42 protein-coding genes (1 of these 42 only partly in view) are annotated in these 54,980 nt (G+C 66.9%); 17 read left to right on the plus strand and 25 right to left on the minus strand.

Annotated elements, in window-relative coordinates; translation table 11 throughout:
• Both ACERIM_RS15180 and ACERIM_RS15185 read right to left on the minus strand, forming a co-directional pair.
• On the minus strand, window positions 1–296 hold the beginning of the coding sequence (locus ACERIM_RS15180) for a helicase HerA domain-containing protein (RefSeq protein WP_373633336.1). The gene continues 1,465 nt to the left of window position 1, outside the view; only the first 296 of its 1,761 coding nucleotides appear in the window; the start codon lies at window positions 294–296; its stop codon lies off the left edge, out of view.
• Window positions 297–401: 105 nt separating this feature from the next.
• Entirely contained in the window at window positions 402–2,348 is a 1,947-nt protein-coding gene (locus ACERIM_RS15185; RefSeq protein ID WP_373633337.1) for a DEAD/DEAH box helicase family protein, read from the minus strand.
• A 135-nt stretch (window positions 2,349–2,483) separates the two neighbouring features.
• Here ACERIM_RS15185 and ACERIM_RS15190 point away from each other — a divergent pair, with 135 nt between their 5' ends.
• The gene (locus ACERIM_RS15190) at window positions 2,484–2,660 is read left to right on the plus strand and encodes a hypothetical protein (protein WP_373633338.1); all 177 of its coding nucleotides are present in this window, start codon (window positions 2,484–2,486) and stop codon (window positions 2,658–2,660) included.
• Here ACERIM_RS15190 and ACERIM_RS15195 read toward each other — a convergent pair.
• Window positions 2,653–3,612, minus strand: a complete 960-nt coding sequence (locus ACERIM_RS15195) for a transcription initiation factor IIB family protein (protein ID WP_006179619.1) — start codon at window positions 3,610–3,612, stop codon at window positions 2,653–2,655. The two genes, ACERIM_RS15190 and ACERIM_RS15195, sit on opposite strands and share 8 nt — an antisense overlap.
• A gap of 748 nt (window positions 3,613–4,360) precedes the next feature.
• Here ACERIM_RS15195 and ACERIM_RS15200 point away from each other — a divergent pair.
• Window positions 4,361–4,954 carry a hypothetical protein gene (locus ACERIM_RS15200; protein ID WP_006179618.1) on the plus strand — a complete coding sequence of 198 codons (594 nt, stop codon included), beginning with the start codon at window positions 4,361–4,363 and terminating at the stop codon, window positions 4,952–4,954.
• Between the two features lie 388 nt (window positions 4,955–5,342).
• On the opposite strand, the gene ACERIM_RS15205 is transcribed toward ACERIM_RS15200, so the two are convergent.
• From ACERIM_RS15205 to ACERIM_RS15215, 3 genes are all read right to left on the minus strand, one after another.
• The gene (locus ACERIM_RS15205; RefSeq protein ID WP_373633339.1) at window positions 5,343–7,154 is read right to left on the minus strand and encodes a hypothetical protein; all 1,812 of its coding nucleotides are present in this window, start codon (window positions 7,152–7,154) and stop codon (window positions 5,343–5,345) included.
• Window positions 7,155–7,546: 392 nt separating this feature from the next.
• Complete coding sequence (locus ACERIM_RS15210; RefSeq protein WP_373633340.1) at window positions 7,547–8,497, minus strand: hypothetical protein; 951 nt, start codon at window positions 8,495–8,497, stop codon at window positions 7,547–7,549.
• A gap of 514 nt (window positions 8,498–9,011) precedes the next feature.
• Window positions 9,012–10,799: a hypothetical protein gene (locus ACERIM_RS15215; protein ID WP_373633341.1), complete on the minus strand. Its 1,788-nt coding sequence runs from the start codon at window positions 10,797–10,799 to the stop codon at window positions 9,012–9,014.
• A gap of 344 nt (window positions 10,800–11,143) precedes the next feature.
• On the opposite strand from ACERIM_RS15215, the gene ACERIM_RS15220 reads away from it, so the two are divergent.
• Complete coding sequence (locus ACERIM_RS15220; protein ID WP_373633342.1) at window positions 11,144–12,451, plus strand: hypothetical protein; 1,308 nt, start codon at window positions 11,144–11,146, stop codon at window positions 12,449–12,451.
• A 12-nt stretch (window positions 12,452–12,463) separates the two neighbouring features.
• Here the strand turns inward: ACERIM_RS15220 and ACERIM_RS15225 are convergent, their stop codons facing one another.
• On the minus strand, window positions 12,464–14,077 hold the full coding sequence (locus ACERIM_RS15225) for an alkaline phosphatase family protein (RefSeq protein WP_373633343.1): 1,614 nt from the start codon (window positions 14,075–14,077) through the stop codon (window positions 12,464–12,466).
• 165 nt (window positions 14,078–14,242) lie between these two features.
• The gene (locus tag ACERIM_RS15230) at window positions 14,243–15,253 is read right to left on the minus strand and encodes a GNAT family N-acetyltransferase (RefSeq protein WP_373633344.1); all 1,011 of its coding nucleotides are present in this window, start codon (window positions 15,251–15,253) and stop codon (window positions 14,243–14,245) included.
• 288 nt (window positions 15,254–15,541) lie between these two features.
• Here ACERIM_RS15230 and ACERIM_RS15235 point away from each other — a divergent pair, with 288 nt between their 5' ends.
• The 3 genes from ACERIM_RS15235 (at window position 15,542) to ACERIM_RS15245 (ending at window position 21,071) form a co-directional block, all read left to right on the plus strand.
• On the plus strand, window positions 15,542–16,552 hold the full coding sequence (locus ACERIM_RS15235) for a DUF1616 domain-containing protein (protein ID WP_373633345.1): 1,011 nt from the start codon (window positions 15,542–15,544) through the stop codon (window positions 16,550–16,552).
• Window positions 16,553–16,686: 134 nt separating this feature from the next.
• On the plus strand, window positions 16,687–18,522 hold the full coding sequence (locus ACERIM_RS15240) for an MFS transporter (RefSeq protein ID WP_373633346.1): 1,836 nt from the start codon (window positions 16,687–16,689) through the stop codon (window positions 18,520–18,522).
• A 752-nt stretch (window positions 18,523–19,274) separates the two neighbouring features.
• The gene (locus ACERIM_RS15245; RefSeq protein WP_373633347.1) at window positions 19,275–21,071 is read left to right on the plus strand and encodes a hypothetical protein; all 1,797 of its coding nucleotides are present in this window, start codon (window positions 19,275–19,277) and stop codon (window positions 21,069–21,071) included.
• 65 nt (window positions 21,072–21,136) lie between these two features.
• On the opposite strand, the gene ACERIM_RS15250 is transcribed toward ACERIM_RS15245, so the two are convergent.
• Complete coding sequence (locus tag ACERIM_RS15250; protein WP_373633348.1) at window positions 21,137–22,915, minus strand: hypothetical protein; 1,779 nt, start codon at window positions 22,913–22,915, stop codon at window positions 21,137–21,139.
• Between the two features lie 369 nt (window positions 22,916–23,284).
• On the opposite strand from ACERIM_RS15250, the gene ACERIM_RS15255 reads away from it, so the two are divergent.
• The 3 genes from ACERIM_RS15255 (at window position 23,285) to ACERIM_RS15265 (ending at window position 28,200) form a co-directional block, all read left to right on the plus strand.
• A complete protein-coding gene (locus ACERIM_RS15255) occupies window positions 23,285–24,931 on the plus strand; it encodes an alkaline phosphatase family protein (protein WP_006650352.1) in 1,647 nt (548 codons plus the stop codon).
• Window positions 24,931–26,484, plus strand: a complete 1,554-nt coding sequence (locus ACERIM_RS15260; protein WP_006650353.1) for a flippase — start codon at window positions 24,931–24,933, stop codon at window positions 26,482–26,484. Before ACERIM_RS15255 ends, ACERIM_RS15260 begins: the two co-directional genes overlap by 1 nt.
• A 126-nt stretch (window positions 26,485–26,610) precedes the next feature.
• Window positions 26,611–28,200, plus strand: coding sequence for an alkaline phosphatase family protein (locus ACERIM_RS15265; RefSeq protein WP_373633349.1), 1,590 nt, complete (start codon window positions 26,611–26,613; stop codon window positions 28,198–28,200).
• Between the two features lie 147 nt (window positions 28,201–28,347).
• Here the strand turns inward: ACERIM_RS15265 and ACERIM_RS15270 are convergent, their stop codons facing one another.
• The 3 genes from ACERIM_RS15270 to ACERIM_RS15280 all read right to left on the minus strand — a co-directional run bounded on the left by ACERIM_RS15270 (window position 28,348) and on the right by ACERIM_RS15280 (window position 32,003).
• Window positions 28,348–29,364 carry a GNAT family N-acetyltransferase gene (locus tag ACERIM_RS15270; protein ID WP_373633350.1) on the minus strand — a complete coding sequence of 339 codons (1,017 nt, stop codon included), beginning with the start codon at window positions 29,362–29,364 and terminating at the stop codon, window positions 28,348–28,350.
• A 114-nt stretch (window positions 29,365–29,478) separates the two neighbouring features.
• On the minus strand, window positions 29,479–30,645 hold the full coding sequence (locus tag ACERIM_RS15275; protein ID WP_373633351.1) for a glycosyltransferase family 4 protein: 1,167 nt from the start codon (window positions 30,643–30,645) through the stop codon (window positions 29,479–29,481).
• On the minus strand, window positions 30,642–32,003 hold the full coding sequence (locus ACERIM_RS15280) for an antibiotic ABC transporter permease (protein WP_373633352.1): 1,362 nt from the start codon (window positions 32,001–32,003) through the stop codon (window positions 30,642–30,644). The genes ACERIM_RS15275 and ACERIM_RS15280 overlap by 4 nt, the downstream gene beginning before the upstream one ends.
• A gap of 170 nt (window positions 32,004–32,173) precedes the next feature.
• Here ACERIM_RS15280 and ACERIM_RS15285 point away from each other — a divergent pair, with 170 nt between their 5' ends.
• A complete protein-coding gene (locus ACERIM_RS15285) occupies window positions 32,174–33,292 on the plus strand; it encodes a DUF354 domain-containing protein (protein WP_049905850.1) in 1,119 nt (372 codons plus the stop codon).
• An 18-nt stretch (window positions 33,293–33,310) separates the two neighbouring features.
• Here ACERIM_RS15285 and ACERIM_RS15290 read toward each other — a convergent pair whose 3' ends face one another.
• From ACERIM_RS15290 to wecB, 5 genes are all read right to left on the minus strand, one after another.
• On the minus strand, window positions 33,311–34,261 hold the full coding sequence (locus ACERIM_RS15290) for a lysine exporter LysO family protein (RefSeq protein WP_006650359.1): 951 nt from the start codon (window positions 34,259–34,261) through the stop codon (window positions 33,311–33,313).
• 66 nt (window positions 34,262–34,327) lie between these two features.
• A complete protein-coding gene (gene fni, locus ACERIM_RS15295; RefSeq protein WP_006650360.1) occupies window positions 34,328–35,425 on the minus strand; it encodes a type 2 isopentenyl-diphosphate Delta-isomerase in 1,098 nt (365 codons plus the stop codon).
• 274 nt (window positions 35,426–35,699) lie between these two features.
• Window positions 35,700–37,031, minus strand: a complete 1,332-nt coding sequence (locus ACERIM_RS15300; RefSeq protein ID WP_373633353.1) for a hypothetical protein — start codon at window positions 37,029–37,031, stop codon at window positions 35,700–35,702.
• Window positions 37,028–38,068 carry a polysaccharide deacetylase family protein gene (locus tag ACERIM_RS15305; protein WP_373633354.1) on the minus strand — a complete coding sequence of 347 codons (1,041 nt, stop codon included), beginning with the start codon at window positions 38,066–38,068 and terminating at the stop codon, window positions 37,028–37,030. Before ACERIM_RS15305 ends, ACERIM_RS15300 begins: the two co-directional genes overlap by 4 nt.
• Window positions 38,061–39,125, minus strand: a complete 1,065-nt coding sequence (wecB, locus tag ACERIM_RS15310; protein ID WP_373633355.1) for a non-hydrolyzing UDP-N-acetylglucosamine 2-epimerase — start codon at window positions 39,123–39,125, stop codon at window positions 38,061–38,063. Before wecB ends, ACERIM_RS15305 begins: the two co-directional genes overlap by 8 nt.
• A gap of 816 nt (window positions 39,126–39,941) precedes the next feature.
• Here wecB and ACERIM_RS15315 point away from each other — a divergent pair.
• The gene (locus tag ACERIM_RS15315) at window positions 39,942–41,330 is read left to right on the plus strand and encodes a PAS domain S-box protein (RefSeq protein ID WP_373633356.1); all 1,389 of its coding nucleotides are present in this window, start codon (window positions 39,942–39,944) and stop codon (window positions 41,328–41,330) included.
• 45 nt (window positions 41,331–41,375) lie between these two features.
• Here ACERIM_RS15315 and ACERIM_RS15320 read toward each other — a convergent pair whose 3' ends face one another.
• Window positions 41,376–42,968 (minus strand): alkaline phosphatase family protein, encoded by a 1,593-nt coding sequence (locus ACERIM_RS15320; RefSeq protein ID WP_006650366.1) that lies wholly within the window; start codon window positions 42,966–42,968, stop codon window positions 41,376–41,378.
• 268 nt (window positions 42,969–43,236) lie between these two features.
• Here ACERIM_RS15320 and ACERIM_RS15325 point away from each other — a divergent pair, with 268 nt between their 5' ends.
• The 4 genes from ACERIM_RS15325 (at window position 43,237) to ACERIM_RS15340 (ending at window position 47,303) form a co-directional block, all read left to right on the plus strand.
• Window positions 43,237–44,169, plus strand: coding sequence for a polysaccharide deacetylase family protein (locus tag ACERIM_RS15325; RefSeq protein ID WP_373633357.1), 933 nt, complete (start codon window positions 43,237–43,239; stop codon window positions 44,167–44,169).
• Window positions 44,170–44,254: 85 nt separating this feature from the next.
• Window positions 44,255–45,397 (plus strand): Gfo/Idh/MocA family protein, encoded by a 1,143-nt coding sequence (locus tag ACERIM_RS15330; RefSeq protein WP_373633358.1) that lies wholly within the window; start codon window positions 44,255–44,257, stop codon window positions 45,395–45,397.
• Window positions 45,394–46,326, plus strand: coding sequence for a DUF362 domain-containing protein (locus ACERIM_RS15335; RefSeq protein ID WP_373633359.1), 933 nt, complete (start codon window positions 45,394–45,396; stop codon window positions 46,324–46,326). The genes ACERIM_RS15330 and ACERIM_RS15335 overlap by 4 nt, the downstream gene beginning before the upstream one ends.
• A 2-nt stretch (window positions 46,327–46,328) precedes the next feature.
• Entirely contained in the window at window positions 46,329–47,303 is a 975-nt protein-coding gene (locus tag ACERIM_RS15340; protein ID WP_373633360.1) for an NAD-dependent epimerase/dehydratase family protein, read from the plus strand.
• 42 nt (window positions 47,304–47,345) lie between these two features.
• Here ACERIM_RS15340 and ACERIM_RS15345 read toward each other — a convergent pair whose 3' ends face one another.
• The 3 genes from ACERIM_RS15345 to ACERIM_RS15355 all read right to left on the minus strand — a co-directional run bounded on the left by ACERIM_RS15345 (window position 47,346) and on the right by ACERIM_RS15355 (window position 49,422).
• Window positions 47,346–47,777, minus strand: coding sequence for a hypothetical protein (locus ACERIM_RS15345; protein WP_373633361.1), 432 nt, complete (start codon window positions 47,775–47,777; stop codon window positions 47,346–47,348).
• A complete protein-coding gene (locus ACERIM_RS15350; protein ID WP_373633362.1) occupies window positions 47,770–48,357 on the minus strand; it encodes an ArsR family transcriptional regulator in 588 nt (195 codons plus the stop codon). Before ACERIM_RS15350 ends, ACERIM_RS15345 begins: the two co-directional genes overlap by 8 nt.
• Window positions 48,358–48,438: 81 nt before the next feature.
• Complete coding sequence (locus ACERIM_RS15355) at window positions 48,439–49,422, minus strand: glycosyltransferase (protein WP_373633363.1); 984 nt, start codon at window positions 49,420–49,422, stop codon at window positions 48,439–48,441.
• A 165-nt stretch (window positions 49,423–49,587) separates the two neighbouring features.
• On the opposite strand from ACERIM_RS15355, the gene ACERIM_RS15360 reads away from it, so the two are divergent.
• Complete coding sequence (locus tag ACERIM_RS15360; RefSeq protein WP_373633368.1) at window positions 49,588–50,688, plus strand: hypothetical protein; 1,101 nt, start codon at window positions 49,588–49,590, stop codon at window positions 50,686–50,688.
• A gap of 96 nt (window positions 50,689–50,784) precedes the next feature.
• Window positions 50,785–50,988, plus strand: coding sequence for a hypothetical protein (locus ACERIM_RS15365; protein ID WP_006650375.1), 204 nt, complete (start codon window positions 50,785–50,787; stop codon window positions 50,986–50,988).
• Between the two features lie 92 nt (window positions 50,989–51,080).
• On the opposite strand, the gene ACERIM_RS15370 is transcribed toward ACERIM_RS15365, so the two are convergent.
• From ACERIM_RS15370 to ACERIM_RS15385, 4 genes are all read right to left on the minus strand, one after another.
• Window positions 51,081–52,160, minus strand: coding sequence for a glycosyltransferase family 2 protein (locus ACERIM_RS15370; protein ID WP_049905902.1), 1,080 nt, complete (start codon window positions 52,158–52,160; stop codon window positions 51,081–51,083).
• Window positions 52,153–53,640, minus strand: coding sequence for a nucleotide sugar dehydrogenase (locus ACERIM_RS15375; protein ID WP_373633364.1), 1,488 nt, complete (start codon window positions 53,638–53,640; stop codon window positions 52,153–52,155). The genes ACERIM_RS15370 and ACERIM_RS15375 overlap by 8 nt, the downstream gene beginning before the upstream one ends.
• Window positions 53,640–54,665 (minus strand): Gfo/Idh/MocA family oxidoreductase, encoded by a 1,026-nt coding sequence (locus ACERIM_RS15380; RefSeq protein WP_373633365.1) that lies wholly within the window; start codon window positions 54,663–54,665, stop codon window positions 53,640–53,642. Before ACERIM_RS15380 ends, ACERIM_RS15375 begins: the two co-directional genes overlap by 1 nt.
• Window positions 54,662–54,980 (minus strand): DegT/DnrJ/EryC1/StrS family aminotransferase (locus ACERIM_RS15385; RefSeq protein ID WP_373633366.1); only part of this gene is annotated, 319 nt, incomplete at its 5' end. The genes ACERIM_RS15385 and ACERIM_RS15380, both read right to left, overlap by 4 nt.

Here is a 54,980-nt window from a genome sequence, read left to right on the forward strand (position 1 = left end):
TGCTCGGCGTGTTCCGGCCCGATCTGGATGTCACACTCCTCGTCGGCCCCCGCGTGCAGCATCTCGTACTCCTCTTTCAGGCCGTAGTACTCGCCGTCGGTGTCGACGATGAGCAGCGGATAGCCGGCCTCGAGCAGTTCCTCGGCGATGACCGACGCGGTGTTTGACTTTCCGGAGCCGCTCTTCCCGGTCGCGAACCCGCGGCCGGTGAGGACCTCGATCACGGGCAGTTTGAGCGGCGCTCCATCGGCCGTCTCGCCGACGCGGATCTGGCGCTGCTGGGTGTCGTCGCTCACCGACGACCCACCCCGGCCACGCGCGAGTCAGTCATATCAGTACGGTTCGAACACGGCACCTTGAAGATTGGCCTCGGCTCGAGCCGCAATTCGCCGTCGCGGCGGTCAGTCCTCGTCCTCGCCCGCGCCCGAACCGTCTTCGACCCGCTGCTCGCGGACCGTGATCCCCTTGCGGCCCAGGTGCTGGAGCTGTTTCCGGGCGAAGTCCTCCTCACGGCTGCCCCGCGTCGCGAGGACGTAGACGAGCGCGCCGCCGGCGGGCCGCATCGTCCGGCCGGCCCGCTGGGTCCCCTGCCGGCGCGAGCCACCCAGCCCCGAGGCGACGATGGCCAGATCGGCCGTCGGCAGGTCGATCCCCTCGTCGCCGACCCGCGAGATCAGCAACAGATCGCGCTCGTCGCGTCGGAACTCCTCGAGCAGCCGCCGGCGCTCGTGATGGGGCGTCTCTCCACTGAGGAAGGGGACGTCAAGCGCCGCGGAGAGTTCCCGGCCCTGCTCGAGGTAATCGACGAAGACGATCGCTTTCGCCTCGGGATGGGCCGACAGCAGGTACCGCACCTCGTCGATCTTGCCCCGATTGCGGGCGGCGATGCGGTACTTCTCCTGGCCCTCGGCCGACGCGTAGGCGTTTTGCTGTTCGTCGTCGCCCCACGGCACGTAGCGGATCTCGAGTTCGGGCTCGGCCACGAAGCCGGCGTCGAACAGCGCCTCCCAGTCGGTGCCGATCGGCGGGCCGACGAGGGTGAATATCTCGGTCTGACGGTCGTCCTCCCGGATCGGCGACGCCGACAGGCCCAGCCGGTGTTTGGACTGCAAGTGCGTACTCCGCCGGTAGACGTCCGAGGGGACGTGCTGGCACTCGTCGAAGATCACCAGTCCCCACTCGCGGTCGTCGAACAGCGAGCGGTGGCGGTCCATTCCCGCGATCTGGTAGGTCGCGATCGTCACCGGACGGACGTTCTTCTGCCCGCCGTGGTACTGGCCGATCTGATGGGGCTCGAGCGAGGTGTACTCGACGATTGTGTCGGCCCACTGCTGGGCGAGGTCGCGGCTGGGTACGAGGACGAGGGTCTCGCCCTCGACGTGGGCCATCGCGCCCATCGCCGCGACGGTCTTCCCGCTTCCGGGCGGGCCGACGAAGACACCTTCGCCGGCCTCGGCGAAGCGGTCGACCCACGTCCGCTGGTAGTCCCGGAGCGACACCGTCAGCTCGATCGATAGCTCCTCGCCGGACTCGAGGTCGCGGTGGTCCTGGACCGGGTAGCCGGCTTCATAGAGGATCCGCTTGATCGCCGCTTCCGCGCCCTCCCGGACCCAGTCTTCCGTCTCGGAGATCGGCGCGTGGACGTGTTCCTCGTCGAGTTTCTGGCGGGCGACGTTGCCCATGATCTCGGGGGTCTGGGCCTCGAGGACGGTGTAGCCGTCCTCGTGGGTGGTCAGCCGGAACTGGTGGGCCCGGTCCCACTGGCTGTGGACCCAGTCCTCTAAGTCCTCGGAGCGCTGGCCGAGCGCCTGTCGCATCGTCCGGGCGAGGTCGTCGAAGCTGTCGTGGGGCGTACTCCAGACGTCCTCGGGCCGGACGACGTAGCGGTATCCCTGGTCGCCGTTGGCGTCGGCCAGGTGGGCGAACTGGGCCAATTGTGCGCGCGTGAACTGGTCCGGCCGGTCGACGACGATTTCCCGGCGCTTCGGAAAGACGACCACGCGTTCGCGGTCCGTGAGGTCCTCGAGTTCCGTCGGATACCAGACCACGGGGTCGGTCGACACCGAGAGCCGCTCTATGTCGCCTCCCTCGGCCAGCGCCGCGAGCCGGTCGCTGGCGTCCTCGTGGGGAATCTCGAGCGCGCGGGCGACCGCCGCGGCGGTCAGGACGGGCCGCCCCTCGCGCTGGCTAGCGTCGTGGAAGTCGGCGATGGTGAACGCGTCGTCACCGACCGCCCCTTCGTCGGCGTCGGTCGCCGCGCCGTCGCCGGCAGTCAACGCGGCGTCGGCCTGCTCGTCAGGGTCGCTTCGCTGCTCGTCGGAGGGCGTCGCAGAACGTTCGTCGGTCACTGCCCGATTTAACGGCGGTGCGGATAAACCGATTTCGTTCGCGGGTACCGGTCGCTCGAGGCCGGCGGCTCCGTCCGAGGGAACCCGGCCACGTGCCCGGATAGCTATATCTGACTGGGCACTGTCGAATGGAGCATGTACCGCGCGATCCTCCCCGAGGGACAGATCGAGTGCGACCGGTACGACCACACGGAGACGGGCGTCGAACTCTACAACGACGACGAGCAGTTCATCGCGTTCGTTCCCTACGACAACCTGCACGCGCTGGTCGACGAGGCGTTCTACGGCGAGAACGACCGCTCGGTTATGTAGCCGGCTGCTGATCGATCGCCTCGAGTTGCTCCCGGTACCGGTTCCGGACCGTGACGACGGTCGTCTGGGCGGTGTCGGCGACGGCCCGCTGCGGGATGGTCTCGTCACAGAGCAGGCCAGCGGCGTAGATGGCCGCGGCCGCGAACCCGGTCGGCGACTTCCCCGAGTGCAGGCCCTGCTCGGTCGTCCGGTCGATGATCTCGACGGCCTTGGTCTCGACGTCCGTCCCGACGTCGAGTTCCGAACAGAACCGCGGGACGAACTGGCGGGGGTTCGTCGGCTCCAAGTTGATGCCCAGTTCGTCCGCGATGTACCGGTAGGTCCGACCGATCTCCCGTTGCTCGACGCGTGACACGGCGGTTACCTCCTCGAGGCTCCGGGGGATGTCCTCCTTCCGACAGGCGGTGTACAGCGAGGCGGTCGCGACGCCCTCGATCGATCGCCCACGGATGAGGTCCTGCTCGAGCGCCTGCCGGTAGATGACACTCGCCGTCTCCTTGACCGGCTTGGGGACGCCCAGCGCGCTGACCATTCGATCGATCTCCGAGAGGGCGTACTTGAGGTTGCGCTCCCCGGCGTTTTTCGTTCGGATCCGTTCCTGCCAGACCCGCAGTCGATGGAGCTGGCCGTGTTTGTCCGCGGACATCGAGTGCCCGTTGGCGTCCTTGTTTCGCCAGTCGATGGTCGTCGTCAGCCCCCGATCGTGCATCGACTGGGTCAAGGGCGCGCCGACCCGGGAGAGTTCGTCGTGTTCCTGTGCGTTGAACGCCCGCCATTCGGGCCCGTAATCGATGGGATCTGCGTTCAGGACGAGCCCACATTCCTCACAGACACGCTCTCCCCGATCGGGATCGTGTACGATCGTGTCGGTCTCACAGTCGGGACACAGACCAGCCTCGACCTGCTCGGATTGTGATTCGTCGCTGGCGTGATCGATGATAGACCGCGTCATCAGTAGTCGATCGAAACCGTGCCGGCACTGTAAGGGGTTCACATGGTTTCGACGGAAACACCGACTTACCGTTCCCACCCGGAGATTCGAAGCGAAAAGCAAAGAGAAAGGACCCGACCATCGACTGTCCGCGAGCGAACAGCCCCGATGGTCGAGTCGAAACCGTGTCCCATCGGTCGTGTCCGGGCGAAACGACCGACTGTCGGTCGTTTCGACCCACTATGACCAATGATCACATGCAACAAGAAACGCCCCGATCGTTTCGGCGAGTCGCCGACGTAAATCACCCCTTCATTCCGTAAACTGCTCTTTCGTGTGTGAACTGTCGCTCGATTTTATATCGGTCCCAGCAGACGTTCGGTACCAGTGCCGTGTCCCGCTCTACCCCATCACCGCACGGTCGTCGTTCCTTCCACCCCTTACTCGCCCGTACGTCGTCGATATATGCACGCAATCGCCGGATACGGTCCGGACTCGACAGCCGTCGTCGTTGCTCGTCTCGCCCTCGAGGAGCCGCCGCTATCGGTCGGTCGAGAAGTCGATCCGTACCTCCTTTGCAGACGGTGCGAAACGTAGTCGTGTTTAAGAGTATCTCTGTTGGTGTTCAACCTGGTGTGTCAAACGTGATTTCGACCCGCCGTTCGAACGTACAGCGGTCGTCGTCGAGTCGATACGCCGGTGATCCGGCGTTCCGGAGTCAGGGGGCTGCAAGCTCGAATGGGGCCGATACGACTGGGGGGAGTTGGTGATGTCCTCGATCGATACGTCGTTGCCCGACGAGATCGCATCGGTCGCCGACGACGAGGGCGAACGCCTCTCGAAGGACGTCATTTTCGAACTATTAAAGAACCGCAGACGGCGGGAAGTCCTCACGTACTTGCTGGAAGCCGACGAAACGGTCACCCTCGGCGAACTCGCCGAGCAGATCGCGGCCTGGGAGAACGACACCGATATCAACGCGCTCAGCTCCGATCAGCGAAAACGGGTCTACGTCGCCCTCTATCAGACCCACCTGCCGAAGATGGACGACGCTGGCATCGTCGAGTACGATCAGGACCGCGGGTTGATCTCGCTGTCGGACAATGCCGACCTGCTGATGATGTATCTCGATACCGAGACCCATCGACAGGACCGCTGGGACCGGTGGTACGCCGCCCTCAGTGTGGTCGGTGTTGCCGTCCTCGCTGCGGCGTCTCTCGGCCTTCCCGTGCTTGCTGCCGTCCCGATGACCGCGCTCGCCGCCGTCGTCGTCGCCGCGTTCTGTTGTCTCTCCGGTGCCCACCTCGTCCGGAATCGCCATCAGGAGCGCAACGTTGACGGCAAACTCTCCCGGATCGAGTGATCCTCGATTCGCCGGTCTCGGTTCGTCAGTTTCGCCGCCCGTCACTGCGGACGTTTTCCGACCGCTTTCGCCCACCGAGCGGTGGGTCCTCGCTCCAGCGGCCGGTCCCGATCCGCGAGCGCTCCGTCGCGGTCCGATCGCCGCCGACCGCTGAGAAGCTTTTTGGTACCGGGTCCCGTAGCCACGGCTGGCTCCCGACGACCGTCATCCAGTACCGGAGCAGTCGCGTGCCAGCAGCTGTTCCAGGCGCGGGAGCCTTCTCGATACGACGACGATCCGTACAGTTCTCACGCCGTCTCGAGAGACGGGGCCGGCCACCGCTCGCGTCCGCCGTCGCCGCGTTCTGTGGCGGATCGCGCGCTCGCGACCAGTAAGAAAACACTCGGAATTATTGGTCGCGTGCGTTGTACTGCAGGTCGACCGCTGCGTCGCCGCGCAGTCGGAAATCGTCGATATCGCCGTCGAACCAGTAGGCATCGAGCCAGTTGCCGACCGCGCCGCGGACGGTTCCGTTCTCGACGACATCCTCGTCGTCGATCGAGGCGTCGCGATAGTCCGATCTGACGACCGCGCCGTCGACCTCGAACGCGTAGGTCGTCGGCCCGTCGGCGTCGGTGCCGTCGATGACCAGCGCGTGGGGAAGCATCTCGTGATCGCCGTACTCGCTGGGGTCGATCGGTTCGCCGTCGACCGTGATCGTCGCAGCCCCGTCCGAGAACGTCACGTCGGTTACCGCACCCGAGAACCGGAACGTCTGGGTGCCGTCCGTGATCGAACTCTGGACGGTCGAACCCGAGACGGTCGTGGCCTCCGCAGCCGGCTCGTCGTCGGCGACGAGTTCGATCGTCCCGTCGACGGTGATCTCGTAGCTCGTCGCCGTCCCGTCGCCGCTGACCTCGAGAACGTGGGGAAGATCCGAACCGTAGTCGTCGGGGTCGACCTGCTCGCCGTTGACCAGCACGGAGCCGGGACCGTCGACGGTCAGTTCGGTGAGATCGCCGGCAAAACGGAAGGCGTCTTTCCAGTCGGCGACGCTTCCCTGGACCGCCGAGCCGTCGATTCGGTCCTCGTCGTCGATCGACGCGCCCTCGGCGGTCGAGCGCTCGACGTCGCCGTCGACGGTGAACTCGTAGCGCGTCGCGTCCGCCGGACTGCCGTCGACCAGCAGGAGGTTCGGTAGCCCGTCGCTGTCCGTCTCGCCGGCCGAACCGGCGGTCGGATCACTCGAGCCATCGCTATCGCCCGTCGCGGCTTCCTCGGGCGTCGTCGGGACGCCGTCGGGGACCGAGAGGTCGGGGTCGCTCGAGACGGTGCTGGCGACGTCGACCGTCGAGCCGCTGGCGCGTTGGATCTCGCCGCGGACGCCGCCGCTTTGGAAGTCGACGCTGCCGGGCGACCCGTTCGCGCCGGCCACGAGCGCGTAGGGGTAGGGGCCGGCCGCGAAGTGGGAATCGCGGATCGTCACGGTCCCGCCGTTCCAGACCCAGACCGGGCGGCCGCTGGTTTCGCCGTAGCCGCCGTAACCGGGGCCGTAGTCGGTGTCGTCGTTGTATGCGACGCAGTCGACGATCTCGTCGTCGGCGCTGCCACACCGGAACGTGGTGACGCCGTTGTTCTTGCCGAAACAGCGCTCGAAGCGGACGCTGCCGCCGTAGGGCGTATTCGAACAGTAAAAGCCGTTGTTCGGGAACCCCTGAACGTTGCAGTGCCGGAACGTCACGTCGGCATCGTTTTCCGGATGCATGAAGACGCCACCGGGGCCGTGAACGAAACTCGAGCCCTCCTTGGTCGCGCCGTCGCCGAGGTAGACGTTCTCGACGAGAATGTCGCCGACACCGGCCTTGATCGAGATCATAAAGGAATCGCCCCGGTACAGTCCCTCGAACCCGATGTTTCGGATCGTCGCGTTCGCGCCCTCGACGTAGAGCAGGAAGCCTTCACCGGTGGTCAGGTCGATCAGTTTGTTCTCGAAGGTTTCACCGCGGCCGATCCTGATCGTCTGTCCGCGGGCCTCGATGGTCTCGTACTCGTCGCCGGCGGCGGCCGCCGCTCCCGTCAGCGTCGCCGCCGCCGTCGTCGCACCGGCCAACTTCATGTACGATCGCCGGTGTAGTAATCCGTTCTTACCGCCGTCGTCGCTCGCCTCCCCGTCCGGGGAAGGGGACGACTCGCCGTCCGATACCGAAGGGTCGCGTGCCATGCAATCGGGTAATACGAGACTACCTGTATAAACTTTCTCCATCTACTAGCGTAAAATTAACAGACTGTAACTACATACAGCACGATTCGTAGAAGATTCGGTGATATTCCGTGTCGTATTTTACGAAATTCGAAATTCGACGTACGGGTTCGGTAAGTGGCTATTACCGAGACGGGCAGCCGATTCCGGGCCCGCTCGAGAACGGTCTCGGTCAGTAATAGCTGATTACTCGAGTTTCAGCGGCGGAACGTGGATGGGAGGACCGAATGCGGTGTGGTAGAAACAGCGGGGACGACGGTGGGGGTTGGAGAGAAAGCGTCAGCGGGGCGGTAATGGGGAGGGTCGGAAAGCGTCAGCGGGGCCGAGATGTGGAGACGAGAGGCGTCGGCGGCTCAGTCCGAACCGCCCGACGCGGCTTCCTCGGGCGAGGTCGGAACGCCGCTGGGAATGACTGGCTCGGGATCAGTCCCCACGTTGTCACCGAGTTTGACCGTCGAGCCGGCGTGTTCGGCGATGCCGGCCCCGTCGTCGTACTCGGAGTCCGTAACGACGACCTCGGTCGGATTGCCGTTTGCACCCGCGTCGATGGCGGTGTTCTGTCCGTTCATCTCGATCTGGCAGTCCTCGACCTCGACCGTGCCGGGTGCCCACGCCCAGATCCCGCGGCCGACGTAGCCTTCGTTGGTGTCGACGTAGACGCTCGAGTTGGTGACCTTGCTGCCCTCCGTCCCGAGCCGGAAATGCGAGACGTAACAGTTGGCGGCGAAACTGCTGTCGATGTGGATCGTCCCGCCGCCCTTGTTGCCGGGCGCGGAGCCGTAGATCGCGTTGTCCGAGAAGTTCTGGATGTTGACGTTCTCGAAGTCGATATGACCGTTGTGGTCCGGGGCGACCCAGAAGGCCGTCTGGCCGTGGCCGTTCGGGTTGGTATTGCCCGTACTCGCGCCGTCACCGAGGTAGACGTTCTCGACGGTGCTGGTGCCGTTGCCCGTATCGGAGATACCGAACGTCGCGGTGCCGGTGCCGGAGGTGTTCTCGCCTTTGAAGCCGACGTTCCGGATCGTCCAGTCGCTGCTGTGGGCCGTGACGACGATGTCCTGGCCGGTCGTCATGTCGATGAGTTTGTTCTCCCAGGTCTCGCCCTCCTCGAGGGAGATCGTCTGTCCCTGGGCTTCGATGACCTCGTAGTCGTCCTCGGCCGCGGCCGCGCCGACTCCACCGAGTGCGGTCGTCGCGGTCGCCACCGCAGCGAGCGAGCGCACGTAGTTTCGGCGGGTTAATCCGCTGTTACGGCCTGTCGTCGGCATAGATTCCGTGTCGGACGTACGGGGGTTCTGCGCCATACACTTGCGTAACTCCGACTTACACCCATAAACTTTTCCTTGGAGGTATGGCTTAAATTTACAGACTATATTTCTAACACTGTAGAATCGCGAACAATATACCGCTGTACGCTCACGAAATTACGAACGTAATCGTGAGGAATCGGCGGTCGGTAAGCAACTCTTTTCGGCAGGAAAGACGGGAATACAGCGGCCACTGGCCGGCTCGAGCCCGATCTCTCCGATCAAACCGTGTGTCTCCGTCTGGGACGGACGCCACCGTTTCGACGACACACGGTCGCGTTTTCGGCCGTAATAGCGTATTACCGGCGCTTCAACGGTTGTCGACGGTCGGATTACCCGCCGGGAAAGCGGACGGGACGGCCTCGAGGCGACGCCGGTAGGCGCGACGGGCGATGACGAATCGATCACGACTCGCGGTCCTCGATGTCTCTCGATCGCGCGGGCGGAAAACAACCTGTTAGCTTGCTTCGGCGACCCACCGGAGCGACGATCCGAGACCGACGACGGTCGGTTACGCGTCTCGGACGGCGTACATCTCGAACTCGTCGTTCGAGATGACCTTGTTCGCGCCGCGATATCGGTCCATCCCCTCGAGGGCCGCGCGCCGGTAGTTGAGTTGGTCGTAGACCTCGATCTCCTTCGTCCGGTCCCACTCGGTGTAGACGAAGTAGTACTCGTCGGTCGGATAGGCCCCGCTGTAGTTCCCCCTCGAGAAGACGGTCGCGTTGGCCGTACCGGTGGCGGCCGAGGCGCTGCTGAGCGTGTCGTTCCCCGCGAGGCCGTTGATCCCGTGGTCGTACCGGTAGGGATCGTACCCCATCCCCACGTGCGGCGTCCCGTTGGCACCGTGTTCGAGCCCGTCCTCGTAGCCGCTCATCATCTCGGGGGTTACGTGCTGGCCGGGATTGTAGATCAGCGGCGAGGCGAACATCGTGAGCAGCCCGAGGACGAGACAGGCGCCGAGGACGAGCGCCGCGACGGCGTTCGCACCCGGCCTCGTGATCCACTCCGAAAGCCCGCCGACCAGCTGTGCCAGCGCGATCCCGGCGAGGATCGTCAGCAACACGTAGATGAAGCCGACCTGTCGGAACGCCATCGTCGGCGTGCCAAGGAAGTAGGCCGCGAAGAGGCCGCCGAGCGGGACGAGCGCGAGCGAGACGTAGTTGACGAACGTGCGGGGCTCGTCCGCGAGGCTCGAGCGGCGGAGCCAGACGACCAGCACGAAGAGGCCGACGACGAGGCCGATGATCGCCGCGTCGAGGAACAATTTCACGAACAGTTCGGGCAGGCTGCCGCCGATCTCCGTCAGCGACGTCCCGCGCTGGTTCACCGTGTTGCCGGCCCCGGTGTCGTCCGCGAGCAGTCCGGAGACGAGCGCGATCGCCGACGACCGGAACCGCTCGTTGCCGAGCGCCCAGAGCCCGAACAGGCCGCCGAGAAGCAGCGTCTGTGCGGCCAGAGTCGGATGCTCGAGCATCGGGTGGTCGTCCAACCGCCAGCGGGCGAGGTACTGGACGGCGGTGATCGCGCCGATGAGGATGACGACGTTGAACATCTGCTGGGGATGGACCAGCAAGAGCGCGATCGCGGTGAGAGCGAGGAGGACGCTGAACGGCGAGAGTCCGAGCGGGAGCCGCTCGACGGTCGCCCGGCGGCGGAGATAGGCGACGACCGCAAAGACGACCGGTGGGACGAGAAACAGCGCGTTCGAGTTGGTGTGGACGGCCATGTGGGTCGCGATGTTGTTGACCGGCAGAACCATCCAGGAGACGATCGCGGCGAGCCCGACCGCGAGCCCGCTGTCGGCCATCTCCCGGACGGTCAGGGGGACGAAAAGCAGGAACGGGACGAACAGGATGACCATGCCGAACAGGAGCGCGCGCTCGATCGAGACGCCACCGAGGAAGTGAAAGACAGACGCGAGCGCGTGGAGGCCCGGATAGAACAGTTCGTGGGGCGCCGTCCCGCCGGCGACGATGTCCCGCGTCCACCCCAGATGGCTCATCGAGTCGCCCATTCCGAGGAAGTGGTAGTTCCGGATCACGGGGAGGCTCGCGACGGCGGTGACCGTCATCGCGCCGAGCGCGATGCCGAGCCCCTGCCGCCGGCCGCGACAGGTAAGCGCCGTCCCGACTGCGATCGCGAGCGCGAGCGCGAACCCGACCCAGACTCCCGTCGGCGAGCCGGTGTACACCGAGGACTCGTATGCCGTCGCGGGGTTGGCTCTCGCGACGAGGATCCCCGCGGCGACCGCGAGGTAGCCGACCGCGAGCGTCACGTCGAGTCGCGAGCGGTTCACGCGTTCTCACCGCGCCCGTTCGGCGGGCTCTCGACACGCATGTATTGGTCAGTCGTCGGCACTGGCCACGTTTGTTATCCGTCTCTTACGGCCGAAAACAGGTGTGTGAATCGACCCCATCCACGAACGTTCGACCGTTGCCGATGCTGAGATCGTCGATATCGCTGTCCGAGACCGCTCGGAGCCGGCTCGAGTCGTGACCGCGTGGCGACACCCGTCCTGTATGGCAACCCTGCCGTTCCGAACGGTCGGCTACGGAACGATTTCTCGATCCCGAACTGATCAACGGTTCCGGCCCCTTTTGTAGACGGTCGTGGTCCGACCGGGACGAGAGGCGATTCCGAATGTCATCCATTCTCATCGACGACCTATCCGTCGACGAACGCACGCTCGAGTGGTCCGTCCGCCCCTCGAGCGACCTCGAGCGGTTTTTCACCGACGAGCCCTTCCGAGCCAGCTACGACGTCCCGATCGCGGACGTTCCCGACGGAATCCTCGCGATCCCAGTTCTGGCCCACGTCTGCCCGGTCGCGTGGGCCAACGGGGCCGACGTCTACGTCGACGAGGTCGACGCGACGTTCGCTCGCGCCCTCGAGGACGTCGAGGCGTCGCTGTGTTCGATGTACGACTTCCTCGAGGGCGGGGACCTCTACGCCCGTCGAACCGTCGAGCCGGAGCCCGACCCGGAGGGGGACCACGGACTGCTCTTTACCGGTGGAGTCGACTCGACGTGTTCGTACGTCCGCCATCGCGACGAGTCGCCGACGCTGATCGGGATCCGCGGTTGGACGATCACTCCCGACGCGGCCGACGACGACAAGTGGGCGGCGCTCCGCGAGCGCGTGTCGGGGTTCGCCGACGACCGCGACTGTGACGCCGCGTTCGTCGAGTCGAACATGCTCTCTTTCCTCGATCACCCCATGCTGTTGGCCCACTACAAGCGCCACGTCGACGGCGGCTGGTACAGCTCCGTCGGCCACGGGCTGGGACTGCTCGGGCTCTGTGCCCCCCTCGCGTACGCCCGCGGCATGACGGATCTCTCCGTCGCCGCGACCCACTGGGACGGGATCGACCTCGAGTGGGGGTCCCGTCCCGATATCGACGAGCGAGTCCGGTGGGCCGGCACCCGGTGTCACCACGACGCCTACGAACTCACCCGCCAGGAGCGACTCGACGTTATCGCCGACTACGTCCGCACCGAGAACCCGGGGCTACAGCTTCAGACCTGTAACGACCGCATGGACGGCAACTGCGGCGGGTGCGAGAAATGTTATCGGACCGCAGTCGGGCTCCGGCTGGCCGGCCTCGAGCCGACCGATCACGGCTACCCCTTCACCGACGCCGACTATCGCCGCCTCCGGCGCTCGCTCGAGCGCGGCGACTGGGTCCTCGGGCGGGACGAGCGCCACATGTGGGCCGACATTCGCGAGCGCGCACGCGAGACGGATCCGACCTCGCCGGCCGAACGCGCCTTTTTCGAGTGGCTCGAGGGCGTCGATCTGGACGCGCTGATCACGGCCTCGGAGCCGCCGCTGTCCCATCGGCTCCTCCGGGCCGGCGCGCGGAACGCGCCGACGCCGGTCTACAACGCGGCCTATCCGGTCTGGACGACTGCCAAGGCGGGGCTTCGGCTCGTCCGCTCCGGACGGTAGGACGTCGCTGACTCACTCGAGATAGCCCAGTTCAGCGAGTCGCTTCTCGACCTCCTCGTCGGCCGTCTCGACCGACTGCTCCGCGTCGAGCCGGGGATACGAGCGGGTCTCGGCCGGCGAGACACACGGGAGCGCCTCGCCGTCCATCCGTTCGTCGGCCGGAACGCCCAGCGTCGAGAGGACCGTCGGCGCGATGTCGAAGAGGTGCGGCCGGCCGACCCCCGCATCGGGATCGATCGCGTCGCCGCTGGCCGCGACGGTCCCCTCGAGCTTGTGATTCCACGGCTCGCTCGGTGGGCCGAACTGCTCGTCGCGTAGCGTCGCCGAGAGGAAGTGATCGAAGTCGGCCGGCACGGTCACGACGTCGACGGCACGATCGCTCTCCGGGCCGTGGAAGAACTCCTCGCGGGGAGCGACGGTCTCGAAGACCGGCTCTCCGTCCGGCGTCGTGACCGACCGCAGTTCCCCGATGAGCCGCGACCGGACCGTCTCGTACTCCGACTGCGGGACGACGCCGTCGGGCTCGCGACCCTCGAGGTTGATGCGGACGCCGAGTTCGATCCGCGAGCGGACGGAGGCAGTCGACGCCGCGAAATCGACCTGGGTCGCGCCCGCGTTGACCAGCCCCGCGGGGGCGTACTCGGCCACGAAGTCGTCGATCCCGAGCCGCGCGAGGACGGCACCGATCCGCTGGCTCGTCAGCCCCATCCCCGCGGCCCTCGCCATCGCGCGCTCGGCGAGGCCGGGCTCGTAGTCCGCGGCCTCATCGCCCTGCTTGAGGTTGCCGTCCCGAACCGTCGCCCACGTGGGCATTCCCTCGCCGCCGCGTTCGGTCTCGACGACGCCGCGGTCACGGAGATAGTCGTTGACCCGGAACTCGTAGCCGTCGTAGGGCCCCATCCCGTGGTCGCTGGCGACGATCACGGTGTCCGGATCGTGCGTCGCGATGGTCTCGCGGAGCTGGCGGTCGACCTCGCGGTAGATCGCCCGAATCGCTGCGTCGTCGTCGGGCCGCTCGTGGAAGATCGAGTCGGTCGCCTGGAACTCGAGGAAGCCGAACTCGGGGTCGAACCGGTCGGCGAGATACCGAAACGCCTCGCCGCGGCTCCGCACGCAGTCGGCGTAGGCGCTCCCGAGGTCGGCCGCGTCCTCGTCGGGGTAGACCCGGTACTCGCCGATCGATTCCCGCACGTCCGCGAGCAGGCCGGCGGGATGACAGTCTGGGTCTTCCGGTGCGGTGTACCCCGGAATGAGCGCGCCGTCGAACTCGCGGGGCGGGTGGGTCACGGGGACGTTGACGACGACGCTCGTGATTCCGTGGCGGTCGAGCAGTTCCCACAGCGTCCGCTCGCGGACGTCGGTCGCGTTGACCACGTCCCAGTCGTAGCCGTCGAAGGAGAGAAAGCCGTAGACGCCGTGTTTGCCCGGGTTCATCCCGGTGTACAGCGACGGCCACGCCGAGGCCGTCCACGGCGGGATCTGGGACTCGAGCGGCCCGCTCGCCCCGTCCCGGTAGAGCGACTGGAGGGTCGGTACCTCGTCGTCGTCGAACAGCGGCTCGAGGACCCGATCGCAGGCCGCGTCGATACCGACGAGTAGCGTTCGAAGGGAGGATCCGTCGTCCATCGAGGGAACCTCCCTCCTCTCTACCCTTCGTTATAGACGAAATTATCATGGACCGACTCGTTTTCCGGCTCTGAGCGGCTCCTCTATCGTCGACCGGTCACCGGTAACGACTCCGAATAACCGTCGAAACGACTTCATACCGGCTGCCCCCGCGGCCGCGAGGCGTTATTTGACCGAGTCGTACAGCGACGCGACCTGCTTGACCCCCCACGAGCCGTACTCGAGGCTGTAGTAGGTCCGCAATTCGGGGTTGAACTTCGCCTTGTAGCGGTTGATCCGACGGGTATCGGCACCGACGAGGTCGTAGGTCTCGAGGCCGCGCTCGATGCCGTCGCGCATGACCGCCCAGTCGAGGAGGTCGTTGGTCGGCAGATCGACGTCGGCGTCGGTGCGGACGCCGCCGAGCCAGCGGCCGACGGTGTCGCCGTACTCCAGCGCGAGGATGCCGCCGACGAACTCGCCGTCGACCCGGAGGGTGTAGGGGCGGACGTGACCGTTGGGCGATCGGTCGGCGAGATCGAGGACGAACGCGAGCGGCACGTCGAAGTCGATCCCCTGGGACTCGTACCGGTTCCGAACCTGCTCGTGGATCAGCCGGATCTCCTCGCGGCCGCCGACGTCGATCTCGTAGGCGTCGTCGTCGGCGTTGCGAACGTTGCTCCGCGCGTCGCTGCTGAACGACATGAGGAGGTCGTCTTCGTCCCTATCAAGGTCGACCGCGTAGGTATACGACGGCGTCACGTCGTACTCGTTCCACTGGAACGGTCGCGCGTCCGCGAAGGTCGTCGCGGTGCGGACGTGGCCGTATTTGGGGTTCAGTTCGGACTCGATCCACTCGAAGCAGCCGTCCATGAACCGCTGTCGCCGGCGCTCGCGCTTGCGCTGTTTCAGCTTCCCCATGTTCAGGAAGGCCGGCCCGAGGTAGGGGACGCGGAGCCGCGGCGGCGGCGAAAACGCCGTCGTCACGAGCCGCTTGGTGATCTCGAAGACGGGGAAGATCCCCACCGGCTCCTGTCCCTTGAACCCCACCAGCGGGTGCAGCGTCGCGTCCGCGTGGTCGGCCTGTACCCGCAGCGCCTCGAGTTCGTGACAGAGCCGTCCCTGCGGCGATCGCTCGACGTACCCGTTCCACCGGTCCAGATCGTCCTCCGTCGCGACGCGGACGTCGATGCTCATGGTCGCGATCCCTCGCGTGCGATCGAGGCGGTCGTCGCTCGGCGTTCCATGAGCGATGGCTCCCCGCACAGCTACTTTGTAAGCAGCCTGTTTCCGTCGTCGGAAGCGACAGCGAGCGGACACGCTCCGACGGTTCGTTACTCGAGGGAGCAGTCGCATCCCACGGTCCGCCGACGCTCCGCGATCAGTGATGGACGCCGCCGGGTCGCGTGCCGGCGGTCGGCGTCGACCACCACGGTAACCGACCAGTAACAATGGCTGACAGGATGGTGCGGTCGATAAATCACAATGAAAGGCCTGCCATTTCAGCCGGTCACGGCCCTGCGGCGGCGCAGCAAGTCCGTCCTCGCTGGCGCTCCCATCGATCTGATCGGCATCGCCGGCTTCGTCCTCGTCGCGGCCGTCCTCTTGACGATCGTCGACGCCCCGTCGACGGTCCTGCGGGCGGCGGTCGGGTTCCCGCTGTTGTTCCTCGCGCCCGGGTACGTGGTCCTGTCCGCGCTCTTCCCGCGGGAGACGCCCGCGATCGCCGACGGTCGGCCCCTGCTCCGACAGACGGTTTCCCTGTCAGACACCGAACGAGCGGCGCTGTCGTTCGGACTGAGCTTCGCCCTCCTCCCGCCGTTGGGGCTGGTAATCGCCGTCACGCCGTTCGGGTTCACCACCTCGACCGTCGTCAACACCGTTGCGGGAGCCACCCTGCTCGGGGCCGGCGTCGCGATCGCCCGCCGACTGGCGGTCCCGCCCGCCGACCGCTATCGCCCCGCTCGCCGACTCGAGGCGGCTCGTGCAGCGATCTTCGACGCCCGGTCGACGCGTCACGTCGCCGTCAACGTCGTTCTCGTCATCAGTATGCTGCTGGCGGTGACGACGGTCGGCTACGCGCTCGTCGCACCCCAAGACGGCGAGCAGTACACGAGCCTCCGGCTGCTCACGGAAGACGACACGGGCGAACTCGTCGCGTCGGGCTATCCCTCGGAGATCGAGTCCGGAGATGCAATTCCGCTCGTCATCGCGGTGGAGAATCAAGAGGGTCACGACGAGGACTACACGGCCGTCGTTCAGGAGCAGCGTCTCGAGGACGGCGAGATCGTCGAACGCAACGAGTTACAGCGCATCGACTACAGCGTCAACGCCGGTGGCACGGCCTACGCCGATCGAACGCTGTCCCCCGAGGCCGAGGCGGAATCGATCCGGATCACCGTTCTCCTGTACGACGGGGACGTCCCGGAGACGCCGACGACCGAAAACGCGTACCGCCACGGTTACTTCTGGGTCGACGTCACCGACGGCGAGTGAGCGCCCCTCGTGACCGCTTCCGGGCGGGCTCGCCCTCGAGCGTCGTTCGGTCCGCGGTGACGGTACGAGCGAACTTACAGTCGGCAACCGGTGAATAACAAGGCCCGCGATCGGGCAACGTCTCGGCAGTTCGAATGTCTTCCCAGTCAGCCGTCGACGATGATCCGATCCGGAAGCTGGTACTCGCGATCGGCTTTCTCGCGGTCAGCGCCAGCGCGTTCGTCGCGCACACGAACCCTGCGACCGGCTACGAGCTATCGATCTACACGATGACGCCGTGGGCGGTCTGGGCGGGGCTGCTGGTCGCGCTGAGCGTCTCGCTTGCCGTCGCGTTCGTCCCGTTCTCGCGGGCACACCGGCACCAGTGGAGCCGTTCGATAGCGCTCGTCCTCGGCGGGCTCGTGATGGCTGTCTTCGTCGGGCTTCCGATCGTTCGCGGCTACCGGTTCTACGGCCACTACGACGCGTTGACCCATCTGGGGTGGGCCCGCGGTATCAGCGAGGGGACGTTCCTCCCCTTCGAGCTGTTCTATCCCGGTATCCACACGGTGACGGTCCTGATCAACGCGACGGTCGGGATCGCGCTCTCGCGGTCGATGCTGTTCGTCGTGTTCTTCGCCGTCCTGCTGTTCTGTCTGTTCGTCCCCCTGTGTGTCGGCGTGATCGTCCGCGACTGGAACGCAGTGGCGATCGCCGCCTTCTCGGCGTTTCTGCTGTTGCCGATCACGACGATCTCGATGAACCTGTCGGCACACGCGATGTCGCAGGCGGTGTTGTTCTCGTCGGTCCTCCTGTACCTGTTCGCGAAGTATCTCCGCACCGATCGGGACGGACGTTCGATTTCCGCCGTCGGCGTCACGTTCGCGCTCGGGTCGGCTGCGGTCGTCCTCTATCACCCGCAACTCGCGGCGCATCTGCTCGTCGCCTTCGTCGCGATCGGGCTCGTTCAGTTCCTCGCCAGGCGGGCCGATCACGACCGCGCCTCCGAACACCCCGCCCTCTACGGACAGGTGCTGTTCCTCGCCGTCGTCTTTCTGGTGTGGAGTTCGAACTACGGGTTCTTCGCCGGCACGGCCGAGTACTTCCTCGGTTCGGTGATCGAGTTCGTCCTCGGCACGGGCGGCGGCGCGGGCGACACGGTCGCGACCCAGGGCACCTCGTTGGCGTCGATCGGGGGGAGCCTCTCGGAGATCTTCTTCAAACTGTTCTTCCCCTCGCTCGTCTTCTCGCTGCTCGCCGGCGGCCTCGTCTTCGCCGTCGCGGGACGGCTGAGTTCGCAGTGGCTCGATCGCTTCCGCCTCGAGACGACGTATCTCGCCGCCGGCCTGGTCGCGCTCGGCCCCGTCTTCGTGGCGTACTTCCTCGCCAGCGGGTCGAAGATGTACTTCCGCGTCTTCGGACTGATGATGGTGTTCGTGACCGTCCTCGGGGCGATCGCGATCCACGGGCTGTTGACGCTGCTCTCGGCGCGACGATCGGGGGGTCGCGGACCGCCGGTCGGGCGACCGCTGATGGCCGTCGCCGTCGCCGTCTTACTCGTCCTGTCGCTGCTGGCCGTCTTTCCCTCGCCGTACATCTACAAAGCGTCCCCCCACGTGAGCGAACAGGAGTTGCACGGCTACGAGTCCGCCTTCGCCACTCAGCAGTCCGATCTCGCGTTCGTCGGGCTGCGAAACGGACCGAACCGGTACGACGACGCGATCAACGGCAACGAACAGCGGATGCACGCCCACGACGGTCTCCCTCCGTCCGTGATCGAGGACGGGGTTTCTAACGAGTACGAGGGCGATCGGTACCTCGCGCTCACGCGATCGGATTACGAACGCGAGGTGATAGCGTACCAGGGGCTGCGATATTCCGAGCGCGAACTCGATCGAATAACGGCCTCCCCCAACGTGAACCGGGTTCAGTCCAACGGGGAGTTCACGCTGTACTACGTTACCAGTAGCGGGGAGTCCGAGGCGGCGTAACGGACTGCATTCGGACCCGCGGTCAATTCCGCGGAACGGTCAATCGCCTCGGACCGGCGCTGCTCTCGTCACTGTTTTCGACACCGGGAACGCGATCCCGTCGTTTCGGTCCCGAACCGGACACGGTCGGAAACCGACTCCGCCGGCGTGATCGCAATCGAACCCGTCGCCGGCATCCCTTCGCCGTCTCGGTAGCCGCCTCCAGCGGCGGCCCCGCCTCGGTTTCTTGCTGCCGTCTCGAGTCGAGTTAGGACGCGACCGTCTCGCTCGTTGGCGGTCCGTTCGGCGATCTGCTCCAGCGACCGGTCGGTTTCTCGGTTCCGGTGCCGCCCGATCGCCGTCGGCGGGGTTGAAGCGATCACACTGTATCCTTCGACCGAAGGTCCAGCCGTCCGCGTTGAGTTGATCGGTGGCGATTCGAGCGCCGCGTTTCGATCGCGGTCGCCTCGAGCGACCCGCCGTGTGATCGGTCGGTCTCCGTCGGTGTCCTGACTGGACCGCGTCCGACAGTCGACACCGCTACGGTAATATGGTGTTACCGGCTCCCTGAGCCGGCCGGAGAAGCGCGTTTCGGCCGGTAATACCTATTTACTGCTCTTCAGATTAGACCTTCCTCGAGCCGAGACATACATAACAAACACACAAATAATTCAAAATATTTTGAATCTATATTCGGCGAAATAGTGTTTTGATATGAGAATGTGCAGAAATTAGGAAAGGCTTATGAGGGTATAATACTCGATTTCGGTCGCATGGCACGCGACACTTCGGTACCGGACGATGACGCTTCGTCCGAGACGAACGGCGACGACCGACGGAACGGCGGTAACGAGTCATTACTTGGCCGACGATCGTACCTGACGATGGCCGGCGCCACCACGGCGGCGACTCTCGGCGCGGCGACCGCGACGGGACAGAGCGCCAGCGGGGACTACGACGTGATCGAAGTCAGCGCCGGCGAGCGGTTCACCAAACGCCTCGAGGAGGGCGAGACCTGGGGGAACAAGCTGATCGACATCACCGCCAGCGGGGCGGAGTACCTCATTCACACGCAGGGCAACTCCTGTACGATCCGCAACGTCGGGATTCGGGGCGTCTGGGACGGTCACGACGGCTCCCCGCTCGTCGCCTACGCCACCGATCCGAACGGCGAGGTCCTCGTCGAAAACGTCTATCTCGGCGACGGCTCGACCGCTGAGAACTACCCCGCCGGGAACCCCGGCGTGTTCGTCCCGCCCTCGCACGCAGGGACGGTCACGGTCCGGAACCTCAACTACCAGGACAACCCGAGCAACGCCGTCTACGGCTCCTCCCCGGGCAACCCACAGGAGCATCCCAGCCCCGGTGCGGGCGGTACGGTGATCATCGAGGACTCCTACTCGTCGAACCACTCGTCCTCGGGCTTCCGCGTCGGGACCGACGACTCCCGCGTCGAGAACTGCGTGGCCGTCGGCGGGAACCGCGGCGGTTGGGCGTATTTCAACAACCCGACGTACCGCAACTGCGACTTCTCCGGGGCCAACATCGGCGATATCTACGGCGGCAACGGCGCGTGGTCGCTCGACGGCGTCGCCACCATCGAAGAGGTCTACGGCTCCAACCCGGGCGGCAACGTGGACGGCTCGTTCGCCGGCTCCGCCCGGCGGACCCGGCCCGAGGAGGTCGACGGCGTCCCGACCACGCCCGAGGAGGCCGCGTCCGGCGGTTCGAGCGATAGCTCGAGCAGCGGTTCGAACGAGGATACCGCCGAGTCCCAGCTCTCGAACCTCCTGCTGGTCAACGGCAGTTCCTCGGATGTGACCCGCTACGAGTTCACGGTCGGCGGCGACGTCGAGCGCTCGACCGCCGAGGGCGCGTCGATCGACGACGAGGACCGAATCGACGGCTCGACGGTGAACGGAACCGTCGCCGACTGGAAGGACGCCTTCCGCTTTAGCGGCGACCTCGCCGAGCTGACCGTCGACGGCCCCGGCACCGTACTGGTCAACGGCGAGGAAGTCGATCCCGCCGACTACGGCGAACAGCTCCCCCACGTCCTCGAAGTCAGCGGCGAGGGGACGACGATGAGCTACGAGATCACCGTCGACGGATCGATCGAACTCGTCGCCGACGACGAGCCGGCCGCGGAGGCGACGACCGTCTCGGGCTCGACCGCCCAGAGTTCGATCACGGACGGCACCCAGACCTACCGCTTCTCGGGCGCGCTGACCGACGTGACGTTCACGGACGGCACCGCGATGATCACCGTCGACGGCGAACGGATCGATCCCCGCGAGTACGGCGCGTACGAGATGTTCCCCCACGCGCTGGTGATCGACGGCACCGACGCCGACGGGCCGACGACCTACGCCTTCGAGATCGACGGCGCGGTCGTCCAGTCCGACTACCAGAACGCCTCCATCGACGAGGAAGACGTCGTCGAGAACGGGACGGTTCGGGGCGGCGTCGGCAACTGGCTCGACGCCTACTGGTTCGACGGCGATATCGCCGACTTCCGACTGCGCGGCGACGCGGCCGTCGACCTCCAGTACAACGCGCGCGACCGGTGACCCTGGGAGAACCCGATCCCGAAAACTCGACAGTCGTCGGTGAGATCGAGAGCGACGCTCGCGGCTCAGGAGAGCGCACTGGCATCGAGCGGTAACTCGCGACCGGCAAACGGGGACCGTCGCTCCGCCAGCAGGATCGCGGCAGTGACCGTTAGCAGCAGATATATTTGGTGGTTATCACAGGATGTGGTATCGTCCGTGAACCGGCGGACGATGTCCGTGTCGAGATAGGTCTCGAGCGACTGCGACCGGGCAACCGAGTCACTGAGGAGTCGCGCGACGTTCGGGTGGTACTGGGAGTTGACTTCCCCGCGGTACACGACGCGAGCGATGTCCTCGAGGGAGGGATGGCGACCGAGCAGCGAGAGCCCGTACTGGACGAGTTTGTATCGCGGCGAGGCCATCGGCGTGCCGAAGTCGGCGTCGTCGAACTCGATCGCTCGGGGCCACAGTTCTCGGAGGAACTCCCGATAGAGGCGGTTGTGTGCCTTCTGCTCGTCCGGGACGTTCATCGCGTACGTGAAAAACGGTGCCGAATAGAACGGGGAGGTACTCCAGAAGTAGTACCGATTCCGGTCTTCGCCCTCGAACAGCCAACTGAACCCGCGCTCGTGCGTGAGGAAGTGGACGTACTTGTTCGCCAGCTTCGACTCCGGATAGGACGATAACGTCGCCGCCACTTCACCGACGATTTGATCCCGATCGAGGCCGGTGATCGCCGCCACGTCCTCGAGCGGGAACACGCTGTTTCGAGCGATGGTGTAGGAGACGAGTTCTTCGGACGAGGACAGTGACTTGGCGGGACTGAGGTCCGGCAGCGTCTTGTCTCCGCCGTCGCCGGTGAAGTACGTGAGGTCGGACCCGTGGGTGGCCCGTAGCTGCTCGAAGAAGTCGATCAGGAACGCGAGACCGAGATGGTTGAGTCCCCGTTTGATCGTCAAGAGCGTGTCCGCGTTCGACGCCTGTACGGGGTCGACGGTGAACAGTTCCCAGTCGACGTCCAGGCTCCGGCTGATTTCGCGTGCGATCTCGACGTCCGAACTCGTCTCCTGGGTCGACTTGATGAACGTCGCCGCGGAGCAGGGCACGTCCGACGCGTGGAACGCGGCCGCGATCGATCTCGAGTCGTGACCGCCGCTGAGCGAGAGGAGGTTCGTTCGATCCGGATCGCTTCGGTCCTCGCAGGCCGCCCGGAAGCGTTTCGCGAGGTTTTTGGCGTTTTCTTCGACGCTCTTGTCGGCGTGGCGTTTCTCGTCGAAGTCGAACTCCGCGACGGACCTGAACGAGGCGGTTCCGTCCGGGTCGACGATGACCTGCGTTCCCGGCGGGATCGTCGTGACGTCCTCCCAGAGGGTGCGGTCCCGGAGCGTGTACCCGAAGAGGAGAGTCTGTGCGAGCCCGTGCCGATCGAACGCCGGAGTATCGAGGGGCGACTCGAAGAAGTACCCGATCTCGCGCGTGAAGACGGGGCTACCGTCCCGGTCCGCGTAGTACACCGGGAGCCGCCCGAACACGTCGTTGAGAACGGCGAGTCGCCCGGTCGCTTTTTCGAGGGCGTACAGGACGAACTCCCCGTCGGTCGTCCGGAGCCAGTCCCGGACCGACGAGTGTGATTCGTCGTCCGAAAAGAGGGCCGTCACGATTCGCTCGAGCGTCTCGGCCCGAGACGACGGCGCGTCGTCGTAAATCCGGCCCTCGAGACAGATCCAGAACTCGTCGGTTTCGAACTCGTCGATCGGATAGGACGGATACGCGGTGGTGCCGATCGTCCACGGCTCCGCCTCTCGGACGACGCGACTCGTGTAGTTCTCGACGTAGCACAACTCCTCGAGCGTTCGTCGCATCGACGCCGAACGCCCTCGGGATCGTGAGTGCTGGACGCTGACTCCGGGCATGCTCACATCACGATTCGTGAATGCCTTCGTTATGGACGTACTAGACGAATCGGCGGTTCCGACGGGCGTTCGCTCGCCGTTGCTCGTCGATCGACCGACAGCGGTAGTCTCCGTCCGCCCGTCAGGCGATGCGTCGGCCGGGAACCGACCGCCGCGTCGCGGTGAACGCGGCGTCCGGCCCAACCGGCAGTTAGGGTGAGAAACCGAGGGATAACAAAGGGAGACTGTAGTCTCGAGCGAAACGATGAATCGAACGGTTCGCGTTCCTCTGGAGCCGCGAGAGACCGACCGCCGTCCCCGCCGACGGAGGAACTCACGATGAAGACCGTCGTCCTCGGGTTCGACGCTCTCGACTTCCGCTATCTCGATCGGTTCGAGTCCTCGCTGCCGAACCTCCGGCGACTCCGCGATCGAGGGCTCGAGGCACCGTTGGCCTCGACCCATCCCCCGTGGACCGGCAGCGCGTGGCCGTCGATGTACACCGGAACGGACCCGAGCCACCACGGCGTCTACGGGTTCTTTGATTACGACGGCTATCCCGACGACGGAACCCTCGTGTCGCGAAGCGACGTCCGTCGGCCGGCGCTGTGGAACTACGTCACAAGCGACGGCGGCCGCTCGGTCGTGCTGAACGTCCCGATCACCCATCCCGCGGAGTCGATCGACGGGGCGTTGATCCCGGGCTATCTCGCCGCGGAGGACGAGCCGGGCCACCCCGAGGGGATCCGGGACGAGCTGGCGGACGCGATGGGCGAAGAGTACACGATCTACTCGCGGGGCGAACTCAGCGACGATCCCGACGAGAAGTTCGAGGGGTATCTGGATCTGGTCGAGAACCGGCGTCGGGCCGCCGTCGCCCTGCTCGAGCGCGAGGAGTGGGAACTGGCCGTGATACAGGTCCAAAAGACCGACGCGGTGTTTCACAACTTCGACGATCCGGACCGGCATCGGGCGATCTACGTGGCCGCGGACCGGCTCGCCGGCGACGTCCTCGAGACCGTCGGCGACGACGTCAACGTCGTCCTCTGTTCCGACCATGGGATGGGGCCGGTCACCGGCTACGGCATCCACGTCAACGAGATCCTCAGGGAACACGGCTTCGTCGCGGCGACCGACGAGGGCGAGGCGATGTCGATGAAAGCCGAGAAGGCGTCGCTGATCGGGGCCGAAGAGGGTCCCGCAGGCGACGCCGCGGACGGGACCGGGGGGACCGCGACCGTCCTCGAACGGACGCTGCACGCCGGCCGGCGCGCGGCCTCGCGGGTGGGGATCGAACCGGCCGACGTCTACGCCGCCGCGGAACGCGTCGGACTCGAGGAGGCGCTGCTCCGGGTCGTCCCGGACGGGGCCCGGTCCGCCGCGAGCGAGAGCATCGACTGGCGAGCGTCGAAGGCGTACTGCCCCGACGGGATGCGGATGGGCGTCCGGATCAACCTCGAGGGGCGTGAGCCCGACGGCGTCGTCCCGCCCGCCGAGTACGAGCGCGTTCGCGACGAGATCATCGAGCTGCTGTCGGGGCTCGAGACGCCCGACGGCGAGCCGGCGTTCGAGTTCGTCCGCCGCCGGGAGGAGCTGTTCGGCGGGCCCTACCGCGAGAACGCACCGGACGTCTGCTTCCTGCCGACCGACATGAACCACACCGTCTCGAGCGGGCTCTACGGCCGCCGGTTCGTGCCCGTCGAGACGCACAACCACAAACGCGACGGGGTCTTCGTCGGTGCCGGTCCCGGCTTCGCCGACGCGACACCGGAGCGGCTCTCGCTCCCCGACGTCGGCCCGATCGTGATGGGGCTGCTCGACCGACCGATACCGGCGGTGATGACCGGCTCCGTCCCCGAGGGGCTCCTCGTCGACGAGCCCCCGCGAACGGAGTACGGAGACGTGCCGTACGGCGATTCGGCGGCCGACCGATCGACCGACGACGAGCGAGTCACCGAACGGCTCGAGGATCTCGGCTACCTCTGATGGTCGCTCGCGAACGCGAACTGTCCGCGCTCCTCTCGAGTGCGGCGATCGTGATGGTCGGCGGGATCATCGGGTCCGGTGCGACGCTTGCCGAGCGGGTCGTCATCGGCCGACTGCTGTCGCCCGACGCGTACGGCGAGATCAGCGTCGGACTGGCACTGTTGAACGTTGGCGTGACCGTCGCGCTCGTGGGCTGTACGCAGGGCGTCTCCCGGTACATTCCGCGGTACGACGCCGTCGAGGACCGCCGCGGCGTCTGGATCAGTGGGCTCCTGGTCACAACGGTGTCTTCGGTCTGTCTCAGTGCGGTCCTGTTCCTGTTCGCCGACCCCATCGTCTCGGGGCTGTTCGAGACCGAAGCGGCGGTGCCGTTGGTCAGGCTGCTCGCCGTCGCGATCCCGTTCGTCGCGTGCTTTCGAATCGCCGTGGCGGGGATTCGCGGCCACGAGAACACGATTTACCGGACGCTGACCCGCAACCTCCTCGATCCGCTCTTGCGAATCGGGTTGCTCACCGTCCTGTTGCTCTCGGGCGTCGGCATCGTCGCGGCGGGCGTCGCGTACCTCGGCGGCGCGATCGTGACGCTCGTCGTCGCTCACGCCTTTCTGAGCCGTCTCATGCCGCTTCGCGGCCGGTACCGGACGCACGTCCCCGAACTCCTCAGGTTCTCTGCCCCGCTCGTGGTCTCGACCGTGATCAGTATCTTACTGACGCGAACGGACACGCTGATGCTGGGCTACTTTCGAAGCTCCTACGAAGTCGGCATGTACGACGCCGCCTATCCGATCGCCGGCGGGTTACTCGTCGTCCTCTCCGCGTTCGGGTTCCTCTATCTCCCGCTGGTCTCTCGGTTGGACGACGACGGCGATCGGGACGCGGTCGACGAGATCTACGCGACGACGACGAAGTGGGTCTACGTGGTCACGTTCCCGGCGTTTCTCCTGCTTGTGGTCTTTCCGCTGGACGTGATCCACCTCGTCTTCGGGACCGCGTATACGGACGCGGCCCGCGTCCTGCCGATCCTCGCGACCGGCTTCTTCCTCAGCGCCGCCGCCGGTCGGAACCGAGAGACCCTCTCGGCGCTGGGTTCGACGACGTGGATCGCCGTCGGCAACGTCGTCGGGCTCCTGCTCAACATCGGGATCAACGTCGCCCTCATTCCACGGTACGGGGCCGTCGGGGCGGCCGTCGCGTCCGTCACCTCGCTGGTCGCCGTCCACACGGTCATCTGTAGCGTCCTGGCGGTCCGCTACGATATCACCCCGATCTCTCCGGAGGCGCTGCGCTGTTACGTCGCCCTGCCGGCCGTCCTGCTCCCGCTCGCGTTCGCCCTCTCGCCGTGGCTCTCGATCACGGTCGTGACGATCGGGCCGGTCCTCGTCGGCGTCGGGCTCGCCTCGCTCGTCGTCGCCGGCCTCGTCGGGGGCCTCGAGTCGAACGACGTCGTCGTCCTCGATCTGCTTGAGGACGCCGCCGGCGTCTCGGTCCCGATGCTTCGCCGGTGGATCCCGTCGTCGGGCGACGAGGACCTGGACGCGAAATCGCCGAACTGATCGCCCCGACGGCACCGCGTTGTCGGGGACGGCGGCGGGCGATCGGCCCCGAAATCCGAGTCGCGCTCGTAATTCGATCCATAACAATTGGTGGGGCCGGGGTCAACGCGAACGAGACACTGGTTCATGACTACCGACTCGACCACTACCGACCGCGCGTTCGTTCTGGGTATCGACGGCGTGCCGTGGGACCTCATCTCGGACTGGATCGCGGCCGGCGAACTGCCGAACTTCGCGACGCTCGTCGAGGACGGCGTGGGCGCGCCCCTCGAGAGTACGGACCCGCCGACGACGCCGGCGGCGTGGCCCTCGATCGCGACCGGCGTCTGGCCGGACAAACACGGGATCTACGGCTTCAAACGGCTCGAGCGCGACTACACGCAGGAGATGAACACGAGCGCGAGTCTGGGGCGGCCGCCGCTGTGGGAGCTGCTGTCGCCGGCGGTCGTCGGCAACGTCCCGATGACCTATCCCGCGAGCGAGATCGACGGCACGATGGTCTCCGGCATGATCTCGCCGTCGATGAGCGACCGGTTCACGCATCCGTCCGGGTTCGTCGACGAGATCGATGACCGGATCCCGGAGTACCGGATCGCGCTGGACTGGAACGACTACACCGACGACGAGACGGCGTTCACGGACGACCTCGAATCGCTCGTGAGCGCGCGCCGGGAGCTGATGGACGAACTCATGGCGATCGACGACTGGCGGCTGTTCTTCTTCGTGTACACGGCCCCGGACCGGCTCCAGCATCTCATCTGGGAGGAGGACGTCATTCTCGACCACTACAAGCGGCTCGACGATATCGTCGGCGACGCCCTCGAGTACGCCGAGCGGCGGGACGCCACCCTGTTCGTCGTCTCCGATCACGGGTTCGGGCCGATCTCGACGTTCGTCAACCTGAACACCGTGCTGGCGGAGGGCGGCTATCTCTCGGAGCAGACCGACGGGACCACGCGGAACTCGCTCGCCCGGTTCGGGATCACGAAGTCCACGCTCCACGGAACCTTGGACCGCCTCGGGGTCGACGACAAGCGGCTCGTCAAGCACCTGCCGAAGCGCCTCGTCGACGGGATCGCGGAGCAGGTGCCGGGCGATCACAGCCTGTACGACGTCGACTTCACCGAAACCGTCGCGTTCGCACACGGCCCGAGCTACGTCTACATCAACGACACCGAGCGGTTCGCGGAGGGAATCGTCGCCCCGACCGACGTGCCGTCGATCAAGGCGGAACTGCGTGAGCGGTTCTCGAACGTGACCGGTCCGGACACCGGCGAGCCGGCGCTGAGGGTCCGCGACGGGGACGAGGTGTTCCCGTCGGACGAGGCCGGGCCCGATCTGGTCGTCGTCGGGCGGGACGGCTACGAGGAGAAGACGAGACTCGCCGATACCGTGTTCGAACCCGCGGACGACAAAGCCGCCAACCACCGAAAGCAGGGCGTGTTCTTCGCACACGGTCCCGACATCGACCCGCACGCGTCCGCCGACGGACTGTCCGTCGTCGACGTCGCACCGACGGTCCTCCACAGCGTCGGCGAACCGATCCCCGACGACATCGACGGCCGGGTCAGGACCGACGTCCTCTCGGCCGACGCGGAGCCGACCGTCCGCGAGGCCGTTCCGGACGCGACCGCCGGCTCGAGCGGGGCCGCAGACGCCGACGAGGACTTCGACGACGTGGAGGACAGGCTCCGCGGACTCGGGTACATGGAGTGAGACGGCCGGCGGTCGAACCGCGCTGCTGGCGCTCTTCTCGCTGCTGTCGTTTCTCGCTGAAACGAAGCCGCTTCCGTCTCGCTGCGGTGACCGCCCCACGCCGTTACGGCCGGTCGCGTTCGGCTCGCTGTCCGCCGGCTTTTCCCGTTACTTCAACGCGCTGGAAAACGTCTGGTACGCCGATTTGGCCAACGACATCTCGAGGCCCGACGACTCGACGACGTAGTACTGGCGCAGGTCGCTGTTGAACTTGGCCTTGTACTCACAGAGCCGCTCGGTGTTCGCACCGACGAGGTCGTAGCCGGTCACCGACTCGAGCGCCGGATCGGAACAAATGTCCTCGAGGATCGCTCGATGGAGGAGGCTGTTGACGCTGACACCCTCGTAGGTGGCCGTCACCCCGCCCTGCCAGAAGTACGCGAGGTCGGGCGAGTAGAGGGTTACGACGCCGCTTTGGTACTCGCCGTCGGGCGACCGGGCGACGTAGACCCGCCACAGCTCGTCGTCCAGGGACGTGAGGAGATCGCGAAGAAACGGGCGGGAGATCGGCGGCGGATCGTCGTGGGCCCGATACTGTTCGACCACGTCCTCGTAGACCCGCAGTGCCGACTCGATTCCCTCCCGCTCGATCGAGAGATCCAGCTCGTCTTGCTTCCGCATCTCCCGGCGCAGGCTCTTGCTGAAGCCTTTCATGAGGCTCTCGATCGTCTCGCCCTCGCAGTCGAGGACGTAGGTGAACTTCGGCTCGAGCGAGAAGTCGTTCCACTCGTAAGGACGGGGATCGACGTACTCGATCGGACACCGCATCCGGAAGAGCGTCGTCCGATCGCCGACGCCGACGGCGTCGATCACGCCGGCCGTCAGCTCCCGGTTGATCCGTTCGCGCTTGTGTCGCTTCGGGCTGGCCGGATCCAGGATCGGGCCCAGCCGCGGCACGCTGAACGAGACCGGCGGCGAGAGGACCGTCCGGCCGATCGAACGCTCGTCGACGAACACCGGCAACAGGCCGACCGGCTGCTGGCCTTTGAACGCGCCGTACAGCTGTAGCTCCGCGTCGGTGTGGTCGTCGAGGACGCCCAGCGCGTCCGGCTCGTGAAACACCTCGTAGCCCGTCGCCGGCAAGGCGTCGCCCCACTCCTCGAGAGTCAGCCGTTCGATATCCATGTAGGTCTCCCTGCGGTGAGTATTCGCTTTGTTATCGCGTCGCTACCGGCGGTAATCGAGGTCCTTCCGGTCGCCGGCAGCCGTTCGAGCGACGAGTCGCAACCGGCACCCGGCTCACCGCTCGAGGGTCGCCAGAATCCGCCGCCAGTCCTCGCTCGCCCGCTCGAGCGAGACGTCGTCCCGGACCGCCGTCGCGGCGGCTCCGAGCGAGCGCCGGAACGCCGGCTCGTCCAGACAGCGCTCCATCGCCGCGGCGACGGTCGCGGGCTCGCGATCGGCGACGACGATCCCGTTCTCGCCGTCGGTCACGACGTCCGGGATCGACCCCACCGGCGGGACGATCGCGGGCAGGCCGGTCGCCATCGCCTCGAGCATGACCAGCGGCAAGGCGTCCCGCTCGGAGGTCAGGACGAACGCCGCCGATCGGCGGTAGTACTCGAGCGGCTCGTCCACCCAGCCGGGGCAGTCGACCCGGTCCGACAGTCCGCGGGCGTCGAGTTCCTCGACGACGACCGACCGAAGGGGGCCGTCGCCGACCATGACCGCCCGGAATTCCCGGTCGGCGGCCTCGAGTTCGGCGAGGGCGTCGACGAACCGCAGCGGATCCTTTTCGGCGCTGAACCGGCCGACCCAGACGAACTCGTAGTCGCTCTCGACCGCCCGCTCCGGCGGCCGGTAGGTGTCGACATCGATCGCGTTCGTCAGGCGTTCGATCCGGTCCGGGGGGACGCCGAACCCGACGAGCCGCTCGGCGTGTGAAGAGCCGGGGACCGACACCGCGTCGAATCGCCTGAACAGCCACTGCGGGACGGCCCCGTACCACTGCTCGGCGTGATGATCGAGATCGATCCCGATGATCCCGAGGTGGGCGGGGTAGCCGTAGATCGCTTTCAGCGCGAGCGCATAGCAGCCGTAGGGAACCAGCGATATCGACGCGACCGCGTCGTAGTCGTTGCGATACCCTTCATACAGCGCGAGGAAAAAGAGACAGAGGACGCGGACGATCCGCGGGCCGATATCGGGGACGCGAACGGTCCGTGCAGACTCGAGGTCGCCGGTCGGATCCAGACAGACCATGGTCGTCTCCCCGGCGACGTCGGCGAGCGGTCCGTAGTGGCGCTCGTTTTTGTGTCCCAACCCCGTCACGACGAGGATCCGGCGATCGTCGGCTGGCGGTGGCTCGTCGTCGGGCTTCCCCGATACCGCTGTCGTCGAGACGGCGTCCGTTCCGGTCGTGTCCTGCGGTTGCTCCGGCCGCGTCGACGAGCCGGGCCGACTCATCGGTCGCCGACCACCGATGGATCGGCCGCCCCCCGATGCTCTGGCACCCGATCGGGGTCGGCCCGGTTCGCGCTCGCAAGCAGGAACGCCGAGAGCGCGTAGGACATCCACCCCTGACACCAGCGCATCAGCGTCACCCGTTTCGTGTGGTATCGATACTGCCGGTAGTAGAACCGCCCCTGTTCGGGCTGGAGGTTCGCCAGTACCCACCGGAGGATCCGCTCCGCGAACGCCAGTTCGCCCTCGCGGGTAAACACCAAGATTCCCTGCGTGCTGGCGTGAATGTCGCGAGGATAAGCGTTTTCCTCGTCGAAGTTGGGTGCGCCGTCCAGTTCGAACAACTCCGTTCGGTAGAACTCGAGGGCGGTCTCCAGCGCGTCGGCGTACCGGTCCGCGTCGACGACGTCGCGATAGCGCTGGAGACACTCGATGATGAAGCCGTTGTGGTGGCTGTCCATCGAGAGGTGGGAGGCAGAGGCCGGCAGCCGGTAGGGCCACCCGCCGCGGTCGGTCTGGTTGGCGACGACGTGATCGAGGATCTTCGTCGCCCGCTCGCGGTAGTCCTCGTCGCCGAAGTAGTCGTAGAGTTCGACGAGCATCCGCGCGCCCAGCGCCGCGGAGTTGAGCGTGTAGGAGTCGTCCGGGTGGTTCATGTGGTAGTCGATCTTTGCGCCCTCCGGCACCTCCCGGTAGTTCAGGTCCTCGACGAGGAAGTCGCGTGCGGTCCGGGCAATCTCCGCGTATCGCTCGTCGATTCGGGCAGCGCGCAACAGCGCGGTCACCGCGTAGGCGGTCGAGACGATGTCGGGATCGCTCGGTTCGCCCTTCGTGTGGAGATGCTGGATCTCGTGTCGATGCCCCCCGCAAAACCCGCTGTACCCCTCACATCGTTCGGCGACGAGCCAGTCGGCGAGCCGTTCGGCCTCCGCGAGCGGGTCGAACCCCGGCTCGCTCGCCGGGTCCCACTCGGTTCCGAGGTCGTGATAGTTCAGATTCGCCATCGCGAACAGGCCACCGCCCTTGAAGTTGCGTCGGAGTTCGACGCGAAACAGCGGCCTGACGTCGACCGGCGTCCGTTTGACCGTCTCCTGGACGGCGAGGTTGAGCCACTTGTTCTCGACCGGCAGCGCCTGCAGGAGCTGGCTGCTCATCCCGTCGCCGTAATCGGGTCCGACGTAGTCTCGCTCCCGGGCGTACGCGAGCGTCGACTCGAGGACGGGGCCGTATCGCTCGAGCGCTCGAGCGGCCGTCCCCGATCTGTTTTCCCCCGTCGAATCGCCCGCTGGGTCGGCGGACCGGGAGGAGACGGTACTCGAGAGTCGCCGGACGCCGATCCGCGGAATGTACTCGGACTGCATCTGTCTCCGCCCTCCCGCCGGCAGGCCATTATTATACGGCGGCTACCCTTTCGAGCGGCCGTGCCGGCGATCGATCGGTTCGGTGAACTCTCCCGGTGAAACTGGTATGAGCGAGATAACAATTGCAGTGACGGTCCCACGTACGGATATGGATCCGGGTGGTCCGTGACATGAGATACCTGTTCTTTACGAATACGCCAGCACACGTACACCTGTACAAACACGCCGTCGCGACGTTGCGCGAGCGGGGCCACGACGTCCTCGTCCTCGCGCGGGACTACACCTGTACACTCGACCTGCTCGAGTGGTACGACCTGCCCTACGAGGTCTACGGCTACTGTGATACGTCGAAGGGGTCGCTGCTGAGCCGGCTGCCGGCCCATTACCTCCGGGCGATCCGGCGGGCCAGACGGTTCGATCCCGATCTCGTCTTCGGGATGGGGGGCTACGCGGCTCACACGGGGGCCCTGCTCCGGACGCCGACGGTATTGCTCATCGACTCCGAGCCGGCGTCGTTCGACCACACTGTCTCGACGCCGTTCGCACGGGCGATCCTCACGCCGAACACCTTCCGCAAGGACCTCGGGGAGGATCACTACGTGTTCCCGGGGCTCAAGGAGTGTGCGTACCTCCATCCCGAGGTCTACGAACCGAACCCCTCGGTCCGCGACCGACTCGGCGTCGGCGAGGCGGAGCCGTACGTCCTCCTCCGGCTCAACGCCTTCGGCTCCCAGCACGACGTCGGCAAGGACGGCATCTCGAGCGAGCAGTGTCGCCGCCTCGTCGAGCGACTGAGCGACGACGCGACGGTCCTCGTCTCCGACGAGGGGAACGACGTCGACCTTACGGGCCTGCCGGCACGGTCGTTCGATCTCCATCCCGCCCTGATGCACGACGCGCTCGCCGAGGCAACGCTGCTGGTCGCCGACACCCAGACGATGGTCACCGAGGCCGCCCTGCTCGGTACGCCGGCGGTCCGATCGAACTCCTTCGTCGGCGACGCCGACATGGGCAACTTCGTCGCGCTCGAGAACCGAGGGCTGATCCACAACGTCGCCCGTTTCGACGCCCTCCGCGATCGGGCAACGGCGGTCCTTCGCGACGAGGGCGTCGACGAGGCGTGGCAACGGCGTCGCCACGATTACCTGGCCGAGACGATCAACCTCACGGACCTGCTCGTCGACGTCGCGACGGCCCGCGGTCGCGTCGACGACATCGATACCGTCCGGCAGTTCGACCAGCCGGCGACCGACGATCCGAACGCGCCCGTCGGCGTCGGCAGCGACTGACCCTCGATGTAACGGCGTCTAGATGCCCAGAATGGCCGGGACGAGAACGGTCGCAGCGACCGACAGGACGAGCCCGTTGATGAGCGCTGGAATCACGAACCGCTCACCCGAAACACGCTGAATCAACGGGAGCGTGACGTCCATCGTCGTTGCGCCACCTGGTGCGATACTCGTTACCCCACCGAGATACTTGGCGACGGCTGGTAGCACCAGGAAGGTAACGATCTCCCGAAAGAGATTCGCGAGAAACGCGATCGTCCCCAGTTCAACCCCGCCGAGATCGAAGACGACGACACCCGCGTAACTGTACCATCCGAACCCTGCTGCGACCGCTGCGGCGTGGGTGACTGGCATGCCGATAACCGCCCCGAGCAACACGCCACCGAGAATACTCCCGACGGCCACGGCCACCGGAATCAGGAGGACACCCCAGCCAATCCGGACGATATGACTCACGGCCTCGGTATCGCCGCCAACTGTAATACCGACGCCGAACAGCAGCGCCAGGAGCGCGTAATCGGAGATCGAGACGATACGTGTGATGACGTGTTCCGGAAGCCCGACGGCCGAGAGTCCGAGCCCGACGGTAAGCGAGACGACGATGAGGCCCGTGACCTTCCAATCGAAGCCACCAGCGTCTAGTTCCGACGGTGTGTCCGGCCGAGTGACGGTCCCATCGGCCGAGGCGGATTCCGGATCGCCGATCGACGTGGCCGTGATGAGGAGGTAGACACAGCCGACACTTCCAATGATACTGCCCAGACACAACACGAGGGCGGAGCCGCCGATCGTATTCAAATCCTGTAGAATCTGCTCGTCACCGCCGAGTTGTGTCCCGATCGAAACGAGCAAGACGGCGAGACCGCTGAAGATAATGGCATCACCGATCTCCTGAATCCGGTGCAGAGCGGTGTAGTATCCGACCAGACTACCGACTACCAGTGCGAGCAGGAGCGTTCCGATACTCATGGTGCTTCCCGAGCCAATACGGTATACCGGGATTTCATCGATGGTCGTTGCATCGTTTGCTCGTGGTCACGAATACAATTGCTTCTCGCTACTGGTTCGTTGTTCGACGTATTCTCGCGTTTCGCCCTGTAACACGTATTCCGTTCGTTGAAGCGCGTCGATCGACCCCGAACCGGTCACGAACATCGCCGTCCGTAACTCGGCGATCAGGTCCTCGACGCGCTCGATAACGGCGTCCGGGCCGTTCGTGGCCGGTTTCAGGAACGGTTTCGCCAGCCCGCCGGCACGGGCACCTACCGCGATCGCTTTGGCCACGTCTAACCCCGTCCGCACACCGCCACTCGCGATCACGCAGTCGTGTTCGGCGACACACTCGAGCGTACTTGCAGCGGTCGGGATGCCCCAGTCACGGAACAGGGTCCCGATCCGTTGCTGGCGTGGTTCGTTCGCGGTAGCCGCACGGTAGGCTTCGATCCCGGACCACGTCGTACCGCCTTTGCCGGCGACATCGATCGCGTGTACACCTGCCGCGGACAGCTTTCGGGCAGTCTCCCCGGAAATCCCGTTGCCGGTCTCTTTGACGATGATCGGAACCGAGAGATCCGCAGCGACACGTTCGATCGCAGCCAGACAGTCCCGCCCGTCGACGTCGCCTTCGGGTTGGACGGCTTCTTGGAGGAAGTTCAGGTGGACCGCGAGCGCGTCCGCCTCGATCATCGCCACTGCGCGCTCGACGGTTTCGATGTCGTACTCTCGAAGCTGTGCGGCACCGAGATTCCCGTAGATGAACGCGTCGGGCGCGACGTCGCGGACGACGGTATACGACTCGAGGACGCCGTCGTCGTCGAGTTCGAGGCCAGCCCGCTGGCTTCCAAGCCCCATAGCGATGCCCGTCTCGCTGGCAGCACGGGCCAGTGCCCGATTGATGGCCGTGGTGTTGCGGTGCCCGCCAGTCATGCTCTCGATGAAGATCGGGGCCGACAACTCGTGTCCCAGAAATTCGATAGCGGGGTCGATCGCGTCGTAATCGAGTTCCGGCAGCGCGTCGTGGACGAGGTGTACGTCTTCGAAGCCCGTTCCCGTGGTTTCGACGTCTCGCTCCTGCACGATCCGGATATGATCGTCTTTTCTATCTTCAGTCTCCGACGAGCCCTGCTCCGTCATTAGTCGAACTTGCAAAAGGGATGGCAAAAGGGTACTGTTATTCTGATTCACCCTGACCCGGCTAACTCTGGAATGACGTGTCCCTTCCCGCGGTGTCCGCTGTATGCAGTACAACCTTCAGCTCGATTTCTGACTCGACGGACGGGTGGTACGCGGGACTCCATCGAGAGGAGAGTAGCCGCTGAACGTCATGCTCCCCTGATCGCGCGACGCCATCGCGATCAGCGCGTACACCGTCTTGGAAACCGGTCTTCCGCGGCCGCGGATGCCGCCGCTATCGGTCGCGCAGTCTGGTCGTCGCCAGCCAGCCAAGGCCGATGACTGCCCCCGCGGCGAGGCCCGCCCCGAGTCCGAGCAGGCCGAGCGAATCCGACCCACTGCCGGGTGCCGGCGCGACCGCGACGGCCGAAGGCGCGGTTACGTCCGCCTCGAGCCGGTACGCACCGTCGGACTCCGCGAGGACCGTGGTGTCGGCCTCAGCCCACCCGTCAGCGGTCTGCTCGTAGAGGACGATATCCTCCGGCTCGAGGCCCAACTCCTCGAGTCGGTCCTTCTGGACGGTAACGGCAACCGTCCCGGAGGCGTCGGCGGCGCCCGACTCGTTCGTGATGGTTAGATACGACAGCGCCTCGACGCCGTCGGGGCCGCTCCCGGAGAGTTCGGAGAACCGGCTCTCGAAGCCGATCGACGCCTCGCCCTCGAGGCCGGTCAGCTCGACGCCGTCGAACCGGACGCCGTCGTCGGTCCCGCGGGTCGGCTGCAGGAAGACGCGATCCTCGGGCGCGGCGTCGGTCACCCTCGCGGTGATTCCGCCGTCGGTTCGCTCGTACGTGACCGACGGATCGTCGCAGGTGCCGGTCCGGATCGTCACCGGCTCCTCGAGGGAGGGCAGTTCCGTCCGCCGGTTGCCGTCGCCGGCCGCGCCGGAGAGGACGTCCCACTGTTCGATCTCGCCGTCGCCGTCGAAGTCGGGGTCATACAGTTCGCTGCGCCGGTCGGCGAACGCCGAGTCCTCGTTGAAGCCCGGCCGGATAGTCACGGCGAACTGACCGTCGAGCCCGCCCCGGATCGCGCCGCCGTCGGTCCGCCCCTCCTGAAAGATCCAGGATGCGGACGTCCAGCCGTCGCCGCGGTCGAACTCGTCCATCCGCGTTTCGGCCGTGTAGTTGTCGTCCTGGACGACCCACTCGCTCTCGGCGGGCAGGCCGGCGATCTCGTAGGTGACCAGTCCACCGGGCGTCTCGCTATCGAGGCGGCCGTGGACCGTCACGAGACTCAGCCCCTCGGGGCCCTCGTGGAGGAACAGGGCGGACGTGTTGTCTCGCTGGAGGTGGGTCGTCCCGTAGGAGCTGTAGAAGCGGTCAGTTCCTTCCGGATGGGTCTCGTGGCTGCGATACTCGTAGAACGATTCGACCGATTCGCCCGAGGACAGCGGCTCGATCGGCTGACAGAACGAGCCCTGTTCGACGACGTAGCCGTCGGCCTGCTGCGTGTCCGCCTGTGCGATCGGCGAGCCGGACTGGCCGGCGACGCCGCCGACGCTACTGAGGAGCAGTAGTGCGGTGACGACGACCGCTGCCGCGCCCGTGGGGAGTCGTAAACTCATGATTTTACCTGTGTGAATCGAAATTCGGCGGGGTCGGTTTCGGCGCGATGCGATCCGTCGGAGTCGCCCTCGAGCGCCGCCTGCAGCGCCCGCGGTGGGCCGATCCAGGCCCCCAACTCCCGCGCTCGCTCGATCAGCCAGCGATACAGCGTCCGGTAGCCGGGAAACTCCCGGTCGCTGAAATAGCGTGGATGCCAGAGAACGGTCATGACAGCCCCGTTTTCCGCCGCCTCCGTCAACAGCCGCTCGCAGGTTTGACGGGCCCCACAGGGCTGGCTGTCGGGATCCGGAAGCGCCTGCTCCATGATCGTCAACGGAAAGACGAGGAAGTCGTCACCGAACGGCCGGATCGGGTCGTAGCCTGCGTGAAACCCACACTCGGTACTCGAGCCGAGGCTCGCGTCGTACTCGAGACCGATCGCCCGGTGGTAGCGCCACGTCTCGGGGACCGACAGCCGCAGGTAGTGTTGGCGACCGCCGGCGATGGGACCATCGAGAACGTCCTCGAGGGTCGCTTTCTCCTCGCGCAGCCGCTTGGGCTCGTCCGCGGAGTGATAGGAGCCGTGGAGGCCGACCTCCCAGCCGCCCGAATCGAGGTCACGGATGACGCCGGCGATCCCGTCGCCGGTCACGTCGTAGCGGCCGAGGTGCTGGACCCAGTTGACCGGCGCGAACCACTCCCGGACCGGCCGATCGGCAAGCAGGTGCTGTTCGTTCAGGAAGTAAAACGCCGAGCGTACCCCTAACTCGTCCTCGAGGGCCATGATCTCCTCGAACTGCCAGTAGGGGTTGTCCCCGGAGACGGCGGTCCGGAGGTGATGTGTCGGTCGCTCCTGGAGGGCATAGTACAGCGACCGGATCCCCTTGAACGGCCGGTCGACGTCGTGGGTCAGACAGAGGGCGAACGAGGCGTCGCCGGGGGGATCGACCTGCGCCCGCGGGAGGTCGGCGACCCGGTCGAACGTCGCGTCCGACGAGGGGTCGTCGTCGGTCGCTACCTCCGTCTCGGCTCGCCCTCGAGTGGGTGTCTCAGCCATCGTCGACGTGTCGCTCGAGCGTCGTGACGATTCGCGCCGCTGCGTTGCCGTTCCCGTAGAGGTCGGGCTTGGCGGGCGGGTTCTCGGCGGCCCGGACGGCGTCGACGATCCGGTCGGCGTTCGCCCCGACGAGGTCGTTCCAGCCGGCGTCGACCGTCGCCGTCCACTCCGTCCGATCCCGGAGGGTGACACACGGCGTGTCCAGATAGAACGCCTCCTTCTGGACGCCGCCCGAGTCGGTCGCGACGCAGGTCGCGCCTTCGACCAGCCCGATGAACCGGGCGTAGCCGACGGGATCGACGACGCGAACGGCCGCGGTCAGTCGCTCCCAGAGGCCGTAGTCGTGGAGCGCGTCGATGGTCCGCGGGTGTGCCGGGAAGACGACCGGTCGCTCGAGTCGCGTCAACCCGTCGACGATCGCCTCGAGACGATCGGGGTCATCGGTGTTTTTCGCCCGGTGGACCGTCGCGAGGACGTACTCGTCGGGAACCGACGGCTCGTCGCCGCCCAGCGTCTCGAGGCGATCGCGGATCGCCAGCAGCGTGTCGTACATCACGTCCCCCGGTACGGAGACGCCCTCGGTGATTCTCTCCCGCTCGAGGGTCCGCTTTGCGTCCGGGCCGGGCGCGAACAGGAGGTCGGCGGCGTGGTCGGTCAGTCGGCGGTTGACCTCCTCGGGCATCGACCGGTCATGTGAGCGCAGTCCGGCCTCGACGTGTGCGAGCGTCGCCGACGACTTGGCGGCCACGAGTGCGCCCGCCAGCGTCGAGTTCGTGTCCCCGTAGACGAGGACGACGTCGGGTGATTCGTCTTCGACGACTCCCTCGAGTGCCGTCATCATCTCGGCGGTCTGGGTCGCGTGGGGGGCCGACCCGACGCCGAGGTGGTACGCCGGCTCGGGGAGGGCGAGTTCGTCGAAAAACACCGCGGAGAGTTCGGGATCGTAGTGCTGGCCGGTGTGGACGAGGCGTTCGTCGTGGGCGTCCCGAAGCCGTCGCGAGACGGCCGCAGCCTTGACGAACTGCGGTCTGGCACCGACGACCGACACCACCTTCATTCGCCGTTCACCTCCGTGGCCCGCTCGCGGCCGGCGGACGGGCGATCGTCGGCTCGCGGGCGCGTCTCGAGTCCGTCAGCGGGCCGTCGGCGGGTCCCGACGGGGAGCGGGCCGCTCCGAGTCTGACCTCTATTCATTGTCTGTTTGACCGATTACGTCTCAGCACAGACACGGTGTTAGTAAATAGTCGCATACCGGAGAGTCCCGATCGACGACGGGTCGCGGCCGACGGAACCGAAACCGGCCGATCAGGAGCTGAAACCCCGATCTCGACTCGTCACGGCTGTCGGAATACGGGCTCGAGGGAGGCGGACACGCGCCGACCGAACCGACGTTCCGACCCGCTCGAGGCGTCTCGCGGGACAGTCGTCTCGGTATCGGCCGGCTCCGATCCGTCGGCTCGGCGGGCGATCGATGTGAGTCGATCGGATCCGATGAGCGTTAGCGCGCCGACCACCGCGGTTGCGATCGCGATCAGTAGCTTCTGCCGTATCATCGTCTCACTCGAGACACACGCGTTCGACCCGCCGACTGCGCTGACGACGATGCCGACTACGGGTGCGTGCCTACGAACGGTCACCGGTGCCGACACTATTAATTATATATGTGTTTCTCCGCGGACGGGGCTCCTTGTCGCCCCGTAGCACTCACCTACCGACGATAGGATCCTGCTACCGCTCGCGTCTCGATGTCGACTGCCCCATCGACGACGAACTCGTTCGGTCTGCCCGGTCGTCCGGCCCCGATAGTGTCGTCGTGACAACAGCACCCATACCCTTTTCGGGTTCTAACACTAACGCATACCAGAACAGTCGTATGGAGATGAGTGATCTCTCGTCCGTGTTGCTCGAGCATGCTCGGGAAAAGCTCGTGGTCGTCGACGCGGCTGGCACGTACGTCTACGTCAACGAAGCCAGTACCGAGATCGTCGGCTACGAGCCGAGTCAACTCGTCGGTGACCGTGCCATCGAGTATGTTCATCCCGACGACAGAACGGCCGTTCTCGAGCAGTTCGAGGCCGTGATCGAAGCGACGGGGTCGTCGGCGACGGTTCGCTACCGACACGCGGCCGCGGACGGCGGGTGGGTGTGGCTCGAGAGTCGGTTCACGAACCCCCCAGACGAGGGCATCGAGGGCTGTGTCGTGAGTTCGCGCGACATCTCCGAGCAGGTGGCTGCGGAGCAGGAACGCCGCGACGCGGAGAGCCGCTTGCGGACGATCGCCGGTACGGTCGGCGACGTTCTCTGGATGTTCGACGGGGACTGGGAAGAGGTCCTGTTCGTCAACCCCGCGTACGAGGCCGTCTTCGGCCAGCCAGTGTCGACCCTCGAGGCCGACCCACAGGCGTTTCTCGACGTCGTCCACCCCGACGACACTCCCTGTGTCAGGGAGGCGATGAAACGGGCAGCGAGCGGCGAATCGGTCGATATCGAGTACCGGGTCAACCCCGCGGCCGACTACGGCCGCTGGGTCTGGGTCCGCTCGGAACCGATCCTCGAGGACGGCGATGTCGAGCGGATCGTCGGCTTCTCCCGGGATATCACCGACCGACGACGGCGCGAACGTCAACTCGCGGTCATGGACAACCTCCTGCGACATAACCTCCGCAACGACATGTCCGTCATCCTCGGCAACGCCGAGTGCATCGCCAGCGAGGCATCGGAACCTTCCCGCGGGCGCGCGGAGATCATCCGAACGCAGGGACAGGAACTCTTAGAGAGCGCGGACAAACAGCGCGAGATCATCGAGTTGCTGACCGAGCGGTCGGTCCCGGAACCCATCGACCTCGTCCCGGTCGTCACCGACGCGGTCGACCGGATCCACGACTCGTATCCCGACGCGACGATCGAGACGAACCTGCCGGATGCGGCGACCGCCCGCGCTCTACACGAGGTCGAACTGGCAGTGACGGAACTGCTCGAGAACGCCGTTCGCCACGGCTCCGACGGGTCGACGGAGCTGTCGGTGACCGTCCGTACCCGGTCGGACGGGGTCGATATCGTGATCCGCGACGACTGCCCGCCGATTCCGGAGGTGGAGTTTCGCGTCCTGACCGGCGACTGGAAGATGGACGACGTCTATCACACCTCGGGGCTGGGGCTGTGGCTCGTTCACTGGGTCGTCGACCTCTCGGACGGCCACATCGCCTTCGAACGCGCCGAGGGGGGAAACACGGTCACCGTGTCGCTGCCGCGGGACTCATAACGGCCGACCGTCACCCCGAGTCGTGCCTGCGGTTCGCGACCGGAATCACTCCATGTAACCCAATCCTTTCAGCCGGTCTTCGACGTCGTCGAAGTCCTCGTCGACGTCGTCGCCAGTATCGATCTCGGTGACCGCCGTCCGTTCGACACGGCTCGTCGCCGGGGTACTCGTCTCCGCGAAGGCGTCGAACAGGACCCGCCCGTCCGCGTTCTTCGGGACCGGCTCACCGATCCCGTGTAGCAGGGTCGGCGCGATGTCGACGACTCGAGCCCCGCGCAGGGTCGCGCCGGGGTCGATCGACGGCCCCCGACAGAGGACGATCCCCTCGCTGCGGTGACTCGCGTCGTAGGTCCCGGTGTCGCCCCGCACCTCGTCGGCCATCCCGCTGCGGGACTCGTAGACGCCCCGCCCGCCGACCACCAGGTCCGGCGAGTCGTCGTCGGTCGGGAACAGTTCGTCCCCGTCGCGGACCTCGAGCAGCGGCTCCCCCGTCTCGTCGGTCACCGACTCGAGGGCGGCCCTGACGTCGGCTTTCACCTCGGGAACCTCCGCCGGCGAGACGGCGCCGCCGTCGAAGCGATCGGTGTCGTTGATATAGCAGTTGCCGGTGTCGTGGACGAACGCGACGGTCCGATCGAAGTCGACGTCGTAGAGGGCGTGATCGCCGGGGATCTGCTCGGCGACGGAGTCGACCAGCCGCCGGGGCAGCGACTGGACCAGCGTCTCCTCGGTGATCCCGACGCGGCTGAGCGCCCCCGTGATGGTGTCCCGCGAGATACCGAGACTGGCGAGCGCACCGCGGGTCCCGTCGTCCTCGCGCCTGGCCAGATACCCCTCCTGCTCGAGGATCCGGTTGGCGTAGACGAGTTCCTCGATCGGGCCGAAGCCGTGGTCGGAGACGACGTAGAGATCGGCGTCGTGATCGTCGGTGTAGGCCATCATTTCCCCGAGAATTTCGTCTAACTGCTTGTAGTGTGCCAGCAGCCGATCCATCTCCCAGACGAGATGCTGGAAGCGGTCCGGTGCGGTAAAGACGAAGAAAAACAGCTGCCAGTCGTCGCCGGCCCGTTCGAGTTGTAACTCGAGGAGTTCGCGCCGATTTGTGAGCATCTCCTCGACGGCAACCTCGAACTCGTCGGGGCGGTTGGCGTACTCGGGGTAATCGAGGCTGATCTCGTAATCGGGGATCCGCGACTCGATCTCCGCGCTCAGTTCGGGCGGGTGTGTGAACTCTCGGTCCGTCGCGGGCGTCATCATCCCGGTCACCATCGAGCCGTCGATCTCGCGGGCCGGATACGTCATCGGGACGTTGCCGACGTGGGCCGGGCCGAGCTGGTCCCACAGGGCCGGCTGTGCCAGGTCCCGGCTCGTGTACATCTCGTGGCTGTACTCCGATGAGAGGTTCTGAAAACCGTATATCCCGTGTTTGTCCGGCCAGACGCCGGTCGCGATCGACGGCCACGCAAGCGGCGTCGTCGGCGGCTGGGTACTCTCGAGTGGGCCGGCGGCGCCCTCCTCGCGCATCCGGGCGAAGTTCGGGAGTTCGCCCTCGTCGCTCCATCGCTCGATGAGTCGCCACGGGACGCCGTCGAGTCCGAGTACGAACGCTCGCTCGGAAGGGGGTATAGATCCGCTCATGATTGGGTTTTGAAGTGTCTGCGACGCCTGCTATCCCGGGAATCGCTCGATGAGCGTTTTGTTATAGAGCGTGTTCAGGCAGTGTCGCGTCGACCCGGTCCCTGTTCGGTTCGGTTAACCCGGTGGCGACCGCGGCTCGTCTCGCCGTTGCGGGCTCGTCGACGGGCAACGACGCCGGTCCCGATTCCGTCGCCGGCAAGAGATCCATAACAAAGTCATCCCGTCGGAACCGTCCAGATATGAAACGCGTCCAACCGTGGTGGGATCCGTGGGCAGCGTCGTAATCTCGCTCGATGCGGAACTCGGCTGGGGGTTTCACGATCTCGTGACGCCGCCGGCCGAACGGGTCGAGGCCGGCCGTCGCGGCTGGTCGGTCATGCTCGAGCTACTCGAGGAGTTCGAAGTGCCGGCGACCTGGGCCGTCGTCGGCCATCTCATGCTGGATAACTGTGATGGGGTTCACGACGATCATCCGGCTCCGGAGGGGTGGTTCGCCCGCGAACGGGACGAGTGGGCCGACCGCGAGGACCTGCGATACGGCCCTGACCTCGTTGCCGACGTCCTCGCGGCCGACGCCGACCATGAGTTCGCCAGCCACACCTTTTCGCACGTGTTGTTCGGTCGCCCCGAAACCGACCGGGAACTCGCGGTGGCCGAACTCGAGCGCAGTCGCGAGATCGCGGCCGACTGGAACCGATCGATCGACACCCTGGTCTATCCCCGCAACGACGTCGGCCACCGCGACGTCCTGGCCGAGCAGGGGATTACGGCCTATCGCGGGCGGTCCCCGACCCGGGACGGCGTTCGCGGCCTGTTCGACTCGACGGTCCGGGATCGATCGATGCTCGTGGAACCGGTCGTCGACGAGTACGGGCTGGTCAACGTTCCGGCCTCGCTATTCCTGTTCGGGTTCGAAGGGGCTGCCCGTACCGTCGCCGAATCGATCTGGGCGGACCCGATGGTCGAACTGGCCCGTCGCGGTATCGACGAGGCTGCCCGCACCGACGGGCTCTTTCACATGTGGCTGCACCCGAACAACCTGACCGACGAGCGAGACGACCGTCGCATGCGGGCGATCCTGTCGTATCTCGACCGCCAGCGGGCCGCAACGGACCTCCGGGTCGAGACGATGGCCGACGTCGCCGATCGGGTCGCGCCCGAGTCGGGGTTTAGCGAACGGGCAACGGCGAGCTGGCAGTGAGCGGCTGAAAGGGAGCGCTACACGAAAGCTCGACGAAACGTACGACGGCGATAACAAAGCCCGCTGGCGGCCCCGTTTCGGGCAGATGACTCCACCGCTTCTGAATCGCTGGACGGACTCGAGTACGCTCTCGCTCGGTATCCTCGGCGTCGGCAACATCGGCATGGTACACCTGAAATCGGCGGCGGCGATGCCGTCGGTCGAGGTCGTCGCGGCCGCCGACGCCGTCCCGGGGAACCGCGAGCGGGCGGAACGGGCCGGCGTCCCGCGGACCTACGACGATTATACGACGCTGCTCTCGGCCGAGGACGTCGACGCGGCGGTCGTCGCCCTCCCGCCCTTTCTCCACGCCGACGCCGTCGAGCGGGCCGCCGAGGCCGGCGTCGACGTCTTCGTCGAGAAGCCGCTGGCCCGCTCGACCGAGGAGGCCGACCGGCTCCTCGAGACGGCCCGCGAGGGCGATATCGCCGTCGGCGTCGACCACACGCTGCGCTACCAGCCGGACATGCAGGGCGTCAAGGCGGCCTACGACGAGGGCAGCGTCGGTCACGTCCCCTACGCCTCGATCACCCGACTCAACGACGGGCCGCTCGGCCGACCGCCGGCCGAGGACGCCCCCGCGTCCTGGCCGCTCGACGCCGACGCCGCCGGCGGCGGCTCCCTGCTGGAACTCGGCGTCCACTGTTTCGACGTCCTCGAGTGGCTGTTCGGCGACCTCGAGGTGCGGGACGCGTCGATGGGACGAAGCCTCGAGACCGACGTCGAGGACGCGGCAACGGTCCTCATGGCCGCCCCCGAGACGGAGACGACGATCACGCTGCACTGTGGCTCCTATCAGTGGGAGCAACTCCCCGAGGTCAACACCCGGCTCCGCCTCGAGGGCGTGACGGGGACGATCAGCAACGACGACTACCTGCCGGGGAACTTCTACGCCGACGCGGCCAAGTCGGCGCTCTCGAACGTCGCGAGCCGATTCACGAGCGACGAACCCGACGTCTTCGGGCCGACGTTCTACCTGCAGGCCCACTACGACGCGCTGGCGGACTTCTGTGACGCGATCCGCGAGGGCGAGCGCCCGCCCGTCGACGGCGAGGCCGGCAGACGGACGCTCGCGCTGGCCGAACGGGCCTACGAACTCGCGGCCGCCGAAGCGGGCGAGACGGACGGTGAAGCGAACGAGACGGACGCAGGCGCGGACGACCGCGGGACGCCGGAGGTGACGCGATGAGAACCGAGGCGGTCCGCGCCGCCCGAACCGACGACGCCGATCGCCGCAGTGGCTGGGATCCCGACGTCGACGCCCGGCTGGCCGCCCTCGAGTCGCCGGTCCGGGATGTCCTCGGGCCCGCGCTCGAGGAACTGAGCGACGCCGAGCGGATCACGATCGTTCCCGACGTCCACTACCCGTTTCACCCCTCCTCGGGGATGGTGACCGACCCGGCGGTCGTAGGCGCGATCGTCGCCCGTCTCGAGGACCGGACCGACGCCGAGATCGCCGTCGCGGGCGCGACCGACGACCGGATCGACTTCGATCGGACCGCCGAGTACCTGGGCTATCCGGACCTGCTCGAGCGGTTCGACGCGACCCTCGTCGACCTGGCCGACGAGCCCCGAACCGGCGGCCTCAGCGGGGTCGAGGACGAACCGGTCGCGCTCTCGGTCCCGACCCGGCTCGCCGAGGACGCGGTCGTCGTCGTCCCGTCGCTGCGGCCGACCGCCGACGGGCCGGTCGCGGGCGCGATGCGGACCCTCGCCGCGCTGGTCGACTGCGACGCGGGTGCGGACCGGGCACCGGTTGCGGTCACCCGGTCGGTCGAACCGACTCTCGCCGTCCTCGACGCGACGGTCGCCTACGGCGGCGATCCGATCGCCGCGGACGCGCTGTTTGCCGGCTCGGCTCCCGCCGTCGATGCCGTCGCTACCTCCTTGCTCGGCCGCTCGCTCGAGGCCGATCCGGTGCTTTCGGCCACCCGTCGCACCGACGACCCGGTCACCGTCGACGGGGCGGGCGTCGACGTCGATCGCCTGCGAGGCCGGATCAGTGACGGTGCCCTCCCGCCGTCCGACGACCCCCACCCGGCCGTCACGACCGCGTACCGACTCTACGCGGCAGTAGCCGGCGACGCCGTCCCGCCACAGCTCGAGGGGGGTCGATAACCGTGTCCGCCGACGCCCCTACTGCGGCAGTCACCGGCGCGACGGGGTTTCTCGGCTCGCACCTCTGCGAGCGGCTGCTGGCGGATGGCTGGACCGTTCGTGGCCTCTGCCGGCCGACGTCGGAGCGGGGCGACCTCGAGGGCATCGACTGGCACGTCGGCGATCTCGCCAACGGGGAGACGCTGCGCGAACTCGTCGACGGCGCGGACGTGGTCTTTCACCTCGCGGGGATCGGACTCTGGAGCGCCGGCCCGGCGACGATCTGGGCGGTCAACCGCGACGGCACCGAGCGGCTCCTCGCGGCCTGTCGTGACGGTGACGTGGGTCGCGTCGTGTTCACCAGCACGGCCGGGACGCGCCGGCCGCAGGGCGACGCCGAGTTCGCCGACGAGACCGACGTGGCCGAGCCGGTCGGGGCCTACCAGGCCTCGAAGGCCGCCGCGGAGGAACTGGTCGACGACTACGCCGCCAACGGCGGCGACGCCGTCACCGTCCATCCGACCTCGATCTTCGGCCCCGGCGACGAGGCGTTCACGGCACAGTTGCTCGCGATGGGCGTCGAACCGACGATGCCGGCACACCTCCCCGGCGGGCTGAGCATCGTCGGCGTCGCCGATGTCGTCGACGGGCTGCTGGCGGCCACAGAGCGCGGCGAGAGCGGCGACCACTACATCCTCGGCGGCGAGAACCTCACCTACGACCGCGCCGTGTCCCGGATCGCCGACGTCGCCGACGGCTCCCCTGCGCGGATCCGCGTCCCCGCGACCGCGATCCGCGCCGCCGGCCCCGTCGCCGAGGTCGTCGACGCCGTCGCCGATCGCCGGGTGTTCCCCTTCGATCGCGACATGGCCGAGATGGCGACCCAGCGGCTGTTCTACACGTCGCGCAAGGCCAGCGAGGAACTGGGCTACGAGTACCGCCCGCTCGAGGCCCACGTTCCCGAGGCGATAGAATGGTATCGGGCGGCGGTGCAGTGACTACGAAACGGAACGCCGCTGACGACCGACCGTCGGACGGGGTTACGGCGGGTTTTCGTTCGAATTGAGGACCGCGGGATCGCCGGTCTCGAGCGCGTCCCACCAGCACTTGATAACCGCGAGCGTGACCAGTTCCGGCTCCTCGTGGGCGATACACGACTCGCGGTGTTCGGCCGGGGTCGCGGGCGGATGGAAGTGCTTGTCCGGCACTCCCGGCCGGATCTCCCAGCCGAACCGGAACTCGAGGTCGGCCTCGCTGTAGTGGTACTTGTATCCGTGGTTCGTCCACCACTGAACGTCGAACCGACAGCGATCGGTGTCGAAGCCGGCGGCGAGGGTCACCTGAAGTTCGACCGGGTCGATCGCGTCGGGAACGTACTCGACCGCCGAGACCAGTCCGTTCAGTCGGTCCCGAAAGACCCCTTCGACGGCGCGGAGCGCGTCCCAGTCGATCGGTCCCCGCTCGTCAGGCATTCTCCGTGTGTTCCGCACCGGTACTCATCGCGTCGACGAGTCGCGTCTCCACGAACGACCGGGCCGTTTTCGCGAACGCGAGATTCCGACGCGTCGTCTTCCATCGGGAGAGGTCGTCCCAGCCGTCCTCGTCGTCGGGTTCCAGCCGATCCACGAGTTCGTCGGGGCCCGTCGCGTCGTAGCGTTCCTGGAACTCCTGGATCCGCGCCTTCATCTCGCGGATCGAGCGCTCGAGTTCCGCTCGCGAGTGGTCGTCGGCCAGCCGCTGGACCCGCTCGAGCCGTCGCCGATCGGGATCGCGGCGGAACCGTTTCCCCGTGCCGGTCTCTTTCGTCGTCGCCCGTCCCGTCTCGGCGAGCGCCGTGAGGTGTTTGCGTGCGGTCGGTTCGGAGACGCGGGCGCGATCGGCGATCTCGCTCGCGCGCTGCCAGTCGGTCGTCCGCCCTAACACCGCGTCGACGCGTTCGAACGCCGTCGTCGCGGCCCGCCATTCCGTCTCCGCGGCGTCGTTGACCTCGTCGCCGGTATCCGTCTCCGGAAACGGCTCGAGGTCGGCGACTCGTGGACCGTCCTCGCTCATACGCCACCGTACGTGCCGGTAAAAGATATGTTTTCCCCAGAAAAATATACTTGGGACGGACGTCGAAGGCGAGACCGACGCCTACTCGAGCCGTCCCGTTCCCACGACGCGCCGCTGTTCGCCTTCGGGCTCGGTATCGATCACCGTGTCCGCGACCCGCTCGTAGACCTCGAGCAGCCGGTCCGCGGTTCGATCGATGCTGACCTCGCGGGCGGCCGCGCGGCCGTTCGATCGCTCGCCGCGCTCGAGGACCGCGAGCAGCCCCTCGACGAGTTCCTCGTCGCTCGTCGCGACGACGGAGGGGTCAACGCCGGCCAGCCGTTCGGGGACATCGCCGACGTCCGTGGCGACGACGGGCAGGTTGCAGGCCAGCGCCTCTTTGACGGAGTTGGGCGAGCCCTCGCTGTCGGACGTCAAAAGCAACGCGTCGGCGGCGTTCATGTAGTCGGCGACGGCATCGTGGTCGACGCCGTGGACGGTCCGGAGCCGCACCGGTTCCTCGCGGAGGTTGTCCACGACGGAGACGATCCGCTCGGCCCGCGGGTGGTTCTTGACCCCGCGAGCGGGCGGGTACGGAAAGAGGATATCGCGGCCCTCGTCGTCCCAGCCGACCCGTGCTTTCGCCCGCGCCTGCGGCTCGGGCCGGAATCGCTCGAGATCGACCCCGTCGGGGATCACCGTACACTCCCGTCCGAGCGCCTCGCGCATGCGCTCGGACATGACGACGACCGCGTCACAGAACGGCGCGGCCGCCTTGCTGATGGGGGCGACGGGGCCGTGGACGTCCGATCCCCACAGCGAGAGGACGGTCGGGGTGCCGAGCCCCGCCAGCGCCAGCGGTGCCGTCAGCCCGTAGTGGGCGTGGATCAGGTCGTAGCCGGCCGCCGCCTTGCGGACGACCCGCGGGACGGTCCGGACGTAGTCGACGGGCCGCCGATCGGTGTCGGCGGCGACCTCCCCGGCCACCGACAGCGTCGTAAAGGAGACGCCGCGTTCCTCGAGCGCGGCCTGTTGCTGGGTCATGAACGGGGCGTCGGCGTACGTCGTGAGCGTGAGGACCTCCATCTCGACTGCGGGGGACGACGGCCCGGAGCCGCTTTGTTAGCCGCGGCGCTCGAGGCCGTTTTCCTTCACGTACAACGGGACGTGCCGATCGCATCTCGAAATTTCGCCCAGCGACTACCTGTAGTAATGCGATTACAAAGCGTCGAGGGCGGCTACCTCCCGACGATGCGGATCCTCGTCCTGGCGAACACGCCGGCACACGTTCACCTGTATCGACACGCGGTCGACCGCCTCGAGCGGGCGGGCCACGACGTCCTCGTCCTCACCCGGGAGTACGCCTGTACGACCGACCTACTCGACTACTTCGGGATGCCCTATCGGGTCTACGGCCGCCACGAGACGGACGGCTACTCGCGGCTCGGGTTCGTCCGCGAACTGGGCGGGCAGTTCCTGACGATCGGGCTCGAGGCGCTGCGGTTCGATCCGGACGTGATCTTCGGCCGGGGGCCCTACGCGGCCTACGCCGGCACGCTCTCGCGAGCGCCGGTCGTCCTCGTCCTCGACGACGAACCCGGCGACTTCAACCATACCGTCTCCCGGCCCTTCGCCGACTGCATCATCTCGCCCGCCGTGACTCGCCGGGATCTCGGCGACGCCCACTACACGTTCGACGGCTTCAAGGAATGTGCCTATCTCCACCCGGAGGTGTTCGAACCGACCGGCGACGTCCGGGAGTACCTCGATGTCGACCCCGACGAGCCCTACGTCATCGTCCGGTTCAACGCGCTCGACGCGCTCCACGATACCGACCTCGAGGGGTTCCGGCCCGAGCAGCGCCGGGACCTGATCGAGCGGCTGAGTGAGTCGGCGACGGTCTTCGTCTCCGACGAGGGCGGCGAGTTGGACCTGCGAGACCTCCCAGCGCGGCCCTACGACCTCCATCCTGCCCTGATCCACGACGCGATGGCCGAAGCCGAGCTGCTGGTGGCCGACACCGGGACGATGGCCACCGAGGCCGCGCTGCTTGGGACCCCGGCGTTCCGATATCGGGGCACCGACGACCACGAGTACGGCGAGTTCCGGGCACTCGAGCGGGCCGGGCTAGCCGAACAGTTCGACGCCTACGACGCGGTCCGGGACCGGTCGCTCGAGATCCTCGCCGACGACGGGGCGAGCGACCGCTGGGAGCGCCGGCGGCGGGAGTACGTCGGCAGCCTGGTGAACCTGACCGACCTGCTGGTTGCGGTCGCGGAATCCCGGGGCTCGATCGCCCGGCTTGAGGGCGAGGCAAAGCGGGCGCTCCGCCCTCGATCGCACTCCCTGTGAGGTTCCGGACACTCGTTCAGTAATAATAATGTCGTACCGACAGTCGCGAAACACTTATGACTCGCTCTGGAATAGGAGCGATCACCACCCCGTTCTATGAGCCTCTCCACCCTCCTCGGTGACCTGTTCTCCGACGCGGAGTCGGGGACGGACGCCCCCGAACCCGCTACGGAGAGCGGGGAAGACGGGTCGGTCACCGTCCTCCACGAGTGTCGAAACTGTGGAACCAACGTCTCGGCCGAGACGAGCCGTTGTCCCGCCTGTGAGAGCCAGGAGATCGTCACCTACTCCATCGAGTAGCCCTGGCTCTCCCGGCGTCGACGACGCGGCTCGAGCCGCTGCTGTTGCTCTCGACTCCCTCTCACTCCCCTTTCTCCCTCGGCGCCGCGTCGCTACGGGTCCTGCCGTGCCGGCGCTCGATTCTCGCGGCTGACAGGCTCCGCATCGCCCTCGCGGTCGGCACACGGGCGCTCGAGGTCCTCGCTCGCCGCGGCGTCGAGTCTGATCGCGGAGCCGAGCGAGACGAGGCCGAGCATGGTGGCGACGAACGACGCGAGTCCGGCGGTGAACCCGTCCCCCTCGCGAGTCGCTCGGGCGGCCGACCCGGCTAGTCCGATCAGCCCGCCGGCCAGGCCCAGCGAGCCGACAGCGTAGTGGACGACGGCCGGGTTGAACGATCGGGCGACGTACTTGGTCTTCAGCCGCCAGCAGAAACTACGCAGCAACAGCAGGGAGACGAACCGGACGAACGGCACGTAGCGGATGCTGCTCTCCTCATCGCCGTAGACGGCCGACATGGGGACGTCCGCGACCCGGCGATCGGCGACGTTGAGGTGGGTCAGGATGTGGTTGAGGAAGCCGTACCGGTCGGTGATCGCCTCGAGGTCGAGGTCCTCGATCGTCTCCCGCGAGATGGCGGTGTAGCCGTTCTGCGGGTCGCCGATCGACCAGTAGCCCGACGCGAACTTCGAGAGGCCGGTGAGGACGGCGTTGCCGAACAGGCGGAACCTCGACATCTCCGCGCGGTCCGCGGGGCTGCGCAGCCGGTTGCCCTTCGCGTAGTCGGCCTCGCCCGTGGCGACCGGGTCGACGATCCGATCGAGGATCGCGGGGTCCATCTGGCCGTCGCCGTTCATCACGGCGACGACGTCCATCCCGTCCGCGGCGGCCCGCCGGTAGCCGGTCTTGACGGCCGCCCCGTAGCCGCGGTTTGCCTCGTGGCGGATCGGGACGACCCGGCGATCGTCGCCCCCGTCGGCCACGGCGACGGCCGGATCGGCACCCTCACTCGCCGCCCGCTCGTTGAGCCGCTCGGCGACCCGCTGAATCACGCTCCAACTCTCGTCCGGCGAGGCGTCGTCGACGGCGTAGATCCGATCGACGAAGTCGGGGACGGTCTCGATGACTCGCCCGACGAACGCCGCCTCGTCGTAGGCCGTGACGACAACGCCGATCCGCTTTCCCTTATACATCGGTTCCTCCGTCGGTCGTCGCCGGCGTCGTTTCGGCGTCGCAGCCGTCCGTTTCATCGCCCGCACGATGCCGGCCTCGAGGCGGTCGCCCGTCGCTCGAGCCCGCGAGGTCGTACTCCCGATGGTGCGTCCCCGAGAGGTCGACCGCGTCCCGGCCGTCGACGACGACCATCGGCTCGAGGGCCTCCCACGCGATTCGGTCGAACGCGGCGTGGGGCGTGACGACCACCGCGGCGTCGAACCCCTCGCCACGTAGTTCGTCGATCTCGACGGGCCGCGCGCCGTAGTCGACCGGATCGACGAGCGGGTCGACGCCCGCGACGTCGGCTCCGAACTCGTCCAGCGCGTCGATGACTCCCAGCGCGGGCGAGGCGCGAGTCTCCTCGACACCGGGCCGATACGTGATCCCGAGGACGACGACCGACGCGTCCGCGAGGTCGGTGCCCTCGCGGGCGAGTTCCCGCTCGAGGCGCTCGACGACGGTCGCGGGCATCCCGTCGTTGACCCGGCGGGCCGTCTCCGTCACGGCCATGGGCTCGTCGGTCCGACCGAGCAGGAAGTGCGGGTAGTAGGGGATGCAGTGGCCGCCGACGCCCGGCCCGGGGTCGTGGAGCTGGCACATCGGCAGGTCGTTGGCGGTGTCGATCGCCTCGCGCACCGAGATCTCGAGTTCGTCCGCGAGCCGGCCGAGTTCGTTGGCCAGCCCGATGTTGACGTCGCGGTAGATCCCCTCGAAGACCTTGACCGCCTCGGCGGTCGTCGCATCCGAGACGGGGTGGACCGCGTTGTCGGAGAGTTCGTCGTAGACGACGGCCGCGGCCCGGGTACTCTCCGGGTCGACGCCGCCGACGACCTTCGGGTACTGGCCGCGGATGTCCCGCAGGGCGGTCCCCGATGACGTCCGCTCCGGACAGAACGCCAGTCCGAACTCGTCGGGCGCGAGGCCGCTTTCGTTCGCGAGATGGGGCCGGAGGACGTCGCGGCAGGTCCCCGGCGGCAGCGTCGACTCGGCGATCACGAGATCGCCGGGGGCCAGTCCGGCCGCGATGTCGTCGGCGACCGACTCGACGGTCGTCAGGTCGGGCTCGTTCTCCGCGTCCAGCAGCGTCGGCACGATGATCACGTGGATCCGCGCCGCCGCGGCCGCCGCCTCGCCGTCGGTCGTCGCCGCGAGCCGCCCGGCCGCGACCTGCTCGGCCACCAGCTCGTCGAGGCCGGGCTCGCCGACGACGTGGCTCTCGCCGTCGACGACCGACTCGACCACGGCGGGATCGACGTCGACGCCGGTGACGTTCCCCGTCGTCTCGGCGTAAACCCCCGCCAGCGGCAGCCCCATTTTGCCCAGCCCGTAGACGGCGACGGGAACCTCGCCGTCCGTCAACCGTTCGCGCTGACGGTCCGGGGACAGCTGCGAACCGTAGAGCCCCTCGACGGTCGCCCCGGCTCCATCGTCGCGTTCGTCGTTCGATCCCGCGACCATCAGGCTTCCACCTCCCGGTCCTGGGGGAGCTCGTCGTCGGATTCGTCGGACGGCCCCGCAGCGAGCCGGTCGATCAACTGGACCGTCTCGAGGGCCGCGATCCCGTCGTCGGCGGTGACTTCCGGCACCGAGCCGGTCCGGACGGCGTCGAGAAACGACTCGAGTTCGTACCGGAGCGGCTCGCCGTTGTCGACGTGGGGCCGCTCGACGACGCTCTCGTGGCGGTAGCGGGGCTGGCCGTCGTCGGCGAGGTACTCGGGGTAGGAGTCGCGATGGATCAACACCGACTGCTCGAGGTAGTCGACCTCGACGAGACACTCGCGGGCGGTGACGGTCAGTTTCCGCACCTTCTTCTGGGTGACGCGGCTCGCGGTCACCGTGGCGATGGCGTCGCCGTACTCGAGCGTCGCGGTGGCGTAGCGGCCGTTCTCGGTCCCCATCGCGGCGACCGATCGGGGCCGTTCGCCAAGCAGCGCGCCGACGATGTCGACGTCGTGGACCATCAGATCGAAGACGACGTTGTCCGTCGCCGTCCGGTCGATCGGTGGCCCGAGCCGCTCGGCCTCGACGCTGATCACGTCCAGATCGTCGATCAGGTCCGAAAGCGTCCGGACGGCCGGGTTGAACCGCTCGATGTGGCCCACCTGGAGGACCAGCCCGGCCTCGCGAGCCTGCTCGGCGAGGCGCTGGCCCTGCTCGACGGTCTCGGCGATCGGCTTCTCGACGAGGACATCGACCCCGGCCTCGAGACACGTCGAGACCGTCTCGTAATGCACGTGGGTCGGCACCGCCACCGTCACGGCGTCACAGCGCTCGCAAAGCGTCTCGAGGTCGATCGCCTCCGTTCCGTACTCGGCGGCGACGCGGCGGGCGACCTCGTCGTCGTGATCGGTGATACCGGCCAGTTCGACGCCCGGGAGTTCGCGGTAGACCCGTGCGTGGTTCTCGCCCATGGAGCCGACGCCGACGACGCCGGCGCGGAGCTGTTCCTCGGTCGTCGCGTTCGCTCGATCGTCTGTACTCATTGGGTCGTGAAATGGTCGCGGACTGCTTCGACGACGATCCGCCTGTCGCGCTCCGAGAGGGTCGGATGGACGGGCAGGGACAGCACCTCGTCGGCCGCCCGCTCGGCCACCGGGAACTCGGCCGCGGCCGAACTCACCGTCTCGTAGGCCGGCTGGCGGTGGATCGGCGTCTCGTAATAGATACCCGTCCCGACATCGCGCTCCTCGAGGGTCGCCGCGAGGGCGTCCCGGTCGTCGGTCCGGACGGTGTACTGGTGGTAGACGTGCCGGTAGCCGGCCGGCTCCGTCGGCGTTTCGACCGGCAGCTCGGCCAGT

This window comes from Natrinema sp. H-ect1, from assembly GCF_041821105.1.
In the GTDB taxonomy this organism is placed as follows: Archaea; Halobacteriota; Halobacteria; order Halobacteriales; family Natrialbaceae; genus Natrinema; species Natrinema thermotolerans.

Excerpts from the sequence above, each read along its gene's own strand:
- ACERIM_RS15205 (WP_373633339.1), bottom strand. The coding sequence starts at position 7,154 with ATGGCACGCGACCCTTCGGTATCGGACGGCGAGTCGTCCCCTTCCCCG.
- wecB (WP_373633355.1), bottom strand. The coding sequence starts at position 39,125 with ATGAAGGTGGTGTCGGTCGTCGGTGCCAGACCGCAGTTCGTCAAGGCT.
- ACERIM_RS15210 (WP_373633340.1), bottom strand. The coding sequence starts at position 8,497 with ATGGCGCAGAACCCCCGTACGTCCGACACGGAATCTATGCCGACGACA.
- ACERIM_RS15300 (WP_373633353.1), bottom strand. The coding sequence starts at position 37,031 with ATGAGTTTACGACTCCCCACGGGCGCGGCAGCGGTCGTCGTCACCGCA.
- ACERIM_RS15190 (WP_373633338.1), top strand. The coding sequence starts at position 2,484 with ATGTACCGCGCGATCCTCCCCGAGGGACAGATCGAGTGCGACCGGTAC.
- ACERIM_RS15240 (WP_373633346.1), top strand. The coding sequence starts at position 16,687 with ATGTCTTCCCAGTCAGCCGTCGACGATGATCCGATCCGGAAGCTGGTA.
- ACERIM_RS15360 (WP_373633368.1), top strand. The coding sequence starts at position 49,588 with ATGCGGATCCTCGTCCTGGCGAACACGCCGGCACACGTTCACCTGTAT.
- ACERIM_RS15265 (WP_373633349.1), top strand. The coding sequence starts at position 26,611 with ATGACTACCGACTCGACCACTACCGACCGCGCGTTCGTTCTGGGTATC.
- ACERIM_RS15380 (WP_373633365.1), bottom strand. The coding sequence starts at position 54,665 with ATGAGTACAGACGATCGAGCGAACGCGACGACCGAGGAACAGCTCCGC.
- ACERIM_RS15315 (WP_373633356.1), top strand. The coding sequence starts at position 39,942 with ATGGAGATGAGTGATCTCTCGTCCGTGTTGCTCGAGCATGCTCGGGAA.
- ACERIM_RS15250 (WP_373633348.1), bottom strand. The coding sequence starts at position 22,915 with ATGCGACGAACGCTCGAGGAGTTGTGCTACGTCGAGAACTACACGAGT.
- ACERIM_RS15230 (WP_373633344.1), bottom strand. The coding sequence starts at position 15,253 with ATGAGCATCGACGTCCGCGTCGCGACGGAGGACGATCTGGACCGGTGG.
- ACERIM_RS15280 (WP_373633352.1), bottom strand. The coding sequence starts at position 32,003 with ATGCAGTCCGAGTACATTCCGCGGATCGGCGTCCGGCGACTCTCGAGT.
- ACERIM_RS15285 (WP_049905850.1), top strand. The coding sequence starts at position 32,174 with ATGAGATACCTGTTCTTTACGAATACGCCAGCACACGTACACCTGTAC.
- fni (WP_006650360.1), bottom strand. The coding sequence starts at position 35,425 with ATGACGGAGCAGGGCTCGTCGGAGACTGAAGATAGAAAAGACGATCAT.
- ACERIM_RS15270 (WP_373633350.1), bottom strand. The coding sequence starts at position 29,364 with ATGGATATCGAACGGCTGACTCTCGAGGAGTGGGGCGACGCCTTGCCG.
- ACERIM_RS15305 (WP_373633354.1), bottom strand. The coding sequence starts at position 38,068 with ATGGCTGAGACACCCACTCGAGGGCGAGCCGAGACGGAGGTAGCGACC.
- ACERIM_RS15320 (WP_006650366.1), bottom strand. The coding sequence starts at position 42,968 with ATGAGCGGATCTATACCCCCTTCCGAGCGAGCGTTCGTACTCGGACTC.
- ACERIM_RS15365 (WP_006650375.1), top strand. The coding sequence starts at position 50,785 with ATGAGCCTCTCCACCCTCCTCGGTGACCTGTTCTCCGACGCGGAGTCG.
- ACERIM_RS15235 (WP_373633345.1), top strand. The coding sequence starts at position 15,542 with ATGAAAGGCCTGCCATTTCAGCCGGTCACGGCCCTGCGGCGGCGCAGC.
- ACERIM_RS15345 (WP_373633361.1), bottom strand. The coding sequence starts at position 47,777 with ATGCCTGACGAGCGGGGACCGATCGACTGGGACGCGCTCCGCGCCGTC.
- ACERIM_RS15375 (WP_373633364.1), bottom strand. The coding sequence starts at position 53,640 with ATGGTCGCGGGATCGAACGACGAACGCGACGATGGAGCCGGGGCGACC.
- ACERIM_RS15255 (WP_006650352.1), top strand. The coding sequence starts at position 23,285 with ATGAAGACCGTCGTCCTCGGGTTCGACGCTCTCGACTTCCGCTATCTC.
- ACERIM_RS15275 (WP_373633351.1), bottom strand. The coding sequence starts at position 30,645 with ATGAGTCGGCCCGGCTCGTCGACGCGGCCGGAGCAACCGCAGGACACG.
- ACERIM_RS15355 (WP_373633363.1), bottom strand. The coding sequence starts at position 49,422 with ATGGAGGTCCTCACGCTCACGACGTACGCCGACGCCCCGTTCATGACC.
- ACERIM_RS15220 (WP_373633342.1), top strand. The coding sequence starts at position 11,144 with ATGTCATCCATTCTCATCGACGACCTATCCGTCGACGAACGCACGCTC.
- ACERIM_RS15370 (WP_049905902.1), bottom strand. The coding sequence starts at position 52,160 with ATGTATAAGGGAAAGCGGATCGGCGTTGTCGTCACGGCCTACGACGAG.
- ACERIM_RS15200 (WP_006179618.1), top strand. The coding sequence starts at position 4,361 with ATGTCCTCGATCGATACGTCGTTGCCCGACGAGATCGCATCGGTCGCC.
- ACERIM_RS15330 (WP_373633358.1), top strand. The coding sequence starts at position 44,255 with ATGACTCCACCGCTTCTGAATCGCTGGACGGACTCGAGTACGCTCTCG.
- ACERIM_RS15195 (WP_006179619.1), bottom strand. The coding sequence starts at position 3,612 with ATGACGCGGTCTATCATCGATCACGCCAGCGACGAATCACAATCCGAG.
- ACERIM_RS15290 (WP_006650359.1), bottom strand. The coding sequence starts at position 34,261 with ATGAGTATCGGAACGCTCCTGCTCGCACTGGTAGTCGGTAGTCTGGTC.
- ACERIM_RS15245 (WP_373633347.1), top strand. The coding sequence starts at position 19,275 with ATGGCACGCGACACTTCGGTACCGGACGATGACGCTTCGTCCGAGACG.
- ACERIM_RS15260 (WP_006650353.1), top strand. The coding sequence starts at position 24,931 with ATGGTCGCTCGCGAACGCGAACTGTCCGCGCTCCTCTCGAGTGCGGCG.
- ACERIM_RS15350 (WP_373633362.1), bottom strand. The coding sequence starts at position 48,357 with ATGAGCGAGGACGGTCCACGAGTCGCCGACCTCGAGCCGTTTCCGGAG.
- ACERIM_RS15225 (WP_373633343.1), bottom strand. The coding sequence starts at position 14,077 with ATGGACGACGGATCCTCCCTTCGAACGCTACTCGTCGGTATCGACGCG.
- ACERIM_RS15335 (WP_373633359.1), top strand. The coding sequence starts at position 45,394 with ATGAGAACCGAGGCGGTCCGCGCCGCCCGAACCGACGACGCCGATCGC.